Here is a 42,546-nt window from a genome sequence, read left to right on the forward strand (position 1 = left end):
CCTTTCCCCCTTATGAATAAATCCCTCGCGTTGCTGACCGCCTTCCTGTTCCTTGGCGGATGCCAGACCCTGGCCCCTTCATCCCCGGACGGCACCCCGCCGGTGGAAGACAGTGCCCAGGCACCCGAAGCCAAACCCCAGGTCTATGCGTCCTTCAGCCGCGACACGCTGTTCGCCCTGCTCACCGCCGAGCTGGCCGGACAGCGCAACCGCTTCGACATCGCCCTCGGCAACTACGTCCAGCAGGCCAACGCCACCCAGGACCCCGCCGTCGCCGAGCGCGCCTTCCGCATCGCCGAGTACCTGGGCGCCGACCAGGCCGCGCTGGACACCGCGCTGATCTGGGCCACCAATGCCCCCGAAAACCTTGATGCCCAGCGCGCCGCCGCCATCCAGCTGGCCCGTGGCGGTCGCTACGACGAATCCATGACCTACATGGAGAAGGTGCTGCAGAAGCAGGGCGACACCCATTTCGACTTCCTCGCCCTCTCCGCCGCCGAGACCGACCCGGACACCCGCGCCGGCCTGCTGCAGAGCTTCGACCGCCTGCTGGCCAAGTACCCGGACAACAGCCAGCTGGTGTTCGGCAAGGCCGTGCTGCTGCAACAGGACGGCCGCACCGAGGACGCCCTGGCCCTGCTGGAAGACCTGCCCTCCAGTGACAAACAGATCCCCCCGATCCTCCTGCGTGCGCGCCTGCTGCAGAGCCTGGACCGCACCGACGACGCGCTCCCGCTGCTGGAGCGCGCCATCAAGCAGCACCCGGACGACAAGCGCCTGCGCCTGACCTACGCCCGCCTGCTGGTGGAGGCTGGCCGGCTGGACGAAGCCAAGTCCGAGTTCGCCGGGCTGGTGCAGCGTTTCCCCGATGACGACGACCTGCGCTTCTCCCTCGCCCTGGTGTGCATGGAGGGCGAAGCCTGGGACGAAGCCCAGGTCTACCTGCAGGAACTGGTGGAACGCGGCAGCCACGTGGACTCCGCCCACTTCAACCTCGGCCAGGTCTATGAGAAGCGCAACGACCTCGAAAGCGCGCTGATCGAATACGGCCTGGTGGGCGCCGGCAACGACTACCTGCCCGCTCAACTGCGCTACACCGAGCTGCTGCTGGACGCCAAGCGCGGCGACGAAGCCGCCAGCCACCTGGCCAAGGCCCGCGAGGCACAGCCCGACTACGCCATCCAGCTGTACCTGATCGAGGCGGAGAACTTCGCCGAGCGCCAGCAGATCGACCATGCCTGGGCCACCATCGCCCAGGGCCTGAAGCAGTTCCCGGGCGACCTCAACCTGCTCTACACCCGCGCCATGCTGGCCGAGAAACGCGGCGACCTGGCCCAGCTGGAGCGCGACCTGCGCTTCATCATCGAGCGCGAGCCCGAGAACGCCATGGCGCTCAACGCGCTGGGCTATACCCTGGCCGACCGCACCACCCGCTACGAGGAAGCCCGCGCCCTGGTGGAACAGGCGCACCAGCTCAAGCCGGATGATCCGGCCATCCTCGACAGCCTCGGCTGGATCAACTTCCGCCTGGGCAAGCTGGACGAAGCCGAGAGTCTGCTGCGCCAGGCCCTGGAAGCCTTCCCCGACCACGAGGTGGCCGCCCACCTGGGCGAAGTGCTGTGGGCCAACGGCAAGCAGAGCGAAGCCCGCAAGGTGTGGGCCGAAGCCCTGAAGAACCAGCCCGACAGCCCCATCCTGCGCAGCACCCTGAAGCGCCTGACCGGTTCCGAGACCCTCTGATCCATGCGTCTACGTCATCTACTGGCCGCAGGGGCGCTGCTCCTGCTCACCGGCTGCGCCGGCCTCACCTCCCGTGAATCGGTTGAAGGCAAGGGCGACGCCACCCTCTGGAAAGCCCACAAGCAGCAGGTCGCCGCCCTCGACGGCTGGCAGATCGCCGGCAAGGTCGGCATCCGCGCACCGAAGGACTCCGGCAGCGGCACGCTGTTCTGGCTGCAACGCCGCGACTACTACGACATCCGCCTCTCCGGCCCGCTGGGCCGTGGCGCCGCCCGCCTCACCGGTCACCCTGGCGCCATCGTGCTGGAAGTGGCCAACCAGGGCCGCTACGAAGCCGAATCCCCCGAAGCCCTGCTGGAAGAACAGCTCGGCTGGCGCCTGCCCGTCTCCCACCTGCAATGGTGGGTGCGCGGCCTGCCCGCCCCTGACAGCCGCAGCCGCCTGACCCTCGACAGCGACAGCCACCTCTCCCGACTGGAGCAGGACGGCTGGGAGGTGAACTACCTCAGCTACGTCGAGCAGAACGGCTTCACCCTGCCCGAACGCATCAAGCTCAAGGGCGCCGACCTCGACGTCACCCTGGTGATCAAGGACTGGCAGCCGCGCCAGCTCGGCCAGTGAGTTCCGCCATGCAAGACGCCCAGCTGATCCTGCCGGCGCCGGCCAAGCTCAACCTCATGCTGCACATCCTCGGGCGCCGTCCCGACGGCTACCACGAGCTGCAGACGCTGTTCCAGTTCCTCGACCACGGTGACGAACTGGGCTTCTCGCTCCGCGAGGATGGCGAGATCCACCTGCGCACCGAGGTGCCCGGCGTCCCCCATGACAGCAACCTGATCGTCCGCGCCGCGCGCCGCCTGCAGCAGGCATCCGACACCCGCCTGGGCGCTGACATCTGGCTCGACAAGCGCCTGCCCATGGGCGGCGGCATCGGCGGCGGCAGTTCCGACGCCGCCACCACCCTCCTCGGCCTCGACCACCTCTGGCAGACGCACCTCGGCGAAGAGCGCCTGGCCGAGCTGGGGCTGGCACTGGGTGCCGACGTGCCGGTGTTCGTACGCGGTCGCGCGGCCTTCGCCGAAGGCGTCGGCGAGCGCCTGCAACCGGTCACCCTGGAGGAGCCGTGGTTCCTCGTCGCCGTACCGCAAGTCTTTGTCAGCACAGCAGAAGTTTTCACCGATCCCGAGTTGACACGGAATTCGGCGCCCATTAATCTTCGCAGCCTTCTTGAGGGGGGCAGTCGTAACGACTGTCAGCCAGTGGTCGAGAAGCGTTACCCCGAAGTTCGTAACGCACTGATGTGGTTGAACAAATTCACATCGGCCCGACTGACCGGCACCGGAGCTTGTGTGTTTGGGAGCTTCCCAAACCGGGACGATGCTGATAAAGTCGCCCGCCAACTTCCGGCCACTCTGCCAAGTTTCGTCGCCAAGGGCAGCAACATCTCGATGCTGCATCGACGCCTCGAAAGCCTGGCTTGAAAGAAGTGTGCAAGTCCTCCGGTTATACCGATACAGGGGCGTCGCCAAGCGGTAAGGCAGCAGGTTTTGATCCTGCCATGCGTTGGTTCGAATCCAGCCGCCCCTGCCATAACCCTTCCCAGGGTCCTCGGTAGAACAGGTCTTGCAACGGTAGTTAAACGATATAGGGGCGTCGCCAAGCGGTAAGGCAGCAGGTTTTGATCCTGCCATGCGTTGGTTCGAATCCAGCCGCCCCTGCCATACACGAAGAAGCTGTTCAAAAGCCTCGGCGTTTGAACAGCTTTTTAATTCATCAGGTCCACCCTCAGCCGGCAGGTACTGCGCGTGTCCAAGATGATGGTCTTCACGGGGAACGCCAACCCCGATCTGGCGCGTCGCGTCGTACGTCAACTGCATATCCCCCTCGGTGATGCCTCTGTAGGCAAGTTCTCCGACGGCGAAATCAGCGCGGAAATCAACGAAAATGTCCGCGGTAAGGACGTCTTCCTGATCCAGCCCACGTGCGCGCCCACCAACGACAACCTGATGGAGCTGGTGGTGATGGCTGATGCCTTCCGCCGCTCCTCGGCGTCCCGTATCACCGCTGTGATCCCCTACTTCGGCTATGCCCGCCAGGACCGCCGCCCGCGTTCCGCTCGCGTGGCGATCAGCGCCAAGGTCGTGGCCGACATGCTCACCGTGGTCGGTATCGACCGCGTGCTGACCGTCGACCTGCATGCCGACCAGATCCAGGGTTTCTTCGATATCCCCGTGGACAACATCTACGGCTCCCCCGTCCTGGTGGATGACATCGAAGACCAGCGTTTCGACAACCTCATGATCGTCTCCCCGGACATCGGTGGCGTGGTACGTGCCCGTGCCGTCGCCAAGTCCCTGGGCGTCGATCTGGCGATCATCGACAAGCGTCGTCCCAAGGCCAACCAGTCCGAAGTCATGCACATCATCGGTGATGTGGATGGCCGTACCTGCGTCCTGGTCGACGACATGGTCGACACCGCCGGCACCCTCGGCCACGCCGCCAAGGCGCTGAAGGACCACGGCGCTGCCAAGGTCTACGCCTACTGCACCCACCCGGTGCTGTCCGGTCGTGCCATCGAGAACATTGAAAACTCCGTGCTGGACGAGCTGGTGGTGACCAACACCATCCCGCTGTCTGCCGCGGCACAGGCCTGCTCCCGTATCCGTCAACTGGATATCGCGCCGGTCGTGGCTGAAGCGGTCCGCCGCATCAGCAATGAGGAATCGATCAGCGCGATGTTCCGCTAAGGAACGCGCCTGACGAAAACGCCCCGCTCCGGCGGGGCTTTTTTGCCTAACCGCCCAAGATGCTGGTCGCAAGCACTCGGGGCGGTTTGGCTATTTTGGAGAACTGCAATGACTGAATTCGCCCTGAACGCTTCCGTACGTTCCGACCTGGGGAAAGGTGCGAGCCGCCGCCTGCGTCGTAACGAAGCCCAAGTTCCCGCCGTTGTCTACGGTGGCGACAAGGCTCCGCAATCCATCGGTCTGCTGGCCAAAGAACTGGCCAAGCTGCTGGAAAACGAGGCTGCCTTCAGCCACGTGATCGCCCTGAACGTTGCCGGTGCCACCGAGACCGTTCTGATCAAGGCCCTGCAGCGTCACCCGTCCAAAGGCTTCGTCGTACACGCTGACTTCCAGCGCGTCGTTGCCGGCCAGAAGCTGACCGCTCACGTACCGCTGCACTTCCTGAACGAAGCCACTGCTGTTGGCGTGAAGACTGGTGGTGGCGAGATCTCCCACACCATCTCCGAAGTCGAAGTTTCCTGCCTGCCGAAAGACCTGCCGGAATTCATCGAAGTCGACCTGGCCAAGGTCGAAGTGGGTCAGACTGTTCACCTGTCCGACCTCAAGCTGCCGAAAGGCGTCGAGCTGGTGGCCCTGGCCCACGGCAACGACCTGGCAGTTGCCAACATCCACGCTGCTCGCGTAGCGAAGGAAGAAGGCTCCGCCGAGTAATTCGCGCAGCCTGAAAAGGAAGGGCCCCTGTCGTGACCGCCGTACAACTGATCGTCGGCCTGGGAAATCCAGGCCCCGAATACGACCAGACCCGGCATAACGCAGGGGCCCTTTTCGTTGAGCGCGTGGCAGACAGCCAGCGCGTCAACCTGTCTCTCGACAAGAAGTATTTCGGCCTCGTTGGCAAATTCAGCCACCAGGGCCGCGACGTTCGTCTGCTCATCCCCACCACCTACATGAACCGCAGCGGCCAGTCCGTGGCGGCGCTCGCCGGTTTCTTCCGCATCCCGGTCGACGCGATCCTGGTGGCCCACGACGAACTCGACATGCCCCCCGGCGTCGCCAAGCTCAAGCAGGGCGGCGGCCATGGCGGGCACAACGGGTTGCGCGACATCATCGCCCAGCTCGGCAACCAGAACGGCTTCCATCGCCTGCGCCTCGGCATCGGCCATCCCGGGCACGCCAGCCTGGTATCCGGCTACGTCCTCGGCCGCGCACCGCGCAGCGAGCAGGAACTGCTCGACACCAGCATCGACTTCGCCCTCGGCGTGCTGCCCGACATCCTCGCGGGGGACTTCACCCGCGCGATGCAGAAACTGCACAGCCAGAAGGCCTGATCCACACCTCTTAATCGCCCCATTGGCGCGAGGGACATAGCATGGGATTCAATTGCGGCATCGTCGGCCTGCCCAACGTTGGCAAGTCCACCCTGTTCAACGCCCTGACCAAATCCGGCATCGCGGCGGAAAACTTCCCCTTCTGCACCATCGAGCCGAACAGCGGCATCGTTCCCATGCCCGACGCACGCCTGGAAGCCCTGGCCGAGATCGTCAAGCCGGAGCGGGTCCTGCCCACCACCATGGAGTTCGTCGACATCGCTGGCCTGGTCGCCGGAGCCTCCAAGGGTGAAGGCCTGGGCAACAAGTTCCTCGCCAACATCCGCGAGACCGACGCCATCGCCCACGTCGTGCGCTGCTTCGAGGACGACAACGTCATCCACGTCTCCAACAGCGTCGACCCCAAGCGCGACATCGAGATCATCGACCTCGAACTGATCTTTGCCGACCTCGACAGCTGCGAGAAGCAACTGCAGAAAGTGGTCCGCAACGCCAAGGGCGGCGACAAGGACGCCATCGCCCAGAAGGCCCTGCTGGAACAGCTGATCGCCCACTTCACCGAAGGCAAGCCCGCGCGCAGCCTGATGAAGAACATGGACGACGAGCAGAAGCGCGTGATCCGCGGCTTCCACCTGCTCACCAGCAAGCCGGTGATGTACATCGCCAACGTCGCCGAGGACGGCTTCGAGAACAACCCGCACCTGGACGTGGTCAAGGCCATCGCCGCCGAAGAAGGCGCCGTGGTCGTACCGGTGTGCAACAAGATCGAAGCCGAGATCGCCGAGCTGGACGACGACGAAGAGAAACTCATGTTCCTCGAGTCCATGGGCATGGAAGAGCCGGGCCTGAACCGCGTGATCCGCGCCGGCTACAACCTGCTCAATCTGCAGACCTACTTCACCGCTGGCGTGAAGGAAGTCCGCGCCTGGACCGTGCGCATCGGCGCCACCGCCCCGCAGGCGGCTGCCGTCATCCACACCGACTTCGAGAAAGGCTTCATCCGTGCCGAAGTGGTCGCCTATGACGACTTCATCCAGTACAAGGGCGAAGCCGGCGCCAAGGAAGCCGGCAAATGGCGCCTGGAAGGCAAGGAATACATCGTCAAGGACGGCGACGTGATGCACTTCCGCTTCAACGTCTAAGCCCTCCCCGCTTTACCCGAAGCCCCCTGCGGACCTGCTCCGCCGGGGGCTTCGTGCTTCAGGCCGCCTCCCCCCGCTGCTCGAACACCTCCCGCGCCACCGCCAGGCCGTTCAGCGCGGCCGGGAAGCCGGCGTAGACGGCCATCTGCATGATCGTCTCGACGATCTCCGTGCGGCTGGCGCCGACGTTCAGCGCGCCGTGCACGTGGACCTTCAGTTGCGGGGCGGCGTTGCCCAGGGCGGTCAGGGCCGCCACCACGGCGATCTCCCGGCTCTTCAGGTCCAGCCCCGGGCGGGAATAGATGTCGCCGAAGGGGAACTCCACCAGGTAGCGCGCAAAGTCCGGGGCGATGCCCGCCAGGCTCTCCACCACCCGCTCACCGGCCTCGCCGTCGATCTCCTTCAGTTTCGCCAGCCCACGCTGGTAGCGGCTCTCGTCATTCATCTGCGTTGCCCTTCTCGGTTGATGGCTCCAGCCCCAGGGCCTGCTCGCACGCGCGGTAATGCTCGATCTTCGCGTGCAGCGCATCGGCGGCCTGGCGCATCGCCTCGATCTCGGCCAGGACCTCCGCAAGGTGGCCCTCCAGCATCTGGCGACGCGCCGGCACCGTCGGGTCCCCGGCGCTCCTCAGCGCTGCGAACGCCTGCATCTTGCCGATGGGCATGCGGGTCGTGCGCAAACGCAGCAGGAACTCGATCCAGGCCATGTCCGAAGCCGCGTAGCGCCGCTGCCCACCCGGCGCCCGGCCCACCGGGGCGATGAGCCCGATGCGCTCGTAATAACGCAGGGTGTGAGCCGTGAGCCCGGTGCGCCGGGCGACTTCGTCGATGCTGAGATGAGGTTCCATGGGGCGATCCTAGAAGTTCGAGCGCGCTCTAAGTCAACCCTTTGCCGGTGCCGCGTCAAGCACCGCCCTCAGCGCCGGCGAAAACGCAGGGGCAGGCCCTGGCAATCCTCCCCGAAGCGGCCCTGGTGCCAGCCCAACTGGCCCGACACCAGCGTGGTGCGCACCGCGTAGCGGAAGGTGCGGCCCTGGAACGGCGTCCAGCCGCACTGCGCGTGGATCGGGTCCGCCTCCACCGGTCGGGGCTCGGCCAGGCGCTCCACCAGCACCAGGTCGGCCCAGTAGCCCTCGCGCAGGTAGCCGCGCCGCTCGATGGAAAAGCGCTCCGCCACCGCGTGGCTGGTCTTGTGCACCAGCAGCGTCAGCGGCAGCAGCCCGTCGGCCACCAGCTCCAGCAGCGCCGGCAGGCTGTGCTGCACCAGCGGCAACCCGGCGGGCGCCTGGGCGTAGGGCCGAGCCTTCTCCTCCCGGGTGTGGGGCGCGTGGTCGCTGCCGATCACGTCCAGCCGCCCGTCCAGCAACGCCCGGCGCAGGGCATCGCGGTCGGAGGGCGCCTTGATCGCCGGATTGCACTTGATCAGGTGGCCCAGGCGCGGGTAGTCGCGGTCATCGAACAGCAGGTGGTGCACGCACACCTCGGCGGTGATGCGCTTGCCCGGCAGCGGCCCGGGGATGAACAGCTCCAGCTCCCGCGCGGTGGTGATGTGCAGCACATGCAGGTCGGTGTCGAAGCGACGGGCCAGCGCCACCGCCCGGCTGGATGAGCGGTAGCAGGCCTCCGCATCGCGGATCAGCGGGTGCGCGTCGGGCGGGATGGCGTCGCCGTAGCCGGCCGCCCATTGCGCCTCGCGCTCGCGGATGCGCGGCGTGTCTTCGCAGTGGGCCAGCAGCAGCGTCGGGCACTCGCGGAACAGCCGCTCCAGGGACGCCTCGTCGTCCACCAGCAGGTTGCCGGTGGAGGCCCCCATGAACACCTTCACCCCCGCCACCCGCTCCGGGTCGAGCCGGGCCACGGTGTCGAGGTTGTCCCGGCTCACACCGAAGTGAAAACCGTAGTTCACCGAAGAACAGGCCGCCGCGCGGCGCTCCTTCGCCGCCAGCGCCTCCAGGTCCAGGGTCGGCGGCTGGGTGTTGGGCATGTCCATCACGCTGGTCACGCCCCCGGCCAGCGCCGCGCGGGACTCGCTGAGGAAGGTGCCCTTGTGGGGCGCGCCGGGGTCACGGAAGTGCACCTGGTCATCGATCATCCCCGGCAGCAGGTACTGGCCGTTGGCGTCGATCACCCGCACATCTGGCCGGGCGCTGATGCTGCGGTCGATGCGCTCGATACGGCCGTTGTGCACCAGCAGGTCGGCCTCCCACTCACAGCCTTCGTTGACCAGGCGGGCATTGCGGATCAGCAGGTTATGCATGGCTAGAACTCGTTCTGCAGGGCCTTGTAGCCGCGCACCAGATCGATGTTGGTGCGCGCCACGTCTTCGGAGAATTCGGCGGCGGAGACGCTCACCCGGGGCAGGCTGTCCAGATCGGTCTTCGGCCCGATGCGCTGGGTCGAGGTCACGTGGAAGCCCGGAGGCAGGTCGCAGCCGTCCACCACCGCGTTGTGCCGCACCACGCAGCCGTCGCCCACGGTGCAGTTGAACAGCACGCTGTTGAAGCCGATGAACACCCGGTCCCCCACCTGGCAGGGGCCGTGAATAATCGAGCGGTGGGCGATGGAGGTGTGACTGCCGATGGTGACCGCCGCCCCGGACTTGGAGTGGATCACCACCCCGTCCTGGATGTTGGAGTTGGCACCGATGACGATCGGCTGCATGTCACCGCTCGCGTCCACCTCATCCGCGCGGATCACCGCATAGGGCCCGATGAACACGTTGTCCTGCACGATCACCTTGCCGCAGAGGATCGCGGTCTTGTCCACATAGGCGGACTCGGCAATCACCGGCAGGTGGCCGGAAGGGTTCTTGCGGATCATGGACGGCCTCCCGCAGAAGGCGCCGGCACCGAGCTCACCACCCGCAACCCCGCGCCGGAGAGCTGGTTGTAGAAGCACGAACGGCGCCCGGTGTGGCAGGCCGGGCCGGCCTGGTCCACCTGCAGCAGCAGCGCATCACCGTCGCAATCCAGGTGGGCGCTGACCAGGTGCTGCACATGCCCGGAGGTATCGCCCTTGCGCCACAGGCAGCGGCGCGAGCGCGACCAGTAGCACGCGCGCCCCTCCTCCAGCGTGGCCCGCAGGGACTCGGGGTTCATCCACGCCAGCATCAGCACCTCGCCGCTGTCGTACTGCTGCGCCACGGCGGGGATCAGCCCATCGGCACTCCAGGGAATGGCCGCGATCACCGCCTCCAGATCCCGCCCGGTGCCGGCCGGGCTCCGCTCCAGTTGCAGCCAGAAGCTCATGGCGCCAGCGCCTGCAGCAGCCGCTCGACGTTCTGCCGGTACATGCCCAGGTAGGTGCTGGCCGGGCCCTCGGCCGCCAGCGCATCGGAATACAGCGTGCCGCCCACCCGCGCACCGGCCTCCTCGGCGATCTGCTTCACCAGCCGCGCATCGCGGATGTTCTCCACGAAGATGGCCCGCACGCCCTCCGCCCGCAGCTGGCGGATCAACCCCGCCACCTCGGCGGCGGAGGGCTCGGCCGCATCGCTCACGCCCTGGGCCGCGAGGAACTGCAGGCGCCACTCCTGGGCGAAGTAACCGAAGGCGTCGTGGCTGGTCAGCACCCGGCGCCGCTCCGGCGGCAACGCCATCAGGCGCGGGGCGATGCTCTGGCGCAGCGCCCCCAGGCGGCCCAGCCAGGAGTCCCGCCGCGCCTCGAAGGCCGCCGCCCGGGCCGGCACCAGTTGCACCAGCGCCTGGGTGATGTTGCGCGCGTAGATCTCCGCATTGCCCAGGCTCTGCCAGGCGTGGGGGTCCACCAGGCGCTGGTCGTCCTCCAGCACCGTCATCGGCACCACGCCCTTGCTGGCGTCGATGCGCGTGCCGCGCGCCTCGCCGTTGGCCAGCAGGCGCTCCAGCCAGGGCTCGAAGCCCAGCCCGTTGGCGATCACCAGGTCCGCCTCCAACACCGCCCGCACCTGGGCCGGAGCGGGCTCGAAGACGTGGGCATCGGCATCCGCCCCCACCAGGTTGGTGAGCTGGATATCGTCCCCGCCGATCTCGCGGGTGATGTCCGCCAGGATGCTGAAGGTGGTCACCACCCTCGCCTTCTCCGCAGCGAACAGTGAAACGGGCAGGCACAGCAACAGCACAACGCACAGGCGCATGAACATGCGGGGGCTCCTCAACAGGGCACGGGAAGGGGCGCGCGTCGCAGCAAGCCGTGGACCGGCCCGACGAACACCGAAATCAGGTAAGCGAGCCCCGCCAGCAACACAATGCAGGGGCCGCTGGGCAGGTTGGCGTGGAACGACAGCAACAGCCCCAGCCACACGCAGCTCGCGCCAATGCCCGCCGCCGTCAGCAGCAGCACCGGCAGGCGCCGGCTCCAGAAGCGCGCCGCAGCGGCCGGCAGCATCATCAGCCCCACCACCATCAGCGCACCGATGGCGTGGAAGCCGGTCACCAGGTTGAGCACCACCAGCGCCAGGAATAGCGCATAGGCCGGCGCCCCGAAGCGGCTCACCCCACGCAGGAACACCGGGTCGAAGCTGTCCCACAGCAGCGGGCGGTAGATCAGCGCCAACAGCGCCAGGCTCGTGCCGGCCACCGTCAGCATGCTGCGCAGCGTCTCGCCGTCCACCGCCAGGGCCGAGCCGAACAGCAGGTGCAGCAGGTCGATCCGGCGCCCGGCCAGCCCCAGCAACAGCACGCCGCCCGCCAGGGAAATGGGGTAGATGGCCGCCAGGCTCGCATCCTCCCGCAGGCCGGTGCGGCGGGTGATCCACGCCGCCAGCCCGGCCATCCCCAGCCCCGCCACCAGCCCGCCGAAGGTCAGCGCCGGCAGACTCAGGCCGAAGAACCAGAACGCCAGCGCCGCACCGGGCAACACCCCATGGGAAATGGCATCGCCGATCAGGCTCATGCGCCGCAGCATCAGGAACACCCCGAGCGGCCCCGCGCTGCACGCCAGCGCCACCCCGCCCAGCAGCGCCCGCTGCAAAAAGGCGAACTCCGCAAAGGGTTGCCAGAGCGCCGCGAGCATCAGGCCACCTGCTGGCGGGTGGGCGCCGGCAGCAGCACGCGGCTGGCGCCATGACGGCAGCCGTCAGCGCGGATCAGCAGGCAGCGCGGCAAGCGCTCGCGCACCGCCTCCAGGTCATGGCAGACCACCAGTTGCGTACGCCCCTCCCGCTGCCAGCGGGCGATGCGCTGCCAGAGAATCGCCTGGCCCTCCGCGTCCAGCGCCGCGTCGGGTTCGTCCAGCAACAGCAGCGGCGCGTCCATCAGCTCCAGCCGCGCCAGCAAGGCCCGCTGCAACTCCCCGCCGGAAAGCGCCAGCAGCGGCTGGTCGGCCAGCGCCTCCAACTGCCAATCAGCCAGGGCCGCCTCGCAGCGCCTGCGCCGCTCCACCCGGCTCAAGCGGCTGCGCCACAGCCCCGCCATCGCCAGCTCCCCCAGGCTGAGGGGGAACTGCCGGTCCAGCGCCTGTTGCTGCTGCAGAAAGCCCACCGCCCCCAGGCCCGCCGCCCCGACGCTCACCCGCCCCGCCAAGGGGCGCTGCAAACCGGCGATCACCCGCAGCAGGCTGCTCTTGCCGCACCCGTTGCGCCCCACCACCGCCGTAAGGCTGCCGGCCGGCAACGCCAGGGAAAGCGGCGGCGCCAACGGCCGCGCAGGCGGCCCCCATTGCAAGGCATCGAACTGAAGCATCGTCAGGTCCAGGGCGTGGGAGAAAGGGCTGTAGGAAAACGCAAATGTTATAAAGTAACAATTCACGCTTCACAACCCATTTCCCCGCGCACGCCCCTCCCCTTTTCCAACCCGAACGCCAACCGGCACCCACCGCTAAGCGGTTGATCGCCCTTCGAAAAATTCTGAAAAGTGGGGTTGACAGAGACAGGGAGCGAGAGAATAATGCGCGCCACGTTGGCTACGTAGCTCAGCTGGTTAGAGCATAGCATTCATAATGCTGGGGTCCGGGGTTCAAGTCCCTGCGTAGCCACCATACAAAACAAAGGGTTAGCTTCGGCTAACCCTTTGTGCTTTCTGGGGTGTTCATTTCTTGACGCTCCCCTGCCCGCCTCCCTGCATCACGCCCTCCCTCTGATTGCCCTCACCGCAGCGGCCCTCATGCTGCGCCGCCCTTCCCTGGCTCCCCACTCTGGCACGCGCCTCCGTCAACAGCACCGCTTGTTGGATCCCGTGACCACAGGGCCCGAATCGTACGGATGGTGGAAAGGAAGACCTCGCTGGGAAAGCGCTCACGGCAATGACCATCGATGGTCATGAAGAACGCTTCCTCATACACACCCGCCATGGGCAGGACCACGCCGACGATGTGCTTGCAGCACCAGATCGGCGCCTCGCTGTCGTCCCATACCAGCTCGACGAGCACCGTCTTGCCGATGTAGCCGATAGCCGTGTTCGCATCGAATTCCAAAGCGCCGCGCTTGCCAGTCGTAGCCGCTCCGAAGGGTGAATCCAGGTGCCGTCTCATTGCCTATCCCTGCCTCTGAAATGCCCATAAACTGTGACTCAATCACGCTCAAATATGACGTAATATTCGTCATATGAGCCAATCATACATGACGAAATATTCGGCACAACGAAATATTCGTCATTCTATAGATGGTTTTTGAATATGGAAGATCGGCTCAGGGAGGTTGTAAGGCATATAGGCCCTTCAACCTTGGCGAAAAATACGACCATCAGTGATCGACGCCGGTGGCAAACCGTGGCGACTGACTTCAGAACGAAAACCCGGGTCGAAGACCTGGCAGCGCTGCTGGCCGTCTACCCCGAGTACGAGCTCTACATCATCCACGGTGAGACCGACCTGGCCCGGGGGCAGATCAGCCCGGGCGTTACCGAAGCAGATGTGGAGTTGGCGGGGGACGGAGCGGGGAGTAGGTAGCGGGACGTGGCACGGCGGTGTAGCGGCGCAAGGACAAGCAGGAGGTGATGGTCCCCTCCGACCTGGGCAGCCAGTTCAGCAACTCGGACTGGCTGAGCGCTTTCAGGGCAAACAACCTGATCAGCAGCGTGAACCACCGCGGCAAACGCTCTCAGCCAGCGCTCTTATAGCGTACCTTCTGCGCTACCGCCCCAACTCAACGCAAAGCGCTGGGTCGCCCAACGGCACCCAATACGAACCATCGACGCCGTCTTCTCCAAGCTTCTTGGAAATCTGTTTGTAGTAGTCCGCATCGTCGTAAAGACACGCCATGCTCACCGCCAGATTGAGATTTTCCTTGCCAGGGTAGCGCTCTACGAGGTCGTCCAGGCTCCGCTTCATACGGGTCCAGTCGAGCAGGGACTCGTCCGGATCTTCATGCTTCATAAGCAGGCTGGCATAGAGCCTGGCGTACATCGCGTCGCCTTCGATGTCCCTACGTTTATCAGTCCAATAGCCGACGAAACGGTCCACAGCCTGCCAGCTTCCACCCCACCTCGGCACAAGCCGGCTCAATAGCACCTCGTAGAAATCGTAGTAGTTAGGCCACTTGGCAACGCCTTCGCGGAACACATCCATGGGCTTGCTGGTACCACCACCATCCGTGACGACTGCCAGCAACAGGTTCTGGGCCAACGGTGTATCTCGCACCTCGGCCGGGGCCGCCAGGATCGCCTTCTCACACTCGCCCAGTTTCTGCATGAAAAGCTTCAGCGCCTCATCCGGCGTTTGTGACGCGTACGCGCCACCGCGTGCGCGCCATGCATCGGCATAGAAGAAACGTAGTTCGGCAAACTTCGCGAAGGCGGAACCAGGTCGTTGAGCCTTCCACTTGGCGATGCGTGCAGGCTCAGCAGCATCAGCGCCAGGTGCCGGCATCTGCTTGCGATAGAACCAATACGCCGCGCTGGCTCCAGGCCGACCGGAGGAGAAAGACACCTCGGGCCGCATCAGGCAACCCAGTGCCTCATCCAATTGCTGGTATCGCTCCGACGAGTAAAGCGAAAGCAGCCCAGCAACCGTGTTGTTCATGCTGCTCAAATCGAATGCCACACTGGTTGGGCATTCGGAACTGAGCGTTGCAGCCCCGGCACCATGAGTAGTAGGGGCCTGGGACGCTACCGCATCGAGCGCGACTAAGGAAAACAGACTGCAAAGGCTGGCGGCATAAAGGAACGAACGCATGTGAAACTCCATTTCAGTAAAAAGCTCCGAAAGTGCTGCAGCTTAGTCATCAATCAATGCGCAGACCATGGCAGGGTGGGCAGTCTCGTGTTAGGCCTACTTACTCCAAGATCTTTCAACCGCCCATTGGCAAGTACGAACTGAGCAGATAAAGCGGCGCCTAGCCCCAGTGAAAGAATTCAGCCAATAAGCGACCCAATGCAGCGATCAAAGATATGGGTAAGAGCGCCATAGTCGCAGACGACAGCATCGATGTTGGCCTGAATCCACTCATGCTCATCAACCGCCCACCAACTCAGTTCAAAACCAGCGTTGATGATGATGAACTCAAACAGGATGCGCTGAGCTCGACCATTTCCGTCGCGGAAGGGATGGATCATATTCAAATCGCCAAAGGCTTCAGCCACAGCGGGAACCAGCTGGTTGCGATCAAAGTCTTCGAACCAGTTTGCCTGCGCCAAACCGTGAAAGATTTTTTCAGCCTCGGGCTCAATACGACTGACATTGCAGAAGTGCGTGTTTCCCTTGGAGATATCCACGGTACGCAACTCACCGGCCCAGTCGTATACGTCCCGGAAGAGCTGCTGGTGAATGCGCTTCAGGGCAACCACGTCATAGGGCGGTGCAATGAACTCGATGTTGCTGGCAGCGATTGAAGAAAGGGTGCGCTCAGCTTCGCTCAGTGCGTCGCCATCGGTAAGGCCCAGGCGGTTTCGAAGAACCGATGTGCCGGGGTAGCAATAAGGGTCCTGACCAACTCCGTATTTGTCGACCATCAGCCTTTCTTGTTGCGGTAGGCGCTCATGGCGGCTTCGCGGGTAGGCAGCTCGCGCTTCGCATCGGCCGGGGTTACATCAAACCCCTCCAGGCGAAGACTGGCGACATAGTTGGATTGGCGAACTTTGGCGAAATAGGCCTTTTTGGCCGCTAGGGACGGAGCAGGCATGGTGTGCGTCTCTCGCTGGGAACCGCGCCATTATAGCGGATCGTCAGCTTCCCCTTGAGGGAATGCCGTCCCGATCCCTACCCATCAGAGCCCTTTCCTGGAACTCAGTGAATCGACTGGCAGCGGACTAATTTGAGCCGGGTGAGCACTGGAGCGGCCGGCCAACCCACGCCCTTATCCACACCTCCCGCATATACAACTCCTCCGGCAGCACATAGCCCCAGCGCCCCCGGATATCGGTGCGGGGCGCGCGGGGGCGGTGGGTGGCGGCTGGGACGGGGCGCCATTGGCCGTAGGGCGTGGGGGTGAGGATGCAGAGCAGGCGCAGTGCGGGGCGTGCCTGCTGGGGGTGAACGGCCTTGTTCATATGAGCTCCCGGTTATGGCGGTTGGTGCTCTGGTTGTAGGCGTTGAAGGCGAGGCGGTCGAGGCGCTTGATTTCGGTGGTGTCGAAGGTGTTTGTGTCCTGCAGGGCGTCGAGGTAGCCGCCCATGCGGATGTAGTAGGCGAGTGCGCGTTCCGGGTCGGAATAGCGGATGGCCTTGAGTAGCAGGCGCAGTTGAACGTTGATGGCTTTCATTGGGCGTAGTCCCCCGCGCTGAACACTGTTTTGCCGCTCTCCAGGTCGAGGCGGATGCGGTGCAGGTTGATGACGCGGCGTCGGCCGATCTTCACGGTGGGGATGGTGTTGCTCTCGACCCAGCCGCGCACCACGTCTTCGGTGATCTCCGCGATGCCGCACATTTCCGCCAGCACCAGTTGCGTGCAAAACGGCGCACAGCGGAAATCGTTCATTCGCTCAGGCTTTGCGCCCGTGCTGAACCTCACTACTCCAGACTGTTCCATACAGACACCCTATAATCGGCCACTCTAAGCCACTATGAGTAATAGATACTCAAAGCAATCTAGGGCACTGTTGCTTTTGAGTAAAGGTTACTCAAGCCGAGAAAACTCAATGGACGCCGTAAGAAACAGAGCACTTCAACTGATTCGGGCTGTAGGACCGAAGCACTTGAGCGAGCTCGGGGGCAAGAACTACGAACGCTGGCGGAACATCAGCGGCGGCAAGATCCGGATCAGCACCGAGGAAGTGGGCATCCTGGCCGAGGCTTATCCACAGTTCGCGCTCTGGCTGATATCCGGGCGCACGGAGCCGGAGAACGGGCACATCAGCCCGGATGGCGCGCCTTCTGCGTGATGACAGAGGGGTGAAGCCAGACCAGGGGCAGAGCAGCCCCGAACACGACGGCTTGATCGCCCCGCCCTCCCAGGCCTAGCGCCGCCTTTCACCTTCCCCGCCCGGTGCCCCCGCTATGCGCGCCGGGCCCTTCCCTCTCCTGACCCCCCGGCTTCACGCCTACCATCCCCCGCTGCGCGCGGCCAACTGCTCATGCAAGGACCACGCGAAGGCGTAGGGCTGTTCGCGCCGGCTGAAGGTGGCCTCGGCCTGGTGCCAGCGCGCTTCATCCAGCCCGCTGCGGGCGATTTCGTGGGCGAGTGCTTCGATCTGCCGTTCGAGGGTGCTGCCCAGGCCGGCGGTGACGGTGAGGGGCAGGCCGAACAGCGGCCGCCCGATGAAGACGGGGTAGCGCTCCACCGGCACATCGAGGGCGGTGGCCTGGATGCCCAGCAGGACGACACGGCCCTCGGCATCCACCACCTCCAGCCCGTACGAGCCGCCATCGCTCAGGGCCCAGCCGTCGAGGCGCTGGAGGGGGTAGGCCAGGCGGGGCACCTGGGTGAGGTAGAGGTAGCCGGCGGCTGCGGCACTGGCGGCGAGTGCCAGGGTGAGTGAGGTGATCCCTGATGCGCGTTTCATCGAGGCCTCCTTGCGGGTGGGCGAAGCCTACAGGGTGCGAGGCCTGGCGGGCCATGGCGGCTTGCCCGGGCGCTGAAAGCGGAACTGGCCGGTCATCCACCCGGTGGGAAAAAGTTGTACAAGCCTCTTGCGCAAACTTATACGCAGCAGTAGAAAAGCTATACAAATTTACTGAATGTACAGCTTTAGAGGACTCGACCATGCCGGCCTACCGCGCGCCGCTCCGCGACATGCGCTTTGTGTTCGATGAAGTACTCGACGCCTATTCGCACCTGCAGGCGCTGCCGTCCCAAGGGGAATTCGGCGCGGACCTGGGCAGCGCGATCCTCGAAGAGGCGGCGCGCCTGGCGGAGGGCGTGCTGGCCCCGCTGAACAGTTCGGGCGACAAGGAAGGCTGTCATTACGACCCGGCGACCCGCGCGGTGAAGACGCCCGCCGGGTTCCGCGAGGGTTACCGCCAGTTCGCCGAAGGCGGCTGGACCGCGCTGGCCTGCCCCACCGAGTTCGGCGGCCAGGGCCTGCCCCATGTGCTGAACATGATGGTGGAGGAGATGGTGTGCTCGGCGAACCTGTCGCTGGGCATGTACCCGGGCCTGACCCACGGCGCCATCAACGCCCTCTCCGCCCACGGCACCCGCGAGCAGCAGGAGGCTTACCTGCCGAAGCTGATCAGCGGTGAATGGACCGGCACCATGTGCCTGACCGAGCCGCAGTGCGGCACGGACCTGGGGCTGATCCGCACCCGCGCCGAACCCCAGGCGGACGGCAGCTACGCGCTGAGCGGTACGAAGATCTGGATCACCGGCGGTGAGCACGATCTGGTGGAGAACATCGTCCACCTGGTGCTGGCCCGCCTGCCCGACGCGCCGGCCGGGGTGAAGGGGATTTCGCTGTTCCTGGTGCCCAAGTTCCTCGCCGATGGCAGCCGCAACCCGGCGTTCTGCGGGGGGCTGGAGCACAAGATGGGCATCAAGGGCTCGGCTACCTGTGTGATGAATTTCGAGGGGGCCAAGGGCTGGCTGATCGGCGAGCCCCACAAGGGCCTGCGCTGCATGTTCACGATGATGAACTCGGCACGCCTGATGGTCGGCATGCAGGGCCTGGGCATTGCCGAGAACGCCTACCAGATCAGCCTGGGCTTCGCCCGCGAGCGTTTGCAGAGCCGCTCCCTGAGCGGGCCGAAGGCGCAGGACAAGCCGGCCGACCCGATCCTGGTGCACCCGGACGTGCGGCGCATGCTGCTGCGCCAGAAGGTGATGATCGAGGGCAGCCGCGCGCTGGCCTACTTCACCGGCCTGCATCAGGACATCGCCCACGACCACCCGGACGCCGAGGTGCGCCAGCAGGCGGACGATCTGGTGCAGCTGCTGACGCCGGTGGTGAAGGCCTTCCTCACCGACGAGGGCTTCGCCTGCGCCAACGAGGGCCTGCAGGTGATGGGCGGCTCGGGCTTCACCGAGGACTGGGGCATCGAGCAACTGGTGCGGGACTGCCGCATCACCCGTATCTACGAAGGCACCAACGGCATCCAGGCGCTGGACCTGGTGGGCCGCAAGCTGGCCCTGGGCGGCGGCCGTGCGGTGCGTGGTTTCTTCCAGTTGGTGGGTGAGTGGCTCAAGGCCAATCCCGAGGCGGCCCACGTGGCCAAGGTGGACAAGGCGCTGCGCCAGTTGCAGCAGGCGACGATGTGGCTGGCCACCGAAGGCATGAAGGACCCGGAACAGGCCGGCGCTGCAGCCACGCCCTACCTGCGGCTGTTCGCGCTGACCGCGCTGGCCTGGCTGTGGGCCCGCATGGCTCAGGTGGCCCAGGCCAAGCTGGACGCCGGCAGTGAGGAGAAGACCTTCTACGGCGCCAAGCTGAAGTCCGCCGACTTCTACATGACCCGAACCCTGACCGAGACCGACGGCCTGCTGGCCGAGGTGATGGCAGGCAAAGCATCCCTGATGGCGTTCAACGAGGACGAGTTCGCCGCATAGCCAACCCTCCCCCTCCGTATGCGCACGCCGGCAATCCCTCCCTTTTTTGATTGCCGGTTTTTTTTTGCCCGGAATTTGGTCGGCCCGTGGGCCGGCTGGGGCCGTCGTAGGGCGGGTTTCAGCCCACCGGCCAACATCGACCGGGACCGATGCGGTTCGCCGAGCTCACCGCATCCTACGAGCAGGCGATGGGCCGGTTTGTGGGGGCGGGTTCGTTCGCGATGGGGAGGGAATGGTCAGCGCCGTTCCCGGGCTGAAGCCCGGGCTACGAGTGACAACGTGCCGGCCCACTGCCATTCGTACAGGCACACACAGTGGTGGATCGCGCTTTATCGATCCACCACGGAGTCATACCGGATGCACATGGTGGGCAGGAAAAGCCTCGCGAATGAATTCGCGCGGTGTACGGCACGGAGCCGTAGGGTGGGCTTCAGCCCACGCTGTCTGCCGCTGGTGGGCTGAAGCGGAACGCCGCCCGGCCCACCCTGCAGGGCATGTGCCCTGGGATCGGGAGGGAATTGATGCGGTTCGCTGAGCTCACCGCATCCTACGGGGTGCGCGTTGGGTGACGTGTGGGCAAATAAAAACACCCCGCCGGGGCGGGGTGTTCGTGGGGGTGCCGTCAGGAGGCGGTGTTGGTGGTCAGGTGGGCGTCGGGTTGGTTGCCGAGTTTGAACACCTTGAACAGCACGGTCAGCAGTACGAGGAAGGCCGGGCCGATGTAGAGGGCGATGCGGGTGTCTTCGAAGAAGGCCATGAGTGCCACCACCAGCACCAGGAAGGCCAGGGCGAGGTAGGAGCTGATGGGGAACAGCCACATCTTGAACTGCAGCTTGCCCTGCTCGGCGGGGCTGAGGCTGCGGCGGAACTTCATCTGCGCGAGCAGGATCATGGCCCAGGTCCAGATGGCGCCGAAGGTGGCGATGGAGGTGACCCAGACGAACACCTTCTCCGGCACCAGGTAGTTCAGCAGCACGCCCAGCAGCAGGGCGAAGATGGACAGCAGCAGGGCGTTGCGCGGGACGCCATTGCCGGAGGTGCGGCCGAAGGCGCGCGGGGCCTGGCCGTGCTGGGCAAGGCTGTAGAGCATGCGGCCGGTGCTGAAGATGCCGCCGTTGCAGGAGCTGAGGGCGGCGGTGATGACCACGAAGTTGATGATGCCGGCGGCAGTCTTGATGCCCAGGCGCTCGAAGGTCATGACGAAGGGGCTGCCCTGGGTGCCGATCTCGTTCCACGGGTAGATGGACATGATCACGAACAGCGCGCCGACGTAGAACAGCAGGATGCGCCAGAACACGGAGTTGATGGCGTCGGGGATGGTCTTCTGCGGGTTGCGCGCTTCACCGGCGGTGAGGCCGATCATCTCCACGCCGAGGTAGGCGAACATGACCATCTGCAGGGACATGAGCACGCCCTGCACGCCGTTGGGCATGAAGCCGCCGTGGGTCCAGAGGTTGCTGATGCCAGTGGCGATGCCACCGTTGCCGATCCCGAAGAGGATCATGCCGGCGCCGGCCACCACGAGGGCGATGATGGTGACGATCTTGATGAGGGCGAACCAGAACTCGAACTCGCCGAAGGCGCGCACGGTGATGAGGTTGACGGTGCCCATGCTCGCCAGGGCCAGGAGGGCCCAGATCCAGCGGTCCACGTCGGGGAACCAGATCTGCATGTAGATGGCGACGGCGGTGATCTCCGCGACGCAGGTCACCAGCCAGAGGAACCAGTAGTTCCAACCGGTGAGGAAGCCGGCCAGCGGGCCGAGGTAATCCTGGGCGTAGCGGCTGAAGGAGCCGGCCACGGGGTTGTGCACGGCCATCTCGCCGAGGGCGCGCATGATCACCAGGATGGCGAGGCCGCCGATGATGTAGGAGAGCATGATGGCGGGGCCGGCCATCTGGATGGCCTTGGCCGATCCCAGGAACAGACCGACACCGATGCAGGCGCCGAGCGCCATGAGCCGTATGTGTCGTTCACCCAAACCGCGGTGCAGTTGATCGCTGCTGGACATGAAGAACCTCTTATTTTTGTAAAAGGGCTGACACCCGCCAGGGGGTAACCCGGCGGGCGCTCTCGTTTCCCGCGGGCCCGGTTTGGGCGGGCGGGAGCAGAGGACGTCCGGGGCCACAGGGCATGCCTGTCGGCCAGGCTCGGACGGCCGGCTGTTGTATAGGGGGGTGTGCCGGGGGGCAACTTGCCAATCGGCTTCCGGGTTAAAACAGCTGAATCTGCTGCGCGGACTATACAGCGCAGTGAAAATGTCTTCGATACGACCAATTGGCAGGAATAGCGCGGCTGGTACGCCCGTTCTGACCCGGGAACGACGGGGAAGCCGCGATTCCTGGCCGTTTCGCCAGAAAGCCCCTGCCCGGCCTGCGTTGTGGTGTCGCAGGCCGGCGCGCGGGTCAGCGCAGCTTGGGGCGGGTGCCCAGCAGGAGGCCGGCGAAGATCATCGCGCCGCCGAGCCAGTGGTAGCCCTGCAGGGACTCGCCGAGCACCAGGTAACCCAGCAGCGCGGTGAACACCGGCATGAGGTAGTTGGTCAGCGATACCTTGGCCACGCCGAGCACGGCGATGCCCCGGTTCCACAGCAGGTAGGCGATCAGCGAGGCGAAGGTGCCGGTGTAGCCGATGGCGGCGAGGTTGGCCGGGCTGGGGGCGAAGCCCTGGCCGCTGGCGATCTCCAGCAGGTACAGCGGCAGCAGCATGGGCACGCCGCAGAGGATCAGCGCGCCGAGGAACACCAGCGGGGGGATGCCCTGGAACCAGGCGGCCCAGCGCCGTTGCAGCAGGGTGTAGAGCGCCCAGTCGAGCACGCCGAGCAGCATGATCAGGTCGCCGGGGTTGAAGCGCAGGCCGGCCAGGGTGGCCAGGCTGCCCTGGCCGATCAGCACCAGCAGGCCGAGGATGGCGACGGCCATGCCGCCCCAGGCGCGTCGGGCCGGCCATTCCCCCAGCAGCACCCCGGCGCCGATGAAGGTGGCCAGGGGCAGGCAGGTGTTGAGCAGGGTGAGGTTGATGGCCACGGTGGTGCGCGCGGCGAAGTACATCAGCACGCTGAAGGTGCAGATGCCCAGCGCGGCCACCACCAGCAGGCGCCAGCCGGCGCGGCGCAGGGCGGCACGGTGCTGCCACAGGGGCTTGGCGATGAAGGGCAGGAGCAGCACCAGGGCGACGCTCCAGCGCCAGAAGGTCAGGGCGAAGGGCGGGATGTCGTCATGGAAGGCGCGGGCCACCAGGGCGTTGCCGGCCCAGCAGGCGCTGGCCAATACCAGGCCGGCCCAGGCGAGCGCCGGGGCGTGTGTGCGGTTCATGGGTCAGCGCACGCCCTGGGGGCGCAGGCGGTACTGCGGCGGCAACTGGTCGATGCCGCTGACGGTGACGTTGAGGTCTTTCCAGAGGCCGTCCTTGATGCCGTAGATGCAGCCGTGCACGGACAGCGACTGGCCACGGTGCCAGGCGTTCTGGACGATGGTGGTGTGGCTGACGTTGGCCACCTGCTGCATGACGTTCAGCTCGCAGAGGCGGTCGACCCGCGCTTCGTCGGTGGGGAACTGGGCGATGTGGTCGCGGTGTTCGTAATAGAGGTCGCGGATGCTGCGCAGCCAGCCGTCGATCAGGCCGAACTGGGCATCCTGCATGGCGGCGCGCACGCCGCCGCAGCCGTAGTGGCCGGTGACGAGGATGTGCTTCACCCGTAGCACGTCCACGGCGTACTGGACGACCGACAGGCAGTTGAGGTCGGTGTGCAGGACGACGTTGGCGACATTGCGGTGGACGAACAGGTCGCCGGGCAACATGCCGACGATCTCGTTGGCCGGTACGCGGGCGTCGGAGCAACCGATCCACAGGTATTCGGGCGCTTGCTGCTTGGCCAGTTTCTCGAAGAACTGGGGGTCGTCTTCCTTGATGCGTTCAGCCCAGCGGGCGTTGTTGTCCAGCAGCTGCTGCAGGTCGCTCATGGTGCTTTTCCTCCGTTGGCCGGCGCACCTTACGGAGGGGGGCCGGCTTTGACAAGGCTGGATGCCGACTCGGCCGGCCCGGGGGCGTGGCGGCTGGGAAGGGTGGGCGCGCGGTCAGTCGAGCAGGGTGCAGGCCATGACGAGGGCGTCTTCGCGGCCGCCAACGGCCGGGTAGTAGCCACGGCGGCGGCCGACTTCGTTGAAGCCGTAGCGCTCGTAGAGGCGGTAGGCCGATTCGTTGCTGGCGCGCACTTCGAGGAAGCATTCGCGGGCGTTGAGCGCGCGGGCGCGGTCCATCAGGTGCTCCAGCAGGCGCAGGCCGAGGCCGCGCCCCTGGCTTTCCGGCTTGACGGTGATGTTGAGCAGGTGCGCTTCGTCGATGATCACGTTGATCACGCCGTGGCCGACCTGCTGGGAGCCTTCGAACATCAGCCAGCAGTCATAGGACTTGATGCCGTCGGCGAAGATGCCGCGCGTCCAGGGGTGGCTGAAGGCGGCGTATTCGATCTTGAGTACGGCGTCGAGGTCCGCCTCGGTCATGGGGCGGAAGGTTACGGCATCGGTCATTCAGCGTTGTTCCAGCGGCGCATGACCCGGCGCATGGCGCGCCAGAGGTCCGCCTTGCGGTGCGGTTCGTCCATCAGCAGTTCCAGGCCGGGCACGGCCCAGGCGGCACAGAGCCCTTCGATCTGCAGTTCGCGGCCAAAGGCCTCGGCGTCGGCTTCGCCGGCAAAACGCACGGCGGGCAGCCCCACCAGCCAGAGGCAGGCGCAGGCCGGGCCTTCTTCCAGGCGGGCAGCGAGGAAGCCCTGGAGGAAGTCGCGGGCGGCGTCGGGGCCCTGGTCCATGTTGCCGCGGGCCAGCAGCGGCCAGCGGATCGGCTCGCCGATGAGCTGCGGCGCATCCGGCAGGCCGGCGGCGCGCAGCAGGTCCTTGAGCAGCAGGTAGGCCGGGTCTCGGCTCTGGAAGCCTTCCCCGGTGGGCAGCTCCACCAGCAGCAGGCAGGCACCGGCCCGCAGCAGCTGGAGGGCGAAGCGCGGCGGGGCCACCGGGGCGGCCTTCACCGGCTGGGGTGCGTCCACCTCGGGCTCCGCCGCCGGCTCGGGCACGGCCACGCGGGGCGTGCTGCCCGGGCGCGGTACTTCGATCTTCGGCCGGGGCGCTGCCGGGGCTTCGGTGCGTTCGGCCACGACGGCTGCGGCCGCCGGTTCCGGGCGCGCGGGGCGGACCGGTTCCGGCGTGGGCAGGGGCTCGGGCAGCACCAGCAGTTCGGGGCGCGAGGGGGCGGCGAAGGGCAGCGCCGTGCGCGGCAGCCAGGTGGCGACCTGCATGGCGTCGAGGTATGCGCGGCGGCGAAGCTCTGGGATCAAACGTCAGCTACCTGTGGATGGGCTTTGCGTACGCCGGCCTGCATGAGGTTCAGCGCGTTGAGATAGGCCTTGGCGGAGGCGAGCACTATATCCGTATCGGCGCCGTTGCCGTTGACGATTCGTCCGGCTTTTTCCAGGCGCACGGTCACCTCGCCCTGGGAATCGGTGCCCTGGGTGATGGCGTTGACGGAGTACAGCTGCAGGCTGGCGCTGGAGCGGGCCAGGCTCTCGATGGCCTTGAAGGCGGCGTCCACCGGGCCGGAACCCTGGGCGCGGGCTTCGTGGTCCTGGCCGTCGATGCTGAGCACCACGCGGGCTTCGGGGATCTGCCCGGTGCGCGAGGTGACTTCGAGGAAGGCCAGGCGGAAGTGCTCGGGGGCTTCTTCGCCGAGGGTGTCGGAGACCAGGGCCTGGAGGTCTTCGTCGAAGATCTCGTGCTTCTTGTCGGCCAGGGCCTTGAAGCGGGCGAAGGCCTCGTTCAGTTCGGTCTCGCCGGGCAGGTGGATGCCCAGCTCTTCCAGGCGGGTGCGGAAGGCGTTGCGGCCGGAGAGCTTGCCGAGGGAGAGCTTGTTGGTGTGCCAGCCCACCGACTGGGCGGACATGATTTCGTAGGTTTCGCGGTGCTTGAGCACGCCGTCCTGGTGGATGCCGGACTCGTGGGCGAAGGCGTTGGCGCCGACGATGGCCTTGTTCGGCTGCACCGGGAAACCGGTGATGCTGGAGACCAGGCGCGAGGTGCTGAGGATGTGCGGGGTGTCGATGCCGGTGTGCACCCCGAGGACGTCGGCGCGGGTCTTGATGGCCATGACGATCTCTTCCAGCGCGGCGTTGCCGGCACGCTCGCCGAGGCCGTTGATGGTGCATTCCACCTGGCGGGCTCCGGCGGCGACGGCGGCCAGGGAGTTGGCGACGGCCAGGCCCAGGTCGTTGTGGCAGTGCACGGAGAACACGGCCTTGTCGGCGTTGGGGATGCGCGCCAGCAACTGGCGGATGGTCTCGGCGTACTGGTGCGGGATGGCGTAGCCGACGGTGTCGGGGATGTTGATGGTGCGGGCGCCGGCGTCGATGGCGGCTTCGATGATGCGGCAGAGGAAGTCGATCTCGGAGCGGCCGGCGTCCTCGCAGGAGAACTCCACGTCGGCGCAGAGGTTGCGGGCATGGCGCACGGCGCGCACGGCCTGCTCCACCACCTGGTCCGGCTGCATGCGCAGCTTGTACTGCATGTGGATGGGGCTGGTGGCGATGAAGGTGTGGATGCGCCCCGCGTTGGCGCCCTTGAGGGCTTCGGCGGCGCGCTCGATGTCGGCTTCGACGGCACGGGCCAGGCTGCACACGGTGCTGTCCTTGATGCTGTCGGCGATGGCCTTGACCGCTTCGAAGTCGCCGGGGCTGGCGATGGCGAAGCCGGCCTCGATCACGTCCACCCGCAGGCGCTCGAGGGCCTTGGCGATGCGCAGTTTCTCTTCCCGGGTCATGGAGGCGCCGGGGCTCTGCTCGCCGTCACGCAGGGTGGTGTCGAAAATGATGACGCGATCGTTGTTGTTCATTGTGGTCACTCTCCTCTTGTCCCGCCGGGGGTGCGGCCGAGCGCTGGCTAATGACGCCGCGGCTCGTGGCCGCGACGACGGATGGCGGATTGTGGCGCGAAACGCGCGGGGCGGGAAGGCGCGGGCGGCGCACAGGGGCGCCGCCGTACAGGCTCAGTTGATCGGCGTGGCGGTGAGGTTGGCGCGGATGTCGGCGTTCTGCAGCTTGACGCCGTACATGGAGGTGACGGCCCCGCCGGTGGGGTGTACGTGCTGGACGCGGTCGATGTCCACTTCCTTGAAGTGGACGCGACCGTTCACCGCGAAGCCCAGCGGGTCGGGGGTGACGGGGGTGCAGCTGCTGCCGTTCTTGGTGCAGACCTTGGTGGGCGCGACGTCCAGGTTGAGGTCGGCGTTGAAGCCGTAGGTGTTGGCGTTGGGGTTCTTGGGGTCGCCGTCGGAGGTGTAGAAGTTATCCACAACCAGTTGGGCGCCGCTGCCGTTCACGCCGTTGACGCGGTCGGTCTCGAGGATGATCTGGTTGCGCTTCTCGTCGGTGGCGACGCCGTTGACGGAGCTGTCGATGGTGGTGTCGCGGACGAAGACGTTCTTCAGTTTGACCGAGACGCCTTCGTTGCCCCGGTCTTCCCAGCGGCCGCCGCTGGCGGAGCAGGCGCTGGCGGTGGAACCGCTGCCGCCCACGCAGAGGGCGCCGGCCCCGCCGGAGCTGAGGGCGAGGGTGGAGCCCTGTTCGTAGCGCTTGAGCACCAGCCGGCCGAGGCTGGCGCCGGTGGCGCGGTCGCCCCAGCGCAGGTCGGAGACGTCGAGGTTGGACCAGTAGGTGCCCTTGCGCAGCTCGACGCCGTTGTTGGTGACGTCCACGGTGCCGTCGCGGAAGTGCATGTCGTAGCGGGTGCCGGACAGCCACAGGCCCTTGCCGGTTTCGTCCACGGTGATGGCAGCGCGGGCGTCGCTGACCACGAAGTCGGCGTTGTAGCCGATGCCGTCGCCCACCAGGCCGCCGGGCTTGAGGGTGATCTGGCCGTTGAGGGTGAAGTCGTAGGCCGGGAAGATTTCCATCAGCACCAGCAACTCGGTGCCGCCCTGCAGGGGTGCGTTGGCGCTGCCGACCCGCAGGCCGTCGAAGCTGTAGCTGCCCTTGAGGTTGTTGAGCCCCAGGCGCAGGCCGTCGAAGTGGCCGTTGTAGTTGCCCTTGCTCATGTCGCTCTGGGTGCCGGCGTAGCACCCGGTGGCGGCGCCGCCGGCGCAGCTGCGGGTGATGTCGAGGGTGAGCTGGCCGCTGCCGTAGGTGCGCAGGCCGCTGAACCACATGCTGTTGCCGTTATCGGTGAGCGAGACCGCGCTGTTGGCCATGTTCCAGCTGAGGTCGGCGGTGAGGCCGGTCAGCCCGGAGTTGGGGTCGCCGCCCGGGCGCAGGGCGATGCTGTTGCGGCGGCTGCCGTCGTCGACGAAGTTGAGGTCGATGCCGAGGCTGCCGAGCTTCTGGTTGGTGGGGTTGCCGAGGATCAGCCCGCCAAGGGTGGCGTTGAGCTTGAGGTCGGCGAAGGCGATCTGGACGAAGCTGCCGTTGGCGTCCTGCACCAGGTCGAGGGTGAGGCCGTTGAGGCTGCGCAGGGTGCCGGAGAAGTTCTCGGCGCGGAGGATGCCTTCGTCCTGGTACTGGAACAGGCTGTTGCTGATGCTGACGTCGGTGCGCACCCGCAGGCCGGAGCCGCTGGCGCCGCCGCTGGAGACGCTGACGGTGCCGCCCAGGCGCAGGTCCATGTTGAGCTTGCCGAAGCTCTTGTCGGCGCCGGGGCCTCGCAGATCGGGGGCATCCGGGGTGACGGGGCTGGCCGTGGGGTCGCCGCTGGCCAGGTCGATCCCGATGCCGCCGATGGCGGCGACGACGCGCGAGTTGCCGAGGTCGAGCTTGACGGCCTGGCCGTCGCCGCCGCTGACGATGTCGAGGTAGGCGTTGTTCAGGTAGGCGTCCAGGCTCATGCCCTTCACCACCAGGTCGTAGCCGTTGTCGCGGTAATAGAAGGTGACGTCGGAGAGCGACAGGCGGCTGTCGTCCACCGAGATGCCGGTGACGCCGCTGGCGCCCCCGCCCTTGAGCTTGAGCACGCCGCCGAGGGTGTAGAAGGCGCGCAGGCCGCCGAAGCTGCGGGGGCTGCCGCCCATTTCGACGCTGTTGACGTTCATGACCCGGGCACCGCCCTGGTGCTGCACCTGCAGGCGGCCGCCGGTGACGTCCACCTGGGTGGTGGAGGTGGTGGTGGCGCCGGTGCGGGCCTGGTTGCTGACACCCTTGAGGTTGAGGCTCTGGCCGTCCTCCTGGTAGCTGATGGAGCTGGCGGACCAGGTGCCGGTGGTGGTTTCCAGGGTGATGCCGTCCCGGCCGCTGACATCGGAGAGCGCGGAGTCGTCCAGCGCCTGCATGGCCTGGGCCAGGGGGCTGAGGAGGACCGCGAACAACGCCACTGCACGCATCGCCTGCTCCTTCTTCTATTTGGGGAACACCAGCACGCTGCCTTGCATGCGGATGCTGCCGTCGATCCGGGCGGAAAAGATGTTGGTCTGCTGGTAGGTGGCGTCGCCGCCGTTGGCGACGGTGCCGGCCTTGTTGCGCCAGCCGCCCTGGTTGGCGACGGCGAAGGCGAAGCTGCCGTCCTTGAAGCGCACGTTGTTGGGCAGGCCCAGTTCGATCACGTCCTGGTTGAAGCCGGCGCTGGCGTCGTTGATGGCGCGGGTGCGCAGGGTCAGGCCCTCGAAGCTGAACACGCCCTTGAGGTTGTCCAGCACGTACCAGCCGCCGTTGGCTTCGGTGCGGATGGCGACGCGCATGCCGCAGGCTTCGGGGGTGCTGGCACCGGCGGTGGCGCAACTGCGTTCGTTGACCGTCCACTGCGCGGGGTTGTTGCCGGCGGGGGTGTTCCACAGCACGCCGCCGGCCTTGTTGATGCTGAACTCGCCGGAGAGGTAGACCCCGCCCTGGCCGCTGGTGGCGCTGAGGTCGGCGTCGTCCAGGGGCTTGAGTTCGGCCTGGGCGCCGGCGCTGGCAAGCAGCAGGGCCAGGGTGAGCAGACGGGTCCTAGAGGTCATGGCTGGTCACCTTCAGGTAGTTGATGCTGAGGCCGCCGATCTCGTTGTAGCCGAAGTTGTAGCCGCCGGTGGCGGGGTCGCCGGTGCCGGACTTGAGGTTGTTGATGATGATGCTGGTGCGCGGGGCGTTGGCGTAGAAGTCGTCGGCCAGGGCCTGCTTCTGCGCGGCGGTGGTGCCGGAGGCGGTGGGGTTCTGCAGCTCCAGCACGAACTGGCCGTTGCTGCTGACGTCGAACAGCAGCGGCTGGCTCTTGCCGTAGCCCAGCGCCACGGTGGCGTAGGCGCCGCTCATGAAGAGCGTGCGGTCGCGCTGCTGTTGGGCGGTGGTGCAGTTGGTGGTGCCGGCGGCGCAGGACATGAGCTGGATGCTCTTGGCGAAGACGTTCAGGCGCAGTTCGCCGACCATCTGGTTCTTCACCTTGTCGCCCCAGAGGCGCAGGTAGGAACCGTCCATGGCCAGTTCGGCGATGTCGAGGTTGATGACATCGGTGCGCCCGGCGGCGACCTGGAAGTCGAAGCGGATGCCCAGGTCGACCTTCTCGCTGGCCCGGCTGGAGCAGGTGTTGCCGCCGGTGCTGTAGCCGCTGATGCAGGCCGACCCGCCGCTGGTGAGGCGCTCGGGGAAGGTGAACTCCAGCACCGAGATGCCACTGGGGGTGGTCTGTACCCACTGCCCGGCATCGTTGAGGGTGCGCATCGACTCGCCCCGGGCGAAGTTGAGGGTGAAGGGGTGGTCGAGCCGGCCGATGGTCACCGGGTTGAGGTTGGCGCCGTTGTTGCTCCCGGTGGCTCCCAGGTAGAACTCCTTCACGGCGATGGGCACGTTCTGCCCGCTGCCGTTGGTGATGTCATTGAGGGTGATGGTGGCGCCGCTGGCGTCGAGCATCACCTTGTCCAGCACGAAGCCGATGCCGGCGCCGTCCACGGCGGACAGCTCGGAATCGTCCATGGCCTGCATCTCGGCGTTTGCCAGGGCCGGCAGCAGGCACGACAACAGGGCCAGGGTGCGCATGGTCAGCACCCCTTGGTGGCGGAGCCGAGGCAGGTGTCCTGGCGGGGGATGCCGTTCAGTGCCTGATCGAAATCAAACTTGATTCCCGCAACCATTTCCCCATTGGCGTTCTTGTACTTGGGGATATTGAGAAAAGCACCGGCCACAGCAGTTACGAGACCGTTGGTATCAAGGTCACGCCATTGAGTGTCCTTGAGCTGTAGAGAAAGGAAAACACCACGCGCAGCCTCCTCCATTCCAGGTGCTGCTGTATTGCCGATATTCAACGACTGGAACTGACTGAGGTTGAAACACGTGGTGATACCGATGATTTGGCAGCCGCTCGAAGGGAAGGCTGTGAGCAACCCTCCCAGCAGGTTGCAGTTGGAAACGCACTGGACGACTGCACCATCCTTCAAACCTGCCTGAGAGGCTCGTACGGAGTCCGGCGTACCGTTACTCACTAGCTCAGCCTCGGACTTGATGATCGAGTTGTTGTTAACCGTGGCGCCGAGCAACAGCTTCTGAAAGAAGTTGGCGCTGTCCAGGAGCGGCTTAGCCTTTCCTTCCAGATCAACTGCAACCTTGCCGGTCAATTGGGAGATATCGCCGGACAAGACACCCTTGGCTTCGGCGAAGCCGATCCGTAAGCCGACCACCTGATTGCCTTCGTATGCAAACTCGACATAGGGATCGACGATCTGGAAAGGGTTGATGGTGTCGCCGGGGCCAACAGTGCCCAACGCGAAGTTATTGATGAGAATGTCAGAGCCTTTCGTCTCACCGCTTCGAGCGTACTGCCCTAACTCAAGCTTTTTGACATTCAGCTGCGTGTCGACCTTTACGCCGAAGTTGACACGGGTGTAGTTGATGCCGGCGTTGGCGTCGGTGGTCAGGTTGATGAAGGCCTGGCCGGTGATGGTCGAGAGTTCAGCGTCATCCAGGGCTTGCATTTGGGCCTGGGCACTGGTGGCCAGCAAGCTGGCGGCGAGCAGGAAGACAGCGCCCCTGAAGGGACTGCGAGACGGACGCATGGCGGGTTCCCTCACTTTTCTTGTTATCCGGGGCCGCTCCGGGGGCGGCACGATTCCGTGTTGCCACTATAGGGGCGCCCCTGCCATTTAGGCCCGACCCATAGGCGGGAAAAGGGCGGAATTGCATGGGCCCCGTACAGAGCTACCGTTGCGGTTGTTACCCAAATCCACACCCGGGCTTGCCGCCCTGGCTTAGGACTGGTGATGCGCCACCGCTATCCGCCCTCGGCGTTCACCCGTCTTTGGATAGCTGGGCGAGTACCGGGGCACCTGTTCAACTGCCGGCTCCAAACCAACAAGGAGCCGTTGCCATGCTGAAATTCCCTGTCCTTCCCATCGCCCTCGTTGCGCTCGGCCTGCCCTTCATGGCCTCGGCGGCGGGTGAGCAGAGTGTGCTGGATCGTCAACTCAGCCTGATGAAGGGTGAGCCTCGCGCAGTGCTCGCCCCGTCCACGCTTAAGCCCAAGCTGTTCGGACGAAATGCACTGAGCACGGCTGCGGCCATCGCCGGCACGCTGACTGTCGGCAAGGTCATTACCTATGACGGGAACAACAACACGCCTTACAACCAGGAGCCCATGGATACCACCACGTTCAACATGGTCGTGACCGGGTACTTCAACTTCCCGCCCACCACCGGTTCCTTGAGCCCCAACCTGGCCGCCACCACTACTCAGCTTGCGTTCACCAGGGTGGTCAAACTGTTCAACCCCGCCCCGATCCCAGAGGCGGACCTGCTGTGCAACCTGTTCGTCACCTCCAGCCTTGACGTGCAAGGCGTCAGCCTCGACGGCACCTACCTCCCGCTAAGCAAGGTCGGCTCATCGGTGAAGAACGGGACGACCTACTTCGACTACTTGGCCGTCGCCTTGGATAGCAACGCCCCCAACTACCCGCAGTACTTCCTCGACGAGCACGCCTTCTGCACCACCTTCGAGTCCTTCAACAGCACCTACCCCAACGGCGCCTCGGTCCCGGTGACGCTGGTGCCCTGATCGCCCAGGTGACGCACTGCGTCAGTTTGCGACTGGCGCAGGAGGGGGGCCGGGGGCGTAGAATCAGCCCAGGCCATGCCAGGCCGTGCCTTCACGGCCTGGCATGTTTTCTGCTCCCACCCTGCCATGGCCGCCCTCCTCTCTCTCATGACCACAGACCCGGATTACGCCGACGCCCGCTGGGACGAACTGAAGAACCAGAACGACCTGGCCTGGGACCTCGACGCCATCACCGACCGCCAGCAGGCCATCGACTTCCTGCTGCGCTTCGAGAACCGCCTGTGCGTCTACTCCAGCTACGTGGAGAAGCTCTACAGCAACTACAGCTTCGTGGTGCCGGATGAGGCCCACGGCAGCATCACCATCCTGCCCGACGAGCAGGCCTGGCATGACACCTTCCACGAAATCCCGCCGGAGGCGGTGCAGCCCACGGGCATCCACATCCTCCCTGGCGAGACCATGGGCCACACCGGCCTGTACCTGAAGATCCCCGGCGAGCATCGCCTGGCCGCCTCCCGCGAGGTGCCCTTCCAGGAGGGGCTGAAGCTGCTGATCCAGCGCTACCAGGCCAAGCACGACCACTTCCTGCCGGTGCTGGCCAAGGGTGACCTGCGCGAGTACGAGGCGCGCATGCCGTCGCTGCACCTGCACCGCGTCGACACCACGCGCCTGGGTCACCTGTCGCAGCTGGAGGTCAACACCATCAAGGCCGCCATCGCGGACCACCTGATCGGACTCTTCCGCCACGCCTGACCGGGTGCGGCACGCGATCCTTTGATCGCTTCGGGCTGATTCGTCGCCCCCCTCATGCAGTACAATCGCCCCCTTTTTCCTGGCAGGGACCGTCTCCCACGATGATCGAACCCAAGCGCGTCTTGCGCGCCCTCGCCGAACACTGGTCGCTGCTGGAGCCGCTGTGCGAGCGCTTCGATACGGGCACCCTGAGCCTGTCGGAGCTGCGCATGCAGGTCGGCGCCCAGTTGCCGGCGGGCACGCCCACCGATATCACCGCGTTGCTCGACCAGTGGATCCGCCTGGATATCCTGGTGCCGGTGGCCAAGAGCCCCAACCGCTTCGAGCTGAACGCCCAGATCCACGACTTCCTCGCCTACCTGCGCCGCGAGCACCGCCTTGGCCTGTGCCTGGAGATCGAGGCCTACCTGCGCCACCTAGAGCGCCTGGCTGGGCACATCCAGGAAGCCTTCGAGATCCGCGACGGCAACGACCTGGCACGCCAGCTGCGCCTGCTGGACATGCGTGTGCGTGACGTGCTGAAGAAGCTCGACAACGACGAGCAGGCGCTGGTGGGCGTGGCCGAGCGGGCCAAGACCAGCGACCGGCAGATTCCGCTGCGCCAGCGTTATGCCGAGGTCCTGGCGACCTGGGACGAGTACGTCGAGCCGATGATCCAGCTGGTGTCCGCCGATGGCGCCTTCGAGCAGGGCGTGCGCCGTGTGGAACAGGTGCTGCTCAAGCTGCTCGGTGAGCAGCAGCGCCTGGGCCAGCTGGTGGACGACGACCTGCTGCTGCGCACCCATGCGCGCATCCTGGAGATGCAGACCACGGCCCAGCTGACCCTGCGCAAGGCCCGTGAGCTGCTGCTGCCACTGCGCGAGGAAGCGCGCCGGCACAACGCCGTGACCCGTGGCGCGGCACTGGCGCTCTCGGTGATCCGCAAGAAGGGCCTGGACGGGGTGCCCCAGGCGGCGATGCCGCTGTTCACCCGGCCGCAGAGCACCTTCCTCGGCAGCGCGTCCCAGGTGGAGGCCTACGTCTACGCCCTGGCGCGCTTCGAGCCCAAGCCGGCGCACTTCCCCAAGGCCGGCGTTGGCCGCAAGGGCGCGCCGCCCAAGGCCCCGCGCACGGCACGGGAGATGATCGAGCGCTGCGAGCAGGCCCTGCCGCTGCCGGACCTGATGGCCTGGCTGCTGGAGCAGGAGCCGGACGGCGCCACCGACGAATTGCTGTACTGGTTCTCCCGCCTGTCGCGGGATGGCCGCTTCCAGCGCGAACGCCTCGAGCGCCGCGACTACCTCACCGCCGAGCATCAGGTCAGCCTGAGCTCCTTCGCCCTCATCAAGAGCGAAAACCATGCAACTTGATCTTTCCGAAATGACCCAGCTCCAGGCGATCTTCCGTGAGCTGTTCAAGGGCTATCACCTCTCCCGCAGCGAGCCGGAGTGCTACGCCCAGCTGTCCACCATGCAGGACCAGTACCGGGCACTGTTCAAGGCCCTGGGCTTCGAGCTGGTGTGCGACCCGCGCGGCTTCTACTACTTCGTGCCCGAGCAGATGGGCGCGCAGGTGAACAAGACGGCGCAGCGCCTGGCACTGTTCACCTTCATCCTGGTGGAGCACCTGGCCGACCAGGGCCGCGACCCGCTGGCGGTGCTCGACGGCGGCAGCATCGGCCGTGACGAGCTGCCGGCCCTGCTGGACAAGTACCGCGACCTGTTCCTGCAGGCCGAGGTGACCACCCATGAAGAGCTGGAGGAGAAGATCATCCGCCGCCTCACCCAGTTGGGCTTCGCCGAGGACAGCAACGGTGTGTACCGCTTCCTGCCGCCGATGCACCGCTTCCTCGATGTGTGCCTGTCGGTGCAGCACGACCGCGACCTGGCGGCCAGCCTGCACAGCACCGACCTGCCGCTGCAGGCGCCGGTGCTGATGGACGACGACGGCGACGAGCCCATCGTCAGCCTCGATCCGCAGGAGAGCCCTGTGGATGAGTCCGAAGAAGACGCCCTGGCCCGCGCCATGGCCGAAGAGCGCGCTGCACAGGAGATCGACGCATGAGCCAGGAACGCTACGGCATCCGCCGCTTCGCCCTGCTGAACACCGCCGGCTACAGCCTGGGCCTGTTCCCGCTGGAGAACCCGCTGTCGGTTTACGGCGCCAACAACCTGGGCAAGTCCGCGTCGATCAACGCGCTGCAGTTCCCCATCCTGGCGCGCATGTCGGACATGAGCTTCGGCAAGTACAGCCTGGAGCAGTCGCGCAAGTTCTACTTCGCCACCGACACCAGCTACATCCTCGTGGAGGTGTCCCTGCCCCACGGCCCGCACGTGATCGGCGTGGCCGGTCGCGGCCCAGGTGGCGGTTTCGGTCACCAGTTCTTCGCCTACCAGGGCAGCCTGGACCTGGATCACTACCAGAAGAACGGCACTTGCCTGCGCCAGCGCGAGCTGTTCGCCAACCTGGAGCGCGAGGGCATCAAGGCCTACGAGCTGAAACCCGATGAGCTTCGCCGTCTGCTGGTGGGCGGGCATACCTCGATCCCGCTGGACCTGACGCTGATCCCGCTGCGCTCTACCAGCGAGCACAGCCTGAAGACCTTCCGCGCGCTGTTCATCAACCTGCTGCACATGCGCGAGATCACCGCGGCCAAGCTCAAGCAGCTGTTCCTCGATGCGTTCGAGCACAGCCTGCGCTCGGGCAGCGTGGACTACATCGCGGCCACCGAAGAGGCCTTCCGCGATGTGCGCCGCATGGAGCAGGACTACCAGGCGCTGGTGGCCGCCGGCCCGCTGGTGGAGGCGCTGGCCAACGGCGTGACCCAGCGCGAGATCCTGCGCGGCAAGCTGCATCGCCTGTCGCCCCTGCTGGATTCGCTGCTGGGCACCTGGCACGACTATTCGGGCGCGCGCCGCGAGGAGCTGGTGATCCAGGCCGAGCACTACCGCAGCGAGCAGGACGGCCTGCAGAACGAGCAGCGCGGTGGCACCACCGAGCTGATGCGCCTGGAGCGCGAGATCACCGAGACCCAGCGCTGGCTGGGCGAGCTGGCGGTGCTGAAGAACCGCTTCGCGCTGGTGGAAGACGCCAAGGTGCTGGAGCAGCAACTGCTGGCCGCGAAAGACGCCCACGACGAGCTGGCCGGTGCGCTGGCGCAGTCCCGCCAGTTCTCCACCGAGGACCTGGACGAGCGCGTGCGCGACCTGGAGAAGCGCCTGAAGGCGGTGAAGCAGCAGCTCGACCATGCCGACAACAACAGCTACTCGCGCCTGCGCGAGGAGTTCTCCCAGGCCGACGTGGATCGCCTGATGCGCCTGTTCAACGGCCAGCTGTTCAGCCTGCCGCTGGGCGAGAAAGGCATCCAGCTGGATGACGCGGACGCCTGGGTGAAGACCCTGGAGGCGGTGCTGGATGGCTTCAAGGGCGATCACTTCATCGTCCCCGGCCTGGAGGTGGACCTTTCCCACATCGAGCCGCCGGCCCTGCAGGCCCTGGCCGACCGGGCGGCGCTGCGCGACCAGAAGGACCGTCTGGAGCGCGAGCTGAAGCAACTGAAGACCCAGCAGTCCGTGGCCGCCGACCGTTCCGCGAGCAAGGCCCAGGCCGAGCAGCTGTACCAGGCGGTGCTGGATGCGCAGAAGGCCCTGGAGGACTTCCGCAAGACCCAGACCCTGACCGCCGAGGAGCCCGCCAAGCTGGAGAAGCTGGCGGTGCTGGAAGCCTCGCAGGACGAGCTGAAGCGCTCCAGCGATGCCTTCACCGAGCGCGTCCAGCAGCTGTCCGCCAAGCTGCAGCTGGTGGGCCGTCAGCTGGCCGACCTGGAAGCCAAGGAACGCACCCTGGAAGACGCCCTGCGCCGTCGCCAGCTGCTGCCGGCCGACCTGCCCTTCGGTACGCCGTTCACCGACCCGGTGGACGACAGCCTCGATAACCTGCTGCCGCTGCTCAACGACTACCAGGACACCTGGCAGGCGCTGCAACGCATCAATGGCCAGATCGACGCGCTCTATGCCCAGGTCCGCCTGAAGGGTGTGGCGAAGTTCGACAGCGAGGAAGATGCCGAGCGTCGCCTGCAACTGCTGATCAACGCCTACGCCCACCGCCAGGACGAGGCGCTGACCCTGGCCAAGGCCCGTCGTGCGGCGGTGACCGACATCGCCCGGACCCTGCGCAACATCCGCAGCGACTACGACAACCTGGAACACCAGCTGGCGCTGTTCAACCGCGAGATCAACAAGCGGCAGGTGTCGAACCTGGCGAGCTTCCGCATCGTGCTGGCGCCGAACAAGGATGCGCTGCGCCACATCGACCAGATCATCCACAGCGCCGGCCAGTACGAGGAAGGCGAGACCCTGTCGGTGTTCGACCTGACCCAGTCTGCCGAGCAGGACGCGAAGAACGAGGAAGCCAAGGAGTACCTGGCACGCCTGGTGGCGGCCAACGGCAACCAGCTGGGCCTGAAGGACCTGTTCGAGCTGGCATTCGAGATCACCAAGGTGCATGGCCAGCCTGTGATCCACACGGACATCGATGGCGCGGCGTCCAACGGTACGACCATGACCATCAAGGCGCTGACCAACATGTACCTGCTGCTGCACCTGATGGACCGCGAGCAGGCCGGGCGCATCCGCCTGCCCTACTACCTGGACGAGGCGGCGGACATCGACGAGCGCAACCAGCAGGCGCTGATCGAGACCAGCGCGCAGTTGGGCTTCACGCCCATCCTGGCGTCGGTGAAGCCGCAGGTTTCGGCCCACGTGGCCATCGACCTGGAAGGCGGCAGCGGCCCGAACGGCATCTACATCGACGAGGCGGACTGGAAGTTCATCAAGCCCCGCGAGAAGGCAGCCAGCCCGGCCACCGCCGAGGCGACGGGCTCCGAGGTGGAGCCCGCCTGACCGGGATGCTGTTTCGCTGACAACAGAAAGGGCCGCTTCGCGGCCCTTTTTGTTATAGGGGTGGGATCATTTGCCGAGTTCGATCTTCGGTGCCCACTTCAACCACTCTTCGTTGAGTTCGTCGTGCAGGGCGAAGGTCTGGCCGGGGATGGCCGGGCTGCCCATCTGGGCGTTGTCCGGGGTGGCGAAGGCGATGCCGCCTTCCAGCAGCGCTTCGAGGGACTCGGTGCGCACCTTCACGCCCTTGAACAGGCCGGCGTCGATGCCGACGCCGCTGGCATTCCAGAAGCGCGTGCCGCTGCGCACCAGGGGCGCGTAGCGGGGCTCGATGAGGATGTGGATCAGCACCCGGTCGGCGGAGCTGCCGAGTTCGAAGCTCTCCACCTTGCCCACCGGCACTTCGCGGTAGCTGACCACGACGCCGGGCTTGATGGAGCCACGGCGGGCGGTGCTGAGGGTGACGCGCAGGCCCTCTTCCCGGGCGATGGTGGACGGGGGCTGGGCCAGGGCGGTGAAGCGCGTCTGGCTGGCGCCCTTGCGGGAGGACGGCTGGACTTCGAGGTACTGGCCGCTGACCAGGGTGTCGAGGTTGGCGGTGCGCACCAGGCCGAGCTCGGGCTTGACCACCCAGAACTGGGTGCCTTCGCGGGCGATGCGCTCGGCGGACTCGGTGATACGGGCGAGCACGACGACGCGGCTGAGGTCGTCCGCCAGGGAGATGCGCTCGACACTGCCGACGTCCAGGCCCTTGTAGCGGACCGGGGTGCCTTCGCGCAGGCCGTCGGCCTGGGGCATGAGGATCTCCACCAGGGTGCCTTTGCCGAGGGCGAGGTTCTCGTTGTCGTAGAGGGTGAAGCGCCGCGGCTTGGTGACGGGGGTGGCCTTGGCGTCGGGGGTGGCGAAGGCGATGCCGCCGGCGAGCAGGGTCTGCAGGGACTCGCTCTTCACTTCGACACCGGAGAGCCCGCCCTTGATGCTGACGCCGCTGACGTTCCAGAAGCGGGTGGATTCGTTCACCAGGGAGGCGAACTCGGGCTCGATGTGCACGCCGACCACGACGCGCTGGTGGTCGCGGGAGAGCTGGTAGCTCTGGATGCTGCCGACGCGCATCTGCTTGTAGAGGATGGGGCTGCCGACATCGAGGGAGCCGAGCTTGTCGCTGGTGAGCACCAGGTGCAGGCCGGGGGCGTCGGTGTTGAGCGGCGGGGCCTTGGGCCGGGCGGTGAACTCACGGGTGGGGGTGCCGCTCTTGGCGAAGCGCACGGCGATGTAGTTGCCCTTCACCAGCGCTTCGATGCCGCTGATGCCGGCGAGGGAGATGGAGGGTTTGACCGTCCAGAACTCGGTGCCTTCGACTAGGAAGTCTTCGGTGCGGGGCTCCATGGTCAGTTCGGCGGTGGCGCCGGCGAAGTTTTTGTCCATGTCGAGCTTCTTGAGGGTGCCGACCTGGACGCCGTTGTACATGACGGGGGTGTTGCCGGGGTTGAGGCCGCTGACGTCTTCCATCCGCAGCAGGACTTTGAGGCCCGCCTCGGCCGCCTCGAAGCCGTCGTACAGGCGGAAAGGGATGGTGGAGTCGGTGGGCGGGCTGTCCTGGCGGTTCTCGGGCGTGGCGAAGGCGATGCCGCCGGCGGCCATGCTGAGCAGCGATTCGGTGCGGATCTTGACCCCGGAGAGGCCGGCGGTGACGTTGAGGCCGCTGGCGTTCCAGAAGCGGGTGTGTTTGCGCACGAGGTGGGCGTAGGGCTGTTCGACCAGCACCTTGATCTCGACGGTGCGCTGGTCGGCGGCGAGCTGGTAGCTCTTCACCTGGCCGACCTGGATCTGCCGGTAGTAGACGGGGCTGCCCTGTTCCAGCGAGCCGAGGCGCTCGGCCTTGAGGGTGATGTGCAGGCCGGGCAGCGAGTCGGAGAGCGGCGGCGGTTCGGCGAGGGCGTGGTACTTGCGCTCGGGCTCGCCCTTGACCGGGTCGATGGCGATGTAGATGCCGGATACGAGGGTTTCCAGCCCGGTGACGCCGGCGAGGGAGACGCGGGGGCGGACCAGCCAGAAGCGGGTTTCCTTGCTCAGGTAGGGCTCGGCCTCCTTGAGCACTTCGACGGTGGCGACCACGCCCTTGATGTCGTCGCTGACGTGCAGGTCGGTGACCTTGCCGACCTGGATGCCCTTGTACATGAGCTGGGTCTTGCCGACCTGGATGCCTTCGCCGTTCTCGAAGTAGATGGTGATGTTGATCCCGGCTTCGTTCATGGACTTCCAGCCCAGCCAGAGGCCGATCGCGAGGGCGATCAGGGGCAGGACCCAGATGGCGGACCAGTTGGTGGTTTTCTTCTTCGTAGGCTTGGGCAGGTCAGCCATGCTCGTCGTCCATATCGGTGTTGTCCCAGATGAGTCGGGGGTCGAAGGTCACTGCCGCCACCATGGTGAGGACCACGACGCTGGCGAAGGCCGCGGCGCCGATGTTGGCCTCGATGCTGGCGAGGTTCCCGAAGTTGACCAACGCCACGAGGATGGCGATCACGAAGATGTCCAGCATGGACCAGCGGCCGATCCATTCGATGAATCGGTACATGAGGATGCGCTGGCGGGCGGACATCGGTTGGTGGCGTTGTACGGAGTAAAGCAGCAGGGCGATGCCCACGAGCTTGAAGGTGGGCACGAGGATGCTGGCGGTGAAGACGACCAGGGCGATGGGCAGCATGTCGGCGTGGATCAGCTCGATGACGCCTTCCATGATGGTGGAGGGCGAGCCCTTGCCGAAGAAGTTGACCGTCATGATCGGCAGCACGTTGGCCGGGATGTAGAGGATGGTGGCAGTCAGCAGCAGGGCCCAGGTACGTACCAGGCTGTCGGGACGGCGGGCGTGAAGCCGAGAACCGCAGCGGGTGCAGCTGGGGGCTTCGTCATCAGGGTCCGGCCGGTTGAGCTGATGGCATTCGCCGCAGACGAGGATGCCGGCATCAAGCGCTCTCACTGGCGTGCCCTCCCTCGTCCAATGCATCCCAGACCTGATGGGGCGACATGGTGACTTCGAGCCAGACCTGGGACAGCAGCAGGCCGATGAAGCAGGCCAGGCCGATACCGAGGTGCAGGTCGGCGAGGTCGATCAGTTTGACGATGCTGACGAGGATGCCCATGAGGTAGACCTCGAGCATCCCCCACTCACGCAGGTGGTGATACAGGCGGTACAGGTGCAGGCCCACCACCTGGTAGCGCTGCCAGCGTATGCACAGCAGGACCAGCAACTGGCAGACGAGTTTGAGGAGGGGGATGACCATGCTGCAGAGGAACACCAGCACGGCGACGCCCTGCATGCCGCTGTCGTAGAGGCCGAGCACGCCGGTCCAGATGGTGTCCTGGGTGGTCTGCCCGAGCAGGTTGAGCTTCATGATGGGCAGGAAGTTCGCCGGTACGAACAGCAGCAGGGCGGTGAGCACGAGGGCCATGGCCCGTCGCTCCATCTGCGCACGGTGGACGATCAGCTCGTAGCCACAACGGGGGCAGCAGGCTTTCTGCTCCTCTTCGACGTGCTGGCGATGCATCAGCAGGTCGCATTCGGGACAGGCGAGCAATTCCTCCAGGGGGTATTCGGACAACGGGCGGACTTCAGCCGAGTCAGGCATACGGGGAGCTCACGAAGATTCGCGCTTATTCTAGACGAGCACAGCCTCAAAAGAGACTGCCCGAGTGTGACTGCATCTGGCAGGGCGAGGTTCATTTCTCGCCCTGTTCCAAGGCCTGCACCTGGAGTGTTCGTGCACTGCAACAGCGTTTAAGCCGGCTATATGCGCCTCGGAGTTCAGTGCGATTTTTCTTTCGCGCAAAGTCAAACCCCCGACCACCTTTCGATGATCGGGGGTTTGGTATAGGTGCTTGACGATGACCTACTCTCACATGGGGAAACCCCACACTACCATCGGCGATGCATCGTTTCACTACTGAGTTCGGGATGGGATCAGGTGGTTCCAACGCTCTATGGTCGTCAAGCAATTCTTTAGGGTGATCGTCGAGACGCTCACCCGAATTCGGGTATGTGACAGTACTTTGCGGTTCAATCGAATTTTCGGTTTGTCGACTTCACCAACAACACCAGATTGTTTGGGTGTTATATGGTCAAGCCTCACGGGCAATTAGTATTG

Annotated in this window: 42 protein-coding genes, 3 tRNA genes and 1 rRNA gene; 17 read left to right on the plus strand and 29 right to left on the minus strand. The window is 65.8% G+C overall.

The features are described 5' to 3' along the window. Window positions 1-12 precede the first annotated feature (12 nt). The 9 genes from BM198_RS25635 to ychF all read left to right on the plus strand — a co-directional run bounded on the left by BM198_RS25635 (window position 13) and on the right by ychF (window position 6,957). Window positions 13-1,740, plus strand: a complete 1,728-nt coding sequence (locus tag BM198_RS25635; RefSeq protein ID WP_074973502.1) for a tetratricopeptide repeat protein — start codon at window positions 13-15, stop codon at window positions 1,738-1,740. 3 nt (window positions 1,741-1,743) lie between these two features. Continuing rightward, on the plus strand, window positions 1,744-2,361 hold the full coding sequence (gene lolB / locus BM198_RS25640; protein ID WP_074973504.1) for a lipoprotein insertase outer membrane protein LolB: 618 nt from the start codon (window positions 1,744-1,746) through the stop codon (window positions 2,359-2,361). An 8-nt stretch (window positions 2,362-2,369) separates the two neighbouring features. Beyond that, the gene (gene ispE / locus BM198_RS25645) at window positions 2,370-3,221 is read left to right on the plus strand and encodes a 4-(cytidine 5'-diphospho)-2-C-methyl-D-erythritol kinase (RefSeq protein ID WP_074973506.1); all 852 of its coding nucleotides are present in this window, start codon (window positions 2,370-2,372) and stop codon (window positions 3,219-3,221) included. Window positions 3,222-3,255: 34 nt separating this feature from the next. Then, window positions 3,256-3,330 (plus strand) — tRNA-Gln (locus tag BM198_RS25650). A gap of 56 nt (window positions 3,331-3,386) precedes the next feature. Then, a tRNA-Gln gene (locus BM198_RS25655) sits at window positions 3,387-3,461 on the plus strand. A gap of 84 nt (window positions 3,462-3,545) precedes the next feature. Beyond that, window positions 3,546-4,487, plus strand: a complete 942-nt coding sequence (locus BM198_RS25660) for a ribose-phosphate pyrophosphokinase (protein WP_044404458.1) — start codon at window positions 3,546-3,548, stop codon at window positions 4,485-4,487. A 108-nt stretch (window positions 4,488-4,595) separates the two neighbouring features. Then, complete coding sequence (locus BM198_RS25665; RefSeq protein WP_044404455.1) at window positions 4,596-5,198, plus strand: 50S ribosomal protein L25/general stress protein Ctc; 603 nt, start codon at window positions 4,596-4,598, stop codon at window positions 5,196-5,198. Between the two features lie 32 nt (window positions 5,199-5,230). Continuing rightward, window positions 5,231-5,815: an aminoacyl-tRNA hydrolase gene (gene pth, locus BM198_RS25670; protein WP_044404452.1), complete on the plus strand. Its 585-nt coding sequence runs from the start codon at window positions 5,231-5,233 to the stop codon at window positions 5,813-5,815. Between the two features lie 41 nt (window positions 5,816-5,856). After that, window positions 5,857-6,957 (plus strand): redox-regulated ATPase YchF, encoded by a 1,101-nt coding sequence (ychF, locus tag BM198_RS25675; protein WP_044404449.1) that lies wholly within the window; start codon window positions 5,857-5,859, stop codon window positions 6,955-6,957. A 58-nt stretch (window positions 6,958-7,015) separates the two neighbouring features. On the opposite strand, the gene BM198_RS25680 is transcribed toward ychF, so the two are convergent. The 8 genes from BM198_RS25680 to BM198_RS25715 all read right to left on the minus strand — a co-directional run bounded on the left by BM198_RS25680 (window position 7,016) and on the right by BM198_RS25715 (window position 12,617). Beyond that, window positions 7,016-7,402 (minus strand): carboxymuconolactone decarboxylase family protein, encoded by a 387-nt coding sequence (locus tag BM198_RS25680; protein ID WP_044404447.1) that lies wholly within the window; start codon window positions 7,400-7,402, stop codon window positions 7,016-7,018. Beyond that, a complete protein-coding gene (locus tag BM198_RS25685) occupies window positions 7,395-7,805 on the minus strand; it encodes a MerR family transcriptional regulator (protein WP_044404445.1) in 411 nt (136 codons plus the stop codon). Before BM198_RS25685 ends, BM198_RS25680 begins: the two co-directional genes overlap by 8 nt. A gap of 68 nt (window positions 7,806-7,873) precedes the next feature. Continuing rightward, window positions 7,874-9,214: a dihydroorotase gene (locus BM198_RS25690; RefSeq protein WP_074973508.1), complete on the minus strand. Its 1,341-nt coding sequence runs from the start codon at window positions 9,212-9,214 to the stop codon at window positions 7,874-7,876. Window positions 9,215-9,216: 2 nt separating this feature from the next. Beyond that, entirely contained in the window at window positions 9,217-9,777 is a 561-nt protein-coding gene (locus BM198_RS25695) for a gamma carbonic anhydrase family protein (protein WP_043245640.1), read from the minus strand. Further along, window positions 9,774-10,205, minus strand: a complete 432-nt coding sequence (gene hisI / locus BM198_RS25700) for a phosphoribosyl-AMP cyclohydrolase (RefSeq protein WP_074973510.1) — start codon at window positions 10,203-10,205, stop codon at window positions 9,774-9,776. The genes BM198_RS25695 and hisI overlap by 4 nt, the downstream gene beginning before the upstream one ends. Beyond that, window positions 10,202-11,071 carry a metal ABC transporter solute-binding protein, Zn/Mn family gene (locus tag BM198_RS25705; protein ID WP_074973545.1) on the minus strand — a complete coding sequence of 290 codons (870 nt, stop codon included), beginning with the start codon at window positions 11,069-11,071 and terminating at the stop codon, window positions 10,202-10,204. Before BM198_RS25705 ends, hisI begins: the two co-directional genes overlap by 4 nt. A gap of 17 nt (window positions 11,072-11,088) precedes the next feature. Further along, on the minus strand, window positions 11,089-11,949 hold the full coding sequence (locus BM198_RS25710) for a metal ABC transporter permease (RefSeq protein ID WP_043245644.1): 861 nt from the start codon (window positions 11,947-11,949) through the stop codon (window positions 11,089-11,091). Then, window positions 11,949-12,617: a metal ABC transporter ATP-binding protein gene (locus BM198_RS25715; RefSeq protein WP_044404436.1), complete on the minus strand. Its 669-nt coding sequence runs from the start codon at window positions 12,615-12,617 to the stop codon at window positions 11,949-11,951. The genes BM198_RS25710 and BM198_RS25715 overlap by 1 nt, the downstream gene beginning before the upstream one ends. 218 nt (window positions 12,618-12,835) lie before the next feature. Between BM198_RS25715 and BM198_RS25720 the strand changes: the two genes are divergently transcribed. Beyond that, window positions 12,836-12,912: transfer RNA gene (locus BM198_RS25720), tRNA-Met, on the plus strand. Window positions 12,913-13,035: 123 nt separating this feature from the next. Here BM198_RS25720 and BM198_RS29895 read toward each other — a convergent pair. The 6 genes from BM198_RS29895 to BM198_RS25755 form a co-directional block, all read right to left on the minus strand. Continuing rightward, entirely contained in the window at window positions 13,036-13,404 is a 369-nt protein-coding gene (locus BM198_RS29895; protein ID WP_074973512.1) for a hypothetical protein, read from the minus strand. 600 nt (window positions 13,405-14,004) lie between these two features. Then, complete coding sequence (locus BM198_RS25735) at window positions 14,005-15,045, minus strand: DUF4034 domain-containing protein (protein ID WP_074973514.1); 1,041 nt, start codon at window positions 15,043-15,045, stop codon at window positions 14,005-14,007. A 179-nt stretch (window positions 15,046-15,224) separates the two neighbouring features. Next, on the minus strand, window positions 15,225-15,821 hold the full coding sequence (locus BM198_RS25740) for a Fic/DOC family protein (protein WP_074973516.1): 597 nt from the start codon (window positions 15,819-15,821) through the stop codon (window positions 15,225-15,227). Further along, window positions 15,821-15,991 carry a YhfG family protein gene (locus BM198_RS29900; protein WP_139131194.1) on the minus strand — a complete coding sequence of 57 codons (171 nt, stop codon included), beginning with the start codon at window positions 15,989-15,991 and terminating at the stop codon, window positions 15,821-15,823. The genes BM198_RS25740 and BM198_RS29900 overlap by 1 nt, the downstream gene beginning before the upstream one ends. A 363-nt stretch (window positions 15,992-16,354) precedes the next feature. Next, window positions 16,355-16,570: a hypothetical protein gene (locus BM198_RS25750; RefSeq protein ID WP_074973521.1), complete on the minus strand. Its 216-nt coding sequence runs from the start codon at window positions 16,568-16,570 to the stop codon at window positions 16,355-16,357. Then, a complete protein-coding gene (locus BM198_RS25755) occupies window positions 16,567-16,836 on the minus strand; it encodes a hypothetical protein (RefSeq protein WP_044403789.1) in 270 nt (89 codons plus the stop codon). Before BM198_RS25755 ends, BM198_RS25750 begins: the two co-directional genes overlap by 4 nt. A gap of 166 nt (window positions 16,837-17,002) precedes the next feature. Here BM198_RS25755 and BM198_RS25760 point away from each other — a divergent pair, with 166 nt between their 5' ends. Beyond that, window positions 17,003-17,188, plus strand: coding sequence for a DNA-binding protein (locus BM198_RS25760; RefSeq protein ID WP_236211543.1), 186 nt, complete (start codon window positions 17,003-17,005; stop codon window positions 17,186-17,188). Window positions 17,189-17,347: 159 nt separating this feature from the next. Here the strand turns inward: BM198_RS25760 and BM198_RS25765 are convergent, their stop codons facing one another. After that, window positions 17,348-17,809 carry a hypothetical protein gene (locus tag BM198_RS25765; RefSeq protein ID WP_074973523.1) on the minus strand — a complete coding sequence of 154 codons (462 nt, stop codon included), beginning with the start codon at window positions 17,807-17,809 and terminating at the stop codon, window positions 17,348-17,350. 200 nt (window positions 17,810-18,009) lie between these two features. Here BM198_RS25765 and BM198_RS25770 point away from each other — a divergent pair, with 200 nt between their 5' ends. Next, a complete protein-coding gene (locus tag BM198_RS25770) occupies window positions 18,010-19,788 on the plus strand; it encodes an acyl-CoA dehydrogenase C-terminal domain-containing protein (protein ID WP_074973524.1) in 1,779 nt (592 codons plus the stop codon). A 622-nt stretch (window positions 19,789-20,410) separates the two neighbouring features. On the opposite strand, the gene BM198_RS25775 is transcribed toward BM198_RS25770, so the two are convergent. The 10 genes from BM198_RS25775 to BM198_RS25820 all read right to left on the minus strand — a co-directional run bounded on the left by BM198_RS25775 (window position 20,411) and on the right by BM198_RS25820 (window position 31,779). Next, on the minus strand, window positions 20,411-21,799 hold the full coding sequence (locus BM198_RS25775) for an amino acid permease (protein WP_074973526.1): 1,389 nt from the start codon (window positions 21,797-21,799) through the stop codon (window positions 20,411-20,413). 394 nt (window positions 21,800-22,193) lie between these two features. Then, window positions 22,194-23,102 (minus strand): DMT family transporter, encoded by a 909-nt coding sequence (locus BM198_RS25780; RefSeq protein ID WP_074973529.1) that lies wholly within the window; start codon window positions 23,100-23,102, stop codon window positions 22,194-22,196. A 3-nt stretch (window positions 23,103-23,105) separates the two neighbouring features. After that, the gene (can, locus tag BM198_RS25785; RefSeq protein ID WP_044407857.1) at window positions 23,106-23,750 is read right to left on the minus strand and encodes a carbonate dehydratase; all 645 of its coding nucleotides are present in this window, start codon (window positions 23,748-23,750) and stop codon (window positions 23,106-23,108) included. A gap of 114 nt (window positions 23,751-23,864) precedes the next feature. After that, complete coding sequence (rimI, locus tag BM198_RS25790) at window positions 23,865-24,317, minus strand: ribosomal protein S18-alanine N-acetyltransferase (RefSeq protein ID WP_044407854.1); 453 nt, start codon at window positions 24,315-24,317, stop codon at window positions 23,865-23,867. After that, window positions 24,314-25,120, minus strand: coding sequence for a hypothetical protein (locus BM198_RS25795; RefSeq protein ID WP_044407852.1), 807 nt, complete (start codon window positions 25,118-25,120; stop codon window positions 24,314-24,316). Before BM198_RS25795 ends, rimI begins: the two co-directional genes overlap by 4 nt. Next, on the minus strand, window positions 25,117-26,667 hold the full coding sequence (locus BM198_RS25800) for a 2-isopropylmalate synthase (protein WP_074973530.1): 1,551 nt from the start codon (window positions 26,665-26,667) through the stop codon (window positions 25,117-25,119). Before BM198_RS25800 ends, BM198_RS25795 begins: the two co-directional genes overlap by 4 nt. 153 nt (window positions 26,668-26,820) lie before the next feature. Continuing rightward, entirely contained in the window at window positions 26,821-29,142 is a 2,322-nt protein-coding gene (locus BM198_RS25805) for a DUF6160 family protein (RefSeq protein WP_074973532.1), read from the minus strand. A 15-nt stretch (window positions 29,143-29,157) separates the two neighbouring features. Beyond that, entirely contained in the window at window positions 29,158-29,754 is a 597-nt protein-coding gene (locus BM198_RS25810; RefSeq protein ID WP_069562605.1) for a DUF6160 family protein, read from the minus strand. After that, window positions 29,744-30,766: a hypothetical protein gene (locus BM198_RS25815; protein ID WP_044407842.1), complete on the minus strand. Its 1,023-nt coding sequence runs from the start codon at window positions 30,764-30,766 to the stop codon at window positions 29,744-29,746. Before BM198_RS25815 ends, BM198_RS25810 begins: the two co-directional genes overlap by 11 nt. Before the next feature lie 2 nt (window positions 30,767-30,768). Then, entirely contained in the window at window positions 30,769-31,779 is a 1,011-nt protein-coding gene (locus BM198_RS25820; protein WP_074973534.1) for a DUF6160 family protein, read from the minus strand. A 311-nt stretch (window positions 31,780-32,090) separates the two neighbouring features. Between BM198_RS25820 and BM198_RS25825 the strand changes: the two genes are divergently transcribed. The 5 genes from BM198_RS25825 (at window position 32,091) to mksF (ending at window position 38,407) form a co-directional block, all read left to right on the plus strand. Continuing rightward, window positions 32,091-32,774 carry a hypothetical protein gene (locus tag BM198_RS25825; protein WP_074973536.1) on the plus strand — a complete coding sequence of 228 codons (684 nt, stop codon included), beginning with the start codon at window positions 32,091-32,093 and terminating at the stop codon, window positions 32,772-32,774. A 147-nt stretch (window positions 32,775-32,921) separates the two neighbouring features. Beyond that, the gene (locus BM198_RS25830) at window positions 32,922-33,527 is read left to right on the plus strand and encodes a hypothetical protein (protein ID WP_074973548.1); all 606 of its coding nucleotides are present in this window, start codon (window positions 32,922-32,924) and stop codon (window positions 33,525-33,527) included. A 101-nt stretch (window positions 33,528-33,628) separates the two neighbouring features. Then, window positions 33,629-34,876 (plus strand): Mks condensin complex protein MksB, encoded by a 1,248-nt coding sequence (gene mksB / locus BM198_RS25835; RefSeq protein WP_044407837.1) that lies wholly within the window; start codon window positions 33,629-33,631, stop codon window positions 34,874-34,876. Continuing rightward, window positions 34,866-35,570, plus strand: coding sequence for an Mks condensin complex protein MksE (gene mksE / locus BM198_RS25840; protein ID WP_069566494.1), 705 nt, complete (start codon window positions 34,866-34,868; stop codon window positions 35,568-35,570). The genes mksB and mksE overlap by 11 nt, the downstream gene beginning before the upstream one ends. Then, window positions 35,567-38,407 (plus strand): Mks condensin complex protein MksF, encoded by a 2,841-nt coding sequence (mksF, locus tag BM198_RS25845; protein ID WP_074973539.1) that lies wholly within the window; start codon window positions 35,567-35,569, stop codon window positions 38,405-38,407. The genes mksE and mksF overlap by 4 nt, the downstream gene beginning before the upstream one ends. A gap of 66 nt (window positions 38,408-38,473) precedes the next feature. Here the strand turns inward: mksF and BM198_RS25850 are convergent, their stop codons facing one another. From BM198_RS25850 to rrf, 4 genes are all read right to left on the minus strand, one after another. Next, window positions 38,474-40,765 carry a PqiB family protein gene (locus BM198_RS25850; protein WP_074973542.1) on the minus strand — a complete coding sequence of 764 codons (2,292 nt, stop codon included), beginning with the start codon at window positions 40,763-40,765 and terminating at the stop codon, window positions 38,474-38,476. Then, window positions 40,758-41,381 (minus strand): paraquat-inducible protein A, encoded by a 624-nt coding sequence (locus tag BM198_RS25855; RefSeq protein WP_044407829.1) that lies wholly within the window; start codon window positions 41,379-41,381, stop codon window positions 40,758-40,760. Before BM198_RS25855 ends, BM198_RS25850 begins: the two co-directional genes overlap by 8 nt. Next, the gene (locus tag BM198_RS25860; protein ID WP_074973543.1) at window positions 41,368-42,030 is read right to left on the minus strand and encodes a paraquat-inducible protein A; all 663 of its coding nucleotides are present in this window, start codon (window positions 42,028-42,030) and stop codon (window positions 41,368-41,370) included. The genes BM198_RS25855 and BM198_RS25860 overlap by 14 nt, the downstream gene beginning before the upstream one ends. A 248-nt stretch (window positions 42,031-42,278) precedes the next feature. Further along, window positions 42,279-42,394: ribosomal RNA gene (gene rrf / locus BM198_RS25865) — 5S ribosomal RNA — on the minus strand. Window positions 42,395-42,546: the final 152 nt, after the last annotated feature.

Origin of the sequence: Metapseudomonas otitidis (assembly GCF_900111835.1) — a bacterium.
Lineage (GTDB): Bacteria > Pseudomonadota > Gammaproteobacteria > Pseudomonadales > Pseudomonadaceae > Metapseudomonas > Metapseudomonas otitidis.

Bases quoted from the DNA above. Each gene is read 5' to 3' on its own strand.
- BM198_RS25830 (WP_074973548.1), top strand. From the start codon at position 32,922: ATGACCACAGACCCGGATTACGCCGACGCCCGCTGGGACGAACTGAAG.
- BM198_RS25715 (WP_044404436.1), bottom strand. From the start codon at position 12,617: ATGCTTCAGTTCGATGCCTTGCAATGGGGGCCGCCTGCGCGGCCGTTG.
- lolB (WP_074973504.1), top strand. From the start codon at position 1,744: ATGCGTCTACGTCATCTACTGGCCGCAGGGGCGCTGCTCCTGCTCACC.
- mksB (WP_044407837.1), top strand. From the start codon at position 33,629: ATGATCGAACCCAAGCGCGTCTTGCGCGCCCTCGCCGAACACTGGTCG.
- BM198_RS25750 (WP_074973521.1), bottom strand. From the start codon at position 16,570: ATGAAAGCCATCAACGTTCAACTGCGCCTGCTACTCAAGGCCATCCGC.
- rimI (WP_044407854.1), bottom strand. From the start codon at position 24,317: ATGACCGATGCCGTAACCTTCCGCCCCATGACCGAGGCGGACCTCGAC.
- BM198_RS25810 (WP_069562605.1), bottom strand. From the start codon at position 29,754: ATGACCTCTAGGACCCGTCTGCTCACCCTGGCCCTGCTGCTTGCCAGC.
- BM198_RS25815 (WP_044407842.1), bottom strand. From the start codon at position 30,766: ATGCGCACCCTGGCCCTGTTGTCGTGCCTGCTGCCGGCCCTGGCAAAC.
- BM198_RS25805 (WP_074973532.1), bottom strand. From the start codon at position 29,142: ATGCGTGCAGTGGCGTTGTTCGCGGTCCTCCTCAGCCCCCTGGCCCAG.
- BM198_RS25825 (WP_074973536.1), top strand. From the start codon at position 32,091: ATGCTGAAATTCCCTGTCCTTCCCATCGCCCTCGTTGCGCTCGGCCTG.
- mksE (WP_069566494.1), top strand. From the start codon at position 34,866: ATGCAACTTGATCTTTCCGAAATGACCCAGCTCCAGGCGATCTTCCGT.
- ychF (WP_044404449.1), top strand. From the start codon at position 5,857: ATGGGATTCAATTGCGGCATCGTCGGCCTGCCCAACGTTGGCAAGTCC.
- BM198_RS25710 (WP_043245644.1), bottom strand. From the start codon at position 11,949: ATGCTCGCGGCGCTCTGGCAACCCTTTGCGGAGTTCGCCTTTTTGCAG.
- BM198_RS25780 (WP_074973529.1), bottom strand. From the start codon at position 23,102: ATGAACCGCACACACGCCCCGGCGCTCGCCTGGGCCGGCCTGGTATTG.
- BM198_RS25770 (WP_074973524.1), top strand. From the start codon at position 18,010: ATGCCGGCCTACCGCGCGCCGCTCCGCGACATGCGCTTTGTGTTCGAT.
- BM198_RS25705 (WP_074973545.1), bottom strand. From the start codon at position 11,071: ATGCGCCTGTGCGTTGTGCTGTTGCTGTGCCTGCCCGTTTCACTGTTC.
- BM198_RS25850 (WP_074973542.1), bottom strand. From the start codon at position 40,765: ATGGCTGACCTGCCCAAGCCTACGAAGAAGAAAACCACCAACTGGTCC.
- BM198_RS25690 (WP_074973508.1), bottom strand. From the start codon at position 9,214: ATGCATAACCTGCTGATCCGCAATGCCCGCCTGGTCAACGAAGGCTGT.
- BM198_RS29900 (WP_139131194.1), bottom strand. From the start codon at position 15,991: ATGCCTGCTCCGTCCCTAGCGGCCAAAAAGGCCTATTTCGCCAAAGTT.
- BM198_RS25820 (WP_074973534.1), bottom strand. From the start codon at position 31,779: ATGCGTCCGTCTCGCAGTCCCTTCAGGGGCGCTGTCTTCCTGCTCGCC.
- BM198_RS29895 (WP_074973512.1), bottom strand. From the start codon at position 13,404: ATGAGACGGCACCTGGATTCACCCTTCGGAGCGGCTACGACTGGCAAG.
- ispE (WP_074973506.1), top strand. From the start codon at position 2,370: ATGCAAGACGCCCAGCTGATCCTGCCGGCGCCGGCCAAGCTCAACCTC.
- BM198_RS25775 (WP_074973526.1), bottom strand. From the start codon at position 21,799: ATGTCCAGCAGCGATCAACTGCACCGCGGTTTGGGTGAACGACACATA.
- BM198_RS25680 (WP_044404447.1), bottom strand. From the start codon at position 7,402: ATGAATGACGAGAGCCGCTACCAGCGTGGGCTGGCGAAACTGAAGGAG.
- BM198_RS25765 (WP_074973523.1), bottom strand. From the start codon at position 17,809: ATGAAACGCGCATCAGGGATCACCTCACTCACCCTGGCACTCGCCGCC.
- BM198_RS25635 (WP_074973502.1), top strand. From the start codon at position 13: ATGAATAAATCCCTCGCGTTGCTGACCGCCTTCCTGTTCCTTGGCGGA.
- BM198_RS25735 (WP_074973514.1), bottom strand. From the start codon at position 15,045: ATGCGTTCGTTCCTTTATGCCGCCAGCCTTTGCAGTCTGTTTTCCTTA.
- BM198_RS25740 (WP_074973516.1), bottom strand. From the start codon at position 15,821: ATGGTCGACAAATACGGAGTTGGTCAGGACCCTTATTGCTACCCCGGC.
- BM198_RS25860 (WP_074973543.1), bottom strand. From the start codon at position 42,030: ATGCCTGACTCGGCTGAAGTCCGCCCGTTGTCCGAATACCCCCTGGAG.
- mksF (WP_074973539.1), top strand. From the start codon at position 35,567: ATGAGCCAGGAACGCTACGGCATCCGCCGCTTCGCCCTGCTGAACACC.
- BM198_RS25695 (WP_043245640.1), bottom strand. From the start codon at position 9,777: ATGATCCGCAAGAACCCTTCCGGCCACCTGCCGGTGATTGCCGAGTCC.
- can (WP_044407857.1), bottom strand. From the start codon at position 23,750: ATGAGCGACCTGCAGCAGCTGCTGGACAACAACGCCCGCTGGGCTGAA.
- BM198_RS25665 (WP_044404455.1), top strand. From the start codon at position 4,596: ATGACTGAATTCGCCCTGAACGCTTCCGTACGTTCCGACCTGGGGAAA.
- hisI (WP_074973510.1), bottom strand. From the start codon at position 10,205: ATGAGCTTCTGGCTGCAACTGGAGCGGAGCCCGGCCGGCACCGGGCGG.
- BM198_RS25755 (WP_044403789.1), bottom strand. From the start codon at position 16,836: ATGGAACAGTCTGGAGTAGTGAGGTTCAGCACGGGCGCAAAGCCTGAG.
- BM198_RS25800 (WP_074973530.1), bottom strand. From the start codon at position 26,667: ATGAACAACAACGATCGCGTCATCATTTTCGACACCACCCTGCGTGAC.
- BM198_RS25685 (WP_044404445.1), bottom strand. From the start codon at position 7,805: ATGGAACCTCATCTCAGCATCGACGAAGTCGCCCGGCGCACCGGGCTC.